This is a genomic window from Streptomyces sp. NPDC026301 (assembly GCF_055567935.1).
Genome location: NZ_JBVHPN010000019.1, coordinates 1 through 56895, shown reverse-complemented (window position 1 = coordinate 56895; position 56895 = coordinate 1). Strand labels below are relative to the sequence as shown.

Here is a 56895-nt window from a genome sequence, read left to right as displayed (position 1 = left end):
GCAGGCGTCCAGCGCGACGTGCGCGGTGATGTCGCGGCTGCCGTCCGGCACGGGGGCGGTCTCGCGGCCGTCGCGGAAGCCGGTGAGCGTGCCGTACGGCGGGCGGGCCTCCCGTAGGTGCGCGTAGTCCGCGGTCACGGCGAACCCGCGGCGCAGCGTCGCTACGGCACGCGCCCACGCCGCGTCCCGGGGGCGCCCGATCTCGGCCCGGGTGCCCGGCCCGCCGTCCCCGTCCGTCGGCCCGGCGTCCTCACCAGTGGGCCACGCGTCCTCACCAGTGGGCCACCATTCGGCCAGCCATGCCGCGTCCTCGCCCGTGACCGGCTCGCTGAGCCGTTCCGCGCCGTCCTCCGCGCGGACGAGCACCCGGCGCAGCACCCCGTCCGGGTCCGTCTCGACGACGTCCACCGGGACGTTGTCCAGCCACTCGTTGGCGAAGAGCAGGCCGGTGAGCGTCCCCGGGGCGGGCAGTTCGGCGAGCCAGGTGACGCGGGGATCGAGCCCTTCCGGGCGGGGCGCCTTCTCCACGGCGTACGCGCGCAGCCGGGCCGGCAGGGACGCGGCCGCCCGTCCGCTGTCGGCCGCGTCCAGCGCCGCCAGGACGCCGCTCAGCAGCTCGCCGCGCCCCGCCCCGACGTCCAGGACGTCCAGCCGCCCCGGATGGCCCAGCGCCTCGTCCACGCGCTCCAGCAGCGTCGCCACGGCGCCCGCGTACTGCCGTGAGGCGTGCACCGAGGTGCGGAAGTGACCGGCGGGCCCGGGGCCGTCCGCGCGCGTGTAGAAGCCGCCGGGCCCGTACAGCGCCCGTTCCGTCGCGTCCCGCCAGCCGCACCACTCGTTCGTCACCGCCCCACCGTACGGGCGGCCCGGGTACCGTCCGGCATCCACCTTGGGGAGTAGGGCGCGCGCCCAGGATCGCTCCTTCGGTTGACCCGTACATCTATAGGCCCTGCCTACGCTGGGTTACGTGCAGCGTCTCTACGACTTCTTCCGCAGGCACCCGACAGGTGTGGACACCTTTTGGGCGCTGCTGCTGCTCGCGTTCTGCGGCCTGTGGCTGGTCTCCGACACACTCACCGGCTCCGTGCAGCACGCCGTCGGGGTGCTGGTCGTCCTCGCGCTGTGCACGGTCGTCGCGCTGCGTCGCAGGGCGCCGCTGAGGATGCTGCTGCTGGCGACGCTCGCGGGCGTCGCGCAGCTGCTCTTCGATGTGGAGCCGAACCCGGCGGACTTCGCGATGCTGGTGATCATCTACACCGTCGCGTACGGGAACGTCCGCTGGGCCTCCCGGTACGCGCTGGTCGGCGGCGTCCTCGCGCCGGTCCTGTCCAGGCTCCGCTGGCACGAGCCCGACCCGTACTACAGGGTGTGGCAGGACGTGGTCGTCGTCGTCTTCCTGACTGTCCCGTTCGTACTGGCCTGGGTGATGGGCGACTCGCTGCGCACCCGGCGCGCCTACTGGGCGCAGCTGGAGGAGCGCGCTTCGCGGCTGGAGAAGGAGCGCGCGACGCAGTCTCGGATGGCGGTGGCGGCCGAGCGCGCCCGGATCGCCCGCGAGCTGCACGACGTCGTCGCGCACAACGTCTCGGTGATGGTGGTGCAGGCCGACGGTGCCGCGTACGTACTGAAGTCCGCGCCCGAGCAGGCCCAGCAGGCGCTGGAGACCATCTCGGGCACCGGCCGGCAGGCGCTCGCCGAGATGCGCCGGCTGCTTGGCGTGCTGCGGACCGGCGAGGGGGCCGAGGGCGGCGAGTACGTGCCGCAGCCCGGCGTCGACCAGCTCGCCGACCTCGTGGAGCAGGTGCGCGGCGCGGGCCTGCCGGTGGAGTTCACGGTCGGCGGCCGGGAGCGGCCGCTGCCCAGCGGCGTGGAGCTGACCGCGTACCGCATCGTCCAGGAGGCGCTGACCAACACCCGCAAGCACGGCGGGCCCGACGCCGGCGCGACCGTCCGCCTCGTCTACGGGGACGAGAGCCTGCAGCTGCTCGTCGAGGACGACGGCCGGGGCGCGCAGCACGAGTTGTACGAGGAAGGCGGCGCCGACGGGCAGGGCCACGGCCTCATCGGCATGCGGGAACGCGTCGGTATGGTCGGCGGCAGCCTGGACGCGGGGCCGCGGCCGGGCGGCGGCTTCCGTATCAGCGCCGTGCTGCCGCTCACACCGGCGCGTTAGCGCGCCCGGGGCGCGCCACCACCACCGGACGCGCCGCCACCCACCGGACGCGCCGCCCGCGGCGCGCCATTCTGTTGACCGATGCCCCGAAGGGACGGACCGCCATGACGATCCGCGTGATGCTCGTCGACGACCAGGTGCTGCTGCGCACCGGCTTCCGGATGGTGCTGGCGGCCCAGCCGGACATGGAGGTCGTCGCGGAGGCGGGCGACGGCGTGGCCGCCCTGGAGGTGCTGCGGGCCACCCGGGTCGACGTGATCCTGATGGATGTGCGGATGCCGAACCTGGACGGCGTGGAGACCACCCGGCGGATCTGCGCGGACGGGACGGCCGAGGACGCCCCGAAGGTGCTCATCCTGACCACCTTCGACCTGGACGAGTACGCGTTCTCCGCGCTCAAGGCGGGGGCCAGCGGCTTCATGCTCAAGGACGTGCCGCCGGACGAGCTGCTGGGGGCGATCCGCGCGGTGCACAGTGGTGACGCGGTGGTCGCGCCGTCCACCACCCGCCGCCTGCTGGACCGTTTCACGCCGATGCTGCCGTCGGCCGCGCCGCAGGAGGGCCGCCCGGAGCTGCGGCGGCTCACCGAGCGGGAGCGCGAGGTGCTGCTGCTGGTCGCGCAGGGCCTGTCGAACGGCGAGATCGCCGCCCGGCTGGTCCTCTCCGAGGCCACGGTCAAGACACACGTGGGCCGCATCCTCACCAAGCTCGAACTGCGGGACCGCGTCCAGGCGGTCGTGCTGGCGTACGAGACGGGCCTGGTGCGGGCGGGCGGCGGCGCGTCATAGAAGGACCGCGGCGTATGAAGGACCGCTGCCCCGCTGCCCCACGGATGCGGCAGCCGCAGGACCCGTAGGCGCCCCGTCAGCGCAGTATGCCCTCCAGGAAGTCGCTGCCCAGCCGGGCGACGACCTGGAGGTCCAGCTGGTGCAGGACGTACCGGCCGCGGCGGCGGGTCTGGATCAGGCCCGCCTTCTTCAGTACGGCCAGGTGCCGGGAGACCTCGGGCGCGGTGATGCCCTGCTCTGAAGCGAGTTCGCCGGTGCTGTACGCGGTCCGGGCGAGGTTGCGGCAGATCCGGATGCGCACCGGGTGCGCCAGCGCTTCCAGGCGCTGCTGGAGCAGCTCCACGGAGGCCGTACGGGACAGCTCGGGCGCGGCCACCGGGTAGTGGATGACCGGCCGCCAGCCCGGCGCGTGCAGCACCATCAGATGCGGCCAGCCGAAGGAGGTCGGGACGAACGTCAGCCCGGCGCCGGCCTCCGGGTCCACCGCGGTGGTCCGGCCGTTGCTCAGTTTGTCGACCGTGATGCGGCGCTGCTCCTCGTCCACCGCGAGGGCCGTGGACACCTCCGTGAGCGCGTCGGCCAGGCCCTTGCGGCGCAGTACCTCGGTCTTGTGCCGGGCATCGGCCGCCAGCTGCACGCGGACGCGCTGCCAGACGTCCGCGAAGAACGCCTGGTCGCAGTCCTCGAAGAAGCGGCGAATCCAGGCCCGTACGGCCGGCGGGTCGGCCAGCAGCCGGCGTGCGAACTCCGCCTGGCGCGGGCCGCGCGCCACCGCGCGCTCCAGCGCCTGGTGCCGCGCCTCCGCGTCGACCAGGGGCGAGGGGCCGCCCCTGCTGTAGAGGCTGGCGCAGGAGATCTCCAGCGCCGCCGCGACGTACAGCTCGTCGTCCAGCCGGTCGAGCAGGTCCAGGTCCTCGGCGAGGGTCGCGCCGGGCGTGCCGTGGGTGTCGGCGAGCGCCGCGAACGGCATCGAGATGTCGGAGAAGGTCGGCCCCCACAGGAAGTCCGCCTCGTGCAGCCGGTCGGCGAGGTCCGGCTTGAACGCGGCACAGGTCGCCGTGGTCCAGCCGTGCAGCCCGGGGTGGTGGCCCGGCTCGGTGAGCGCGTGCAGCGCGGTACCGAGCTCCGCGAGCGGCGAGGGGGCGAAGACGAAGCGCTCCTCCGGCAGCCCCGTGATGTCGATCTGGATCCCCACGTGTTCCTCCCCTGCGCGAGCGCGCCGTTCCGGCCCGGTACGCCCATCATGCGCGACCCGCGCGCCGTGCCCGCCGACGTTTGACGGCTCCCGTCAATCGGCGTGCCCCGGGCGGCGCGCGCCGCCCACCGTGGAGGACATGAACGCGATGCAGCAGCACATGATCGATGTCTACCGCGCGGCTCAGCGGGGGGAGGCCGGGCCGCCGTTGCCCGGTGCCGGCGACGTACGGGCGCTGCGGGAGGTCCGCGACTGGCGGCGCTTCGAGGCGGTCGTCACGCCGTCCGCCGACCGGCTGCCGGCCCGGGCCCTGCGCGCCGTACGGGCCCTGCTCGGGCGCCGCACGCCCGCCTCGGCCCCCGCCGGGCGCCCTGCGCCCGCCTCAGCCCCCGTCGGCCACCGTCCGGACCCGCGCCAGGAAGTCCGGGAGAGCGCCCCGCACGTCGGCGGCAGTCCAGCCCAGTGCGGCTGAGCCCACCGATATCTCGGTCGCGGCCACACCCGGTACGCCGCCGCTCCACCAGCGCCGGAAGAGGCCGGTACGGGTCTCCTCCGCCTGCCGCAGGGCGGCCTCGTCGAGCACCTCGGGGGCGTAGGGCAGCCACAGCTGGAAGTCCTGGGTGTGCGGCGGGTCGGGGTGCACCCGGAACCACGGGACGCCGCACTCGGCCAGCCCCTCGGCCAGCGCCCGCGCGATCACCTTGGCGTGCGCGACGTACTCCGGGAGGCGGGGCAGTTCCCGGTCCAGGCCGGTCAGCGCGGCGAGCGCGGCCGGCCACTGCTGGAACGGCAGCCCGCCGTACCGGTGCCGCCAGGCCCGCGCCTCGGCGACGAAGTCCTCGCCGCCGGCCAGCGCGGCCCCGGAGATGCCGCCGAGCGACTTGTAGAACGAGACGTACACGCTGTCGGCCAGGCCGGCGACCTCCGGGAGCGCGCGTCCGAAGTGCGGCGCCGACTCCCACAGCCGCGCGCCGTCGAAGTGCACCACCGCGTCCCGCTCGCGGGCCGCCTCGGCCACGGCCACCAGCTCCTCCCAGGAGGGCAGCACGAAACCGGCGTCCCGCAGCGGCAGTTCCAGCGCGAGCGTCCCGAAGGGCTCGTCCAGGCCGCGCACCTCCTCGGCGGTCGGCAGCCGCGGCCCGGTCGTCGGGTGGATCATCCGCAACCCGCTGACCACCGCGTACGCGTCCCGCTCGTGCACCTCCAGGTGCGACATCGGATGCCCGGCCACCGTGGCGTTGCCCGTACGCCCCGCCCAGCAGCGCAGCGCGACCTGCTGCGCCATCGTGCCGGTGGGGAAGAACACGGCGGCCTCGGTGCCCAGCAGCTCCGCCGTGCGCCGCTCCAGGGTGCCGACGATGCCCTCCTCGTCGGCGTACATGTCGGTCGGCCCGGCCAGGTCGTGGCTCTCGGCGCCCTCGGAGGCGAGCGCGGTCAGCCGCTCGGCGATCGTGGTGTCGGTGACGCTGCGCATGAGTATGCGCTCGCAGCCCCGCCACGCGGCCAATCGGCGCGTCCGGTCGTCCTGGTCGGTCATCCTGCCGCCCTCCTCGTCCCCGCCCGCGTACGGCCCGTACGCGGGCCCGATCATCCCGCAGCCGCCCGCGGACGGCGAGGGGGTTTCGGAGCGGCCACGAGACGCCCGTCTCACCTGCCGTCCGTCCCTCGGGGCGGGCCGGGAACACCGCGTAGCATGACCAGGAAACGTCCGGTACCCCCCGCGGACTGGAACGGAAGGCCATCGCCGCGTGAATGAGAACCCCCTTACAGAGCCCCAGGACCGCCCCGCCCGGCTCACCGTCGGTGTCGTCGGGGCAGGCCGCGTGGGGCCCGCGCTCGCCGCGTCACTGCAGCTGGCCGGGCACCACCCGGTCGCCGTCTCCGGCGTCTCCGACGCCTCCCGGCGGCGCGCCGCCGCGCTGCTCCCCGACGTGCCCCTCGTGACGCCGGAGGAGGTCCTCGCGCGCGCCGAACTGGTGCTGCTGACCGTCCCCGACGACGCGCTGCCCGGCCTGGTCGCCGGGCTCGCGGAGACCGGCGCCGTGCGGCCGGGACAGCTGCTCGTGCACACCTCCGGGAGGTTCGGCGCGGGCGTGCTGGACGAGGCCACCCGGGCCGGCGCGCTGCCGCTGGCCCTGCACCCCGCGATGACGTTCACCGGCACCTCCGTGGACGTCCAGCGGCTGGCCGGCTGCTCCTTCGGGGTCACCGCGCCCGAGGAGCTGCGGATGGCCGCCGAGGCGCTGGTCATCGAGATGGGCGGCGAGCCCGAGTGGATCGAGGAGGCCGCCCGGCCGCTGTACCACGCGGCCCTGGCCATCGGTGCCAACCACCTCGTCACGCTCGTCGCCCAGTCCCTGGAGCTGCTGCGCACGGCCGGGGTCGGCGCGCCGGACCGGATGCTCGGGCCGCTGCTGGGCGCCGCGCTGGACAACGCGCTGCGCTCCGGTGACGCCGCGCTGACCGGGCCGGTCGCGCGCGGTGACGCCGGTACGGTCGCCGCGCACGTCGCGGAGCTGCGCAAGCACTCCCCGCAGGCGGTCTCCGGATACCTCGCCATGGCCCGTACGACGGCGGACCGGGCGCTCGCGCACGGCCTGCTCAAGCCGGAGCTCGCCGAGGACCTGCTCGGCGTGCTCTCCGGGGACGCGGACCGTACGGAGGGAGGCACTCGATGAACACCACGGCACACCCGGCCGGTACGGACGCCCACGTCCCGTCGGCCGCCCCCGCGCCCGCTCCCGCCGGCCGCCCCCACCTGGTGAGCACCGCCGCCGAGCTGCGGGCCCTGCCGCGCCGCGGCCGCCGCGCCGTCGTGATGACCATGGGCGCGCTGCACGAGGGCCACGCGACGCTGGTCCGTACGGCGCGCGCGCACGTCGGCCCCGAAGGGCAGGTCGTGGTCACCGTCTTCGTGAACCCGCTGCAGTTCGGCGCGGGCGAGGATCTGGACCGCTACCCGCGCACGCTGGACGCCGACTTCGCGGTGGCCGGCGCGGCCGGCGCCGACGCGGTCTTCGCGCCGTCGGTCGAGGAGGTCTACCCGGGCGGCGAGCCCCAGGTCCGCATCAGCGCGGGCCCCATGGGCGACGTGCTGGAGGGCGCCTCGCGCCCCGGCCACTTCGACGGCATGGCCACCGTCGTCGCCAAGCTGCTCCACCTCACGGCACCGGACGTGGCCTTCTTCGGCCAGAAGGACGCCCAGCAGCTCGCCATCGTGACCCGTATGGCGCGCGACCTGAACTTCCCCGTGGAGATCGTCGGCGTGCCGACCGTACGGGAGGACGACGGGCTGGCCCTCTCCAGCCGCAACCGCTACCTCTCGCCCGAGGAGCGCCGTACCGCGCTGGCCCTCTCGCGCGCCCTGTTCGCGGCCCGCGACCGGCTGGCCGCCGAAGAGGCGCTGCGGGTGCGGGCCGGGGCCGGTACGCACTCCGAGGCGCGCGCCGTGGGGCTGGCCGCGATGGGCGAGGACCGGGCGGCGGCCGACGCGCACGCCCTCGCGTACGTGGCGTCCGCGGGCAGCCCGCAGGGCCCGGCCGTGGCCCGCGCGGCGGCCCGCGCCGTCCTGGAGGACGCCGCCCGCTTCGACCCGCCGCTGGAGCTGGACTACGTGGAGCTGGTCGATCCGGACGGCTTCACGGTGCTCCCGGACGCGGAGCCGGCCCCGGACGAGGGGCCGTACAAGGGCGGGTACGAAGGCGAGGCGGTACTCGCCGTCGCCGCCCGGGTCGGCACCACCCGCCTCATCGACAACATCCGCCTCACTTTCGGGCCCGCCGTACCGCAGAGCGGACCCCCGTCAGCAGGAGAGCCACGATGATCGCAGGAGCGCACCGATGACCGGGGTGACCGGGCCCGGCATACGACTCGACGCCCCCGCGCCCGGCTGGGCCATCGACGCGGACGTCGTCGTGGTCGGCTCCGGCGTCGCGGGGCTGACCGCCGCGCTGCGCTGCGCGGCGGCCGGCCACCGCACGGTCGTGGTCACCAAGGCCCGGCTGGACGACGGCTCCACACGATGGGCACAGGGCGGCATAGCCGCGGCCCTCGGTGAGGGCGACACCCCGGAGCAGCACCGCGACGACACGCTCGTGGCGGGCGCCGGGCTGTGCGACGAGGCGGCGGTCCGCACGCTGGTCACCGAGGGCCCGGACGCGGTACGACGGCTGATCGCCACGGGCGCGCGCTTCGACCCGGACGAGGACGGCGCGGGCATCGCGCTGACCCGGGAGGGCGGCCACCACCGGCGCCGGATCGCGCACGCGGGCGGCGACGCCACCGGCGCGGAGATCTCCCGCGCGCTGGTCGAGGCGGTACGGGACGAAGGACTGCGCACGATCGAGAACGCGCTCGTCCTGGACCTCCTCACGGACGCCGAAGGCCGTACGGCGGGCGTCACCCTGCACGTGATGGGCGAGGGCCAGCACGACGGCGTGGGGGCCGTGCACGCCCCGGCCGTGGTGCTCGCCACCGGCGGCATGGGCCAGGTCTTCTCGGCGACGACCAACCCGTCCGTCTCCACGGGCGACGGGGTCGCGCTGGCCCTCAGGGCCGGCGCCGAGATCTCCGACCTCGAATTCGTCCAGTTCCACCCGACCGTGCTCTACCTGGGCCCGGAGGCCGAGGGACAGCAGCCGCTGATCTCCGAGGCGGTGCGCGGCGAGGGCGCGCACCTCGTGGACGGCGACGGCGTGCGCTTCATGGTGGGGCAGCACGAGCTCGCCGAACTGGCGCCGCGCGACATCGTCGCCAAGGGCATCATGCGCCGCGCCCAGGAGCAGGGCACCGAGCACATGTACCTGGACGCCCGGCACTTCGGCGCCGCCATGTGGGAGCAGCGCTTCCCGACCATCCTGGCGGCCTGCCGCAGCCACGGCATCGACCCGGTCACCGAGCCGATCCCGGTCGCGCCCGCCGCGCACTACGCCTCCGGCGGAGTACGGACCGATCTGCACGGCCGGACGACCGTGCCGGGCCTGTACGCGTGCGGCGAGGTCGCCTGCACCGGCGTGCACGGCGCGAACCGGCTCGCCTCCAACTCCCTCCTGGAGGGCCTGGTCTTCGCGGAGCGCATCGCGGCGGACATCGGGGCGCAGCCCCTGCCGCGCCCCGGGGAGCCCAGGCTGCCCGAGGGGCCGCCCGTACCGCTGCTCGCGCCCGAGACGCGCTTCGAGATCCAGCGGACCATGACGGCGGGCGTCGGAGTGCTGCGCTCCGCGGACAGCATCGCGGGGGCCTACAAGGCGCTCGCGCGGCTGACCTCCAGGGCCTCGGCGGAATCCGAGGAGGGCAAGGCCGCCGAGCCCGGCGTGGAAGCATGGGAGGCCACGAACCTGCTGCTCGTCGCGCGTGCCCTGGTCGCCGGCGCCCGCGCGCGCGAGGAGACCCGTGGCTGCCACTGGCGGGAGGACCACCCCGACCGGAACGACGAGGTCTGGCAGCGCCACTCCGTGGTCACGTTCCGCCCGCCCCACACCGTGGTGTTCGATGTCTCGGACTCCGCCGACTTCCCCGCCACCCATCCCGAAACGGAGCCGAACCCGTGAGCACGCCCGACGACCTCCCCCTCCTCCAGATCGGCCGCCCCGGCCAGACCCCCTCGGACGCGTCCGGCGGGGGCTGCGGCGACGCCTGCGGCTGCGGCTCCGGTGACGACGCGTACGAGCTGGACCCGCTGGAGTGCGGCCTGGACCCGGACCTGGCGGCCCTGCTGGTGAACGAGGGGCTGGACCCGGTACAGGTCGAGGACATCGCGCACCTGGCCATCGAGGAGGACCTCGACCAGGGCGTGGACGTCACCACCGTGGCGACCATCCCCGAGGACGCCATCGCCACCGCCGACTTCACCGCGCGCGACGCCGGTACGGTCGCGGGCCTGCGGGTCGCCGAGGCGGTGCTCTCCGTCGTGTGCACGGACGAGTTCGCGGTCGAGCGGCACGTCGAGGAGGGCGACCGGGTCGAGGCCGGGCAGAAGCTGATCTCGGTCACGGCCCGCACGCGCGATCTGCTCACCGGCGAGCGCAGCGCGCTGAACCTGCTGTGCCGGCTCTCCGGCATCGCCACCGCGACGCGGGCCTGGGCGGACGCCCTGGAGGGCACGAAGGCGAAGGTGCGCGACACCCGTAAGACGACGCCGGGCCTGCGGTCCCTGGAGAAGTTCGCGGTGCGCTGCGGTGGCGGCGTGAACCACCGCATGTCGCTCTCGGACGCGGCGCTCATCAAGGACAACCACGTGGTGGCCGCGGGCGGCGTCGCGGAGGCGTTCAAGGCCGTACGGAGCGAGTTCCCCGGCGTGCCGATCGAGGTGGAGGTGGACCGCCTCGACCAGATCCCGCCGATCCTCGCCGAGGGCGCCGACCTGATCCTGCTGGACAACTTCACGCCGGAGCAGACCCGGGAGGCCGTGGAGCTGGTCGCGGGCCGCGCGTTCCTGGAGTCCTCGGGCCGCCTGACGCTCGGCAACGCCCGTACGTACGCGGAGGCCGGCGTGGACTACCTCGCGGTCGGCAGCCTCACCCACTCCTCGCCGATCCTGGACATCGGCCTGGACCTGCGCGAGGGCGGCGGGCACGAGGGAGCCGGGGAGGCCGGGGCCTGATGCTGCTGACCATCGACGTCGGAAACACGCACACCGTCCTCGGCCTGTTCGACGGTGAGGAGATCGTCGAGCACTGGCGGATCTCCACCGACGCCCGCCGCACCGCCGACGAGCTGGCCGTGCTGCTCAACGGCCTGATGGGGATGCACCCGCTGCTCGGCGAGGAGCTGGGCGACGGCATCGAGGGCATCGCGATCTGTTCGACCGTCCCCTCGGTCCTGCACGAGCTGCGCGAGGTCACCCGCCGCTACTACGGCGACGTGCCGGCCGTCCTCGTCGAGCCGGGCGTGAAGACCGGCGTGCCGATCCTCATGGACAACCCCAAGGAGGTCGGCGCCGACCGCATCATCAACTCCCTCGCGGCCGTGGAGCTGTACGGCGGCCCGGCGGTCGTCGTGGATTTCGGCACGGCCACGACGTTCGACGCGGTGAGCGCGCGCGGCGAGTACGTCGGCGGCGTGATCGCGCCGGGCATCGAGATCTCGGTGGACGCGCTGGGCGTCAAGGGCGCGCAGCTGCGCAAGATCGAGCTGGCCCGGCCGCGCAGCGTCATCGGTAAGAACACCGTCGAGGCGATGCAGTCCGGCATTCTGTACGGCTTCGCCGGCCAGGTCGACGGCGTCGTGCAGCGGATGTCGCGGGAGCTGGCCGAGGACCCCGAGGACGTGACGGTCATCGCCACGGGCGGGCTGGCCCCGATGGTGCTGGGCGAGTCCTCCACGATCGACATGCACGAGCCCTGGCTCACCCTCATCGGGCTGCGCCTGGTGTACGAGCGCAACGTCGGGCGGCAGTGAAGCGGCGCTGAATAGGGGGCGCTGAATACGGGGTGCTCGGGGCGCCCCGTAAGGCGCGCCCCCGCGGCGCCCCGTACGCCGCACCCGGGAATTCCAAATACCGGGGTTTTTGTCCGTTTAGTAATTAAAGTCGGGCCCATGCCCACGCCATACGGATACCGCGGCGGCATGGCGTTCAGCGCGGACGAACTGCGCGTGGTCCGCCGCGCCCTCGCCACCGCCCTTCAGCCCGCGTCCGTCCCCGTCCCCGCTCCCGCCGGTGCCGTGCCCGCGACCCGCGACCGGCGGCGTACGGAAGAGGTCCAGGAGTGTCTCCGGCTCTCCGAGGCGCTGGACGAGGCGGTCCACGAAGGCGGCCGGCTGCGCGCCTTCCTCTTCGCCGACCTCGCCCGGTACCGCGACGCGCTCCCGGGCTCCGTACACGGCTATCTGGGGCGGCTCCAGGAGGCCCTGGCGGCCGGGTACGTCCCGGGCCCGGACGACCTCGGCGCGCTCCGGGTGCTGCGCTCGGTGGACGCGGGCCCGGCCGAGCGGGCCCGCCGCACGGCCCTGCTGCGCCGCTGCGAGCAGGCCGCCGAGCGCTCCGTACGCGCCCGGCTGCGCGCCCTGCCCGGCGGCCGGCTGGCCGACGAGCCGGAGCGCCCGCCGGCCCCGCAGCCCGGTGAGCAGCCCCCGCCGAAGCCCCCGCAGCCCGGTCCGGCGGGCCCGCAGCCGGGCCGCCGCGGCCGCCCCGTGCCCACCCCCGGCGAGGTCTTCCCGCCCCGCCGCAGGCCCTCCCCGCCCCCCGCGGCCCGGACGGCCTGAGCACGGCGCGTACTCTGGAACCCTCGTCGCACAAGGAGGCCCTCGGCATGGATTACGTATCGGCGCTGCTGCCCCCCGTAGTGATGGCCATCGCCTTCACCGCGGTCATCGTGACGATGGTCAAGAGCCAGGGCGGCGCGAACAAGGCCAAGGAGGACGCGGCCGTGGACGCCGTGCTCCAGCGCGCCGAGTCCGCCCGCCAGGAGCCGAAGGCGCACGGCGCCTGAGCGGCGTTCCCGGAGCGGCGTGATCCGCTCCGGTCTTCGAGCTTCGCGAATGTGACGTACGGCCCGGGATTGCACATCCCGGGCCGTACGTCTTTTTCTGCGATGAATCGGTCGCTCGCCGCCGAGAACACGCGGCATTCTGGACATCTCCCACTATTATTCTCGTGTGCCGAGACGTTTGGGTGAACTGGAAGATGCCGTCATGACGCGGGTCTGGCAGTGGAACCGGCCGGTAACCGTTCGGGAAGTACTCGAAGATCTGCAGAAGGAACGGTCCATCGCGTACACCACGGTGATGACCGTATTGGACAACCTTCACCAGAAGGGCTGGGTACGGCGAGAAGCGGAAGGCCGGGCCTATAGATATGAGGCGGTCTCCACTCGCGCCGCCTACTCGGCCGCACTGATGAACGAAGCGTGGTCCGTGAGCGACAACCCGGCGGCCGCCCTCGTCGCCTTCTTCGGGATGATGTCGCAGGAACAGCGTCAGGCCCTCCGCGATGCCATGCGCGTCGTCCAAGCGGGGACGCCGGAGGAAGTCGAGGAACCCGGCTCCGGACCGGCGGAGTCGGAACGATAGCGTCCTTGCATGCCACCGCTATCGAATGGCGTCACCGTCCGCCGGGCCCGGACCAGTGATGTGCCCGCCGTGCGCCGCCTCATCGACTCCTACTCGCGTGACGGGATCCTGCTGGACAAAGCCACCGTCACGCTTTACGAGGACATCCAGGAGTTCTGGGTGGCCGAGCGCGACGAGGACGCCGAGGTGGTGGGCTGCGGCGCGCTGCACGTCATGTGGGAAGACCTCGCCGAGGTCCGTACCCTCGCCGTCGCCCCGCAGCTCAAGGGCGCGGGCGTGGGTCATCAGGTGCTGGACAAGCTGCTCCGTACGGCAAGCTGGCTGGGAGTGCGCCGTATTTTCTGTCTGACCTTCGAAGTCGACTTCTTCGCCAAGCACGGCTTCGTGGAGATCGGCGAGACTCCGGTCGACGGCGATGTCTACAGCGAGCTGCTGCGTTCCTATGACGAGGGCGTCGCCGAGTTCCTCGGTCTCGAACGAGTGAAGCCCAACACCCTAGGCAACAGCCGCATGCTTCTGCACCTGTGATCAGCGTTCTATGTCCGAATCGCGCCCCTATCTCATGACTGTCGAAGCCGGTGTTCCCCGGAGCCGTCGCATCTGAACCCGACCCGGGGGTTTGTGTTTTTCCCGGAAAAGCGGTTTGCTTTCCGTCGTAATCCACATTCGATGAAAGGGAAACCGGTGGCACAGAAGGTTCAGGTTCTTCTTGTCGACGACCTCGACGGTGGCGAGGCGGACGAGACCGTGACGTTCGCGCTCGACGGTAAGTCCTATGAGATCGACCTCAGCAACGGCAACGCGGAGAAGCTGCGCGACGCCCTTGAGACGTTCGTGAAGGCCGGCCGTCGCACCGGTCGTGCCGCGAGCGGCCGTGGCAAGGCGCGTGCCGCCTCGTCCGGCAACAAGGACACCGCTGAGATCCGTAAGTGGGCCAAGGAGAACGGCTACGAGGTCAATGACCGCGGCCGCGTCCCCGCGACCGTCCGCGAGGCGTACGAGAAGGCCAACGGCTGATCACCGCGGAAGCGATCCGTTCGACCTTTTCTTACGCGCAGCAACCGGGCCCGGTGGCATTCCGTGGCCGCCACGCTCACGAGCCGTACGAGGTCGGGGGCGCGCCCCATACGTGACGTAAGGGGAACCCCACCACCGCCCCCGAGACCTGCCCCGCTCCCCGTGGAGGGCAGCGTCGCCTCGACATCGCAGCCCGGCTCCGGAGGCCGTACCCACGCGGCCCCCCGCGGACCGAATCCCGCAGGCAGCCCAGGCCCCGCTGCCAGGGCCGGCGCCGTGACACCGCCTCGCGTGGCCGGCGCGCAGGGCGTCACCGGCGGTGGCGCGGGCATCAGGTCACCGGAGCCGAGAGCGGTCAGCTCCAGGCCCACCGAGCCCCACTCCAGCCACTCCAGCACCCCTGGGAGCTCCTCCGCCGCGCCTGTGGCCACCAGAAGGCGCAGGACCGGTTCTCCGGGCTCCAGGGAGCCGTACGGGCGTCCCCGGCTCCTGCCGAGCGCGACCGGGCCCGTGCGCCCGGCACGGCGCAGCGTGGCGAATCCGGCGTCAGCGGGCATCTCCAGGACGTCGAAGCGGATTCCCGTGCGCAGCCGGAGCGGCTCCCCGGCGGCCGTCGGCCAGCCCAGCGCCCGCTCGTACCACTGCCGCGCGGCAGGGCCTGCGGCGAGCAGCGGATCGCGGGGGCGCGGGAGCGCGAGGGCCATGACCGGTGCAACTCCCGAAATGCTCAGAAGTTACGCTGGGTTGAGGTGTGGATACGTACCGTGCTCGCCCGGTGGGTATAGGACGGGCGTGCGGGCGCGTAAAACGGCGCAAGGGTGTTCGCCCGTAGCGGAGGGAGGCGGGCCGCGCGGATGGACTGTCAGAGGCAGCGGGTAAGACTTTTCCGAGGGGAGGGACGATGAATCGGCGCTCTGAACGGGATGTACGCGACGGCCGCGCGAGAAGCGCGGGCGTGTCGGGCAAGGCCGCGTTCGCCATGGGCGTACTGGCATGGGGCGTATATGCCTGGCCTGCGGGAACATCGTCTCGCACCATCGGGTTGGAGCAGATGTCGGCTGTTCGGGGCAGGAGGCCAAGGACGGGTGTCGGCAGTTGGAATGAGCTGTCCCGCCCCGCGGGACTAGCATGCGGAAGGACAGGGAGGGGACCGACCCCTAACTGCCTGACCGCTCTGAGGAGCGATTAACGATGTTCGAGAGGTTCACCGACCGCGCGCGGCGGGTTGTCGTCCTGGCTCAGGAAGAAGCCCGGATGCTCAACCACAACTACATCGGCACCGAGCACATTCTCCTGGGCCTGATCCACGAGGGTGAGGGTGTCGCCGCTAAGGCCCTGGAGAGCCTCGGGATTTCGCTCGAGGCGGTCCGCCAGCAGGTGGAGGAGATCATTGGCCAGGGCCAGCAGGCCCCTTCCGGCCACATTCCCTTCACCCCCCGTGCCAAGAAGGTCCTGGAGCTGTCGCTCCGCGAGGCCCTCCAGCTCGGCCACAACTACATCGGTACCGAGCACATCCTGCTCGGCCTGATCCGCGAGGGCGAGGGTGTCGCCGCCCAGGTCCTCGTGAAGCTGGGCGCCGATCTGAACCGGGTGCGGCAGCAGGTCATCCAGCTGCTCTCCGGTTACCAGGGCAAGGAGACGGCCGCCGCCGGCGGCCCCGCCGAGGGCACGCCCTCGACCTCCCTCGTCCTGGACCAGTTCGGCCGCAATCTCACGCAGGCCGCTCGTGAAACCAAGCTCGACCCGGTCATCGGGCGCGAGAAGGAGATCGAGCGGGTCATGCAGGTGCTGTCCCGGCGTACGAAGAACAACCCGGTCCTCATCGGCGAGCCCGGCGTCGGCAAGACGGCGGTCGTCGAGGGCCTGGCGCAGGCCATCGTCAAGGGCGAGGTGCCCGAGACCCTCAAGGACAAGCACCTCTACACCCTCGACCTCGGTGCCCTGGTCGCCGGCTCCCGGTACCGCGGTGACTTCGAGGAGCGCCTGAAGAAGGTGCTCAAGGAGATCCGCACCCGCGGCGACATCATCCTGTTCATCGACGAGCTCCACACCCTGGTGGGTGCGGGTGCCGCCGAGGGCGCGATCGACGCCGCCAGCATCCTGAAGCCGATGCTGGCCCGCGGTGAGCTGCAGACCATCGGTGCGACCACGCTCGACGAGTACCGCAAGCACCTGGAGAAGGACGCGGCCCTCGAGCGCCGTTTCCAGCCGATCCAGGTCGCGGAGCCGTCGCTGCCGCACACGATCGAGATCCTCAAGGGCCTGCGCGACCGCTACGAGGCGCACCACCGCGTCTCGATCACGGACGAGGCGCTGGTCCAGGCCGCTCAGCTGGCCGACCGGTACATCTCCGACCGCTTCCTGCCGGACAAGGCGATCGACCTGATCGACGAGGCCGGTTCCCGGATGCGCATCCGCCGGATGACCGCGCCGCCGGACCTCCGCGAGTTCGACGAGAAGATCGCCGACGTGCGCCGGGAGAAGGAGTCCGCGATCGACTCGCAGGACTTCGAGATGGCTGCGGGCCTGCGTGACAAGGAGAAGCAGCTCCTGGCCGCGAAGGCGAAGCGGGAGAAGGAGTGGAAGGCCGGCGACATGGACGTCGTCGCCGAGGTCGACGGCGAGCTGATCGCCGAGGTCCTGGCCACGGCCACGGGCATCCCGGTCTTCAAGCTCACCGAGGAGGAGTCTTCCCGTCTCCTCCGCATGGAGGACGAGCTGCACAAGCGCGTCATCGGCCAGAAGGACGCCATCAAGGCGCTCTCGCAGGCCATCCGGCGCACGCGTGCCGGCCTGAAGGACCCGAAGCGCCCCGGCGGTTCGTTCATCTTCGCGGGCCCGTCCGGTGTCGGTAAGACCGAGCTGTCCAAGACGCTCGCCGAGTTCCTCTTCGGCGACGAGGACGCGCTGATCTCCCTCGACATGTCGGAGTTCAGCGAGAAGCACACGGTCTCCCGGCTCTTCGGCTCGCCTCCCGGCTACGTCGGCTACGAAGAGGGCGGCCAGCTGACCGAGAAGGTCCGCCGCAAGCCGTTCTCCGTGGTCCTCTTCGACGAGGTCGAGAAGGCCCACCCGGACATCTTCAACTCCCTGCTGCAGATCCTGGAGGACGGTCGCCTGACCGACTCCCAGGGCCGGGTCGTGGACTTCAAGAACACCGTCATCATCATGACGACGAACCTCGGCACCCGGGACATCTCCAAGGGCTTCAACCTGGGCTTCGCCGCCCAGGGCGATGTGAAGTCGGGCTACGAGCGGATGAAGAACAAGGTCAACGAAGAGCTCAAGCAGCACTTCCGGCCGGAGTTCCTCAACCGTGTCGACGACACGGTCGTCTTCCACCAGCTCACCGAGGAAGACATCATCCAGATCGTCGACCTGATGATCGCCAAGGTGGACGAGCGCCTCAAGGACCGCGACATGGGCATCGAGCTCAGCTCCGAGGCCAAGTCGCTGCTCGCCAAGCGTGGTTACGACCCGGTGCTGGGCGCCCGCCCGCTGCGCCGGACGATCCAGCGCGAGATCGAGGACGCCCTCTCGGAGAAGATCCTCTTCAGCGAGCTGCGTCCGGGCCACATCGTGGTCGTCGACGTCGAGGGCGAGGGGGAGAACACCAAGTTCACCTTCCGCGGCGAGGAGAAGTCGGCGCTGCCCGACGCCCCGCCGATCGAGTCCGCCGGCTCGGGCCCGAACCTGAGCAAGGACGCGTAAGCGTCACCGCGGTTCACCGCCGCTGCCCCGGAACCACCGCGTGGTTCCGGGGCAGCGGCGTTTCTCCGTCCCGTACGCCTACAGCTCCACGACCTCGATGTCCTCCGGTATGCCCGTCGGGCGCGGCAGGCGGCTGCCCACCAGGAGCGTGTCCAGGCGCGGGAAGGCGGTCAGCCAGTCCATCGGGACGCCGAGGTCGTAGGAGAGCCACAGCCGGGTCAGCCGTTCGGCGACGATGCCCTCGATGAGCTGGTCGGGCGTGAAGCGCCCGGCGATCTGGAGATGCGGCCGGCCGCCGAGCCGGCGCAGCGCGTGCAGCTCCTCCAGGTCGGACACCGGGAAGTACAGCTCCGCGTCGTCGAGGTGGGCGATGATCTCCCGCGCGTACCGCTCGGTGTCGTACCGCCGCCAGGCGCTCGCCAGCTGCGCCCGTACGTCCAGGTGCGGCCGTTCCCGCAGCCCGGTGAGGTAGTCGATGGCCATGTCGTCGCCGATGGAGGTGGCGGTGAGGGCGAGGAGGTACGCCTCGGCGTTGGTGGCCGTGGCCGGGTCCGGCAGCATCTCCAGGACGATCGGCCCGATCCAGCCCAGCGCGCGGGCCCCGGACGCGGTGGTCGGCCGCATCATGTCGCGCGTGAAGCGCTGCACGCGCCCCCGGACCTCCGGGTCCAGCTCCGTGGCGTGCTCCAGGCACGCGGCGGCCAGCAGCTTGCGGTGCCGGGCATCCGCGGCGCGCACGCCCGCGTGCGGGGCCAGCAGCCCGTTCAGCAGCGTCGCGCACTCGTCGGGCCGGGCGAGGGCGACGGCCATCCGGATGACGTCCTCCCACTCCGTGTGGTGCGCGTGGTCCAGCAGCAGCGCGAAGTCGTGCTGCTGCACGGTGGCCCGCGCGGCCAGATAGTCCTGGAACGTGCGGTGGACGAAGTCCACGGTGCCGGGCGTCGTCTCGCGCAGCAGTCCGGTGCGGTTCAGCAGGTGCCGGTAGACGTCCTCGGCGTCGCCCTGCCGGGCCGCGTCGGGAATGGCGGGCAGATGCCGGGCCAGGGTGTCCACGGCGACGTCGCGGTCCATCTCGGACCGGCCGTTGACCAGCATCCAGCGCGCCAGCTTCTGGAGCAGCTGTATCTTCGGCTGCCGCGGCAGGTCGATGGCGTCGGTGGGCACCATCGCCCGTTCCCGGTCGCGCCGCTCCAGCAGCATCGACAGGCCCGCGTCGTACAGCTCCTTGCGCCCGCTGGGCAGGTAGCCGCGCCGGTCCCGGTGGAGCGCGCACAGCAGCCCGCACATCAGCGGGTTGGTCGCCAGCCGCCCCAGGTCCCGGGTGATGCGTACGGCGTTCAGCAGCGTCCGCTCGTAGTGCCCGAGCCGGTCCAGGTCGGCGGGCGACTGCTGGGCGGCGGCGCGGTGCCAGCGCTGGATGAACGCCGCGACGTCCTCGCGGCCCATCGGCGCCAGCCGCAGCTCGGTGAACCCGTCGGCGGCCAGCCAGTCCTCCGGCACGGCGGACGGCCGGGAGGTCACGACCCAGACGTTGCCCGGATACCGGTCCGCCCAGTCGCGCAGCCGCAGCAGGAGCCGCTCGCGGTCGTCCTCCGGCGCCTCGTCCACGCCGTCGACGAGCAGCAGCCCGCGGCCGGCCCGCAGCACCCGCTCCACCCAGCCGGCCGGCTGGGCGTCCGCGGCGGGGTACCCCATGGCCGCCAGGAAGCCGTCCGGCGACGGGATGCCGGAGCGGGACGCGAAGCGGCGTACGGGCAGCAGGAACGGCACCCGGCCGCGCAGCTCCCCGGCCAGTACCGCCGGCGGCTCTCCGCGCGCCGTGGCCACCGCCAGCCACTGCAGCAGCGTCGTCTTGCCGGACCCGGCCACGCCCCGTACGAGCACCTTGTCCAGCCCGGCCAGCGCCTGCTCGGCGGGCACGGGCGGGGCCTGCGGCCCGCGCTCGCACTGGAGCCCCAGGTAGGCCGCGTCCAGCGGCCAGCTGTCCGGCGAGTGCGCGAGGTCGATGCCGAAGATCGTGAGGTGGTTGTGGAGCACGGCGGTGTCCCGCGCGAACCGCTCCTCGAAGGCGGCGTCGTCGGTGGGCGTCGCGCTCATGTGTACGGCTACGACGTCGAGCACGGTCCTGAACAGCGCGCGGCCGTCGGCGGTCAGCCCGCGCTCCGCGTCCGGCGCGGCGGCGCGCAGCCGGTACGCGAAGTCGGCGGGCGGCAGCTGTACGGCCTGCCAGTCGGCCGGCCCGCTCGCGTCGAGCGCGCCGAGCGTACGCGCCAGCGCGCCGGCCACGGGGCCCGCCACCGCCTCGTCGGTGCCGGTGAGCGCCACCAGCCGCCCCGCGAGCGCCGCCGACTCCTCCCCGCGGAACAGCCCTCTGACAAGCGGCCCGACGGTTTCAGGGGTGAGACGGGCGGCGGCGGTCGTGGGATCCATACGGCGGTGTCCCCCGGTAACTGGTGGGCGCGGTCAACGCTGTTGGGGAATCAGGGTAGGGGAGTGAAGCCGATGGCTGTGAGGGGCTTGCCCGGCCCGGCGGTGTAGAGAGTCCGTAGACCGGGAAAGTGGCGGGCCACGGCTTCCAGGTCGGGCTGTTGTTCTCCCGTGGGCGAGTAGAGCCTGAGGTCGGCGAGCCCGGGGAGTGTGAACCCGGGTGGACAGTCGGCCAGGCAGTCGGCGTCCACGCTGAGCCACCTCAAGGACTCCAGCGTGGCGATCTCCGCCCAGCCGGCGGCGTCCCGCGGGCAGGCACGGGGGTCGAGCAGGAGCTCCCGGAGGCCCGGCCACGCCCGTACGCCGAACGGCCCTGACCAGTCCCGTGAAGCGCTGTCGCCCAGCCGCAGGAAATGCAGCGGAAGGTGCTTCGGCAGGTCGTCGGGGTGCCAGGAGACGTCCGGCAGGTGGACCGTCAGCTCGCGGAGGCCGGTCAGCGAGGCGAGCGGGCGCAGGTCCCGGACACCGGTGAGGTCGAAGAGCGCCAGGGACTCCAGGGGGAGGCCGGAGAGCGGGGACAGATCGGTGTCCGTCGCGGACAACGTCAGGTCGGTGAGTCCCGGGGTGTCCCGCAGGAAGGTGAGATCGGTGCGGGTGTTCCCGGCCCAGATGCGCAGGTGCCCGGCCCCGACCTCCCGGGCGTACGCGGCGAGGGCCTCCTGCGACACCCCGGCCCGTACGTCGATCCGCTCACGGCCGCCGAGCCCGCGCAGAATGCGCAGCTGTTCGTCGTTGTGGACGCTGAACCGCAGCCCGTCCGGATCGAGATGCCGGACCACCTCCTCCGCGTACCGTTCCGCGTCGAACCGGTGCCACGCCCACACCAGCTGCGAGCGGACCCGCAGCGCCGGATGCTCCCGGAATCGGGCCAGTACGGGCAGTGCGCGCTCCGACTCCACATTCGACGCGGCGACCGTGACCGCGACCGCCTCGTCCTCGCTCAGCCCCTCCGGGCCCGGCAGGAATTCCAGTACCAGCGCCCCCGCCCCCGCCAACTCCCGTGCCTCCTCCGCGGAGCGGGGCGGCAGCAGTTCCGCCGTCCGTTCCTCCACCGCCGTGCGGACCGCCGGGTCCAGTTCGGAGGCGTGGTCCAGGCAGGCCAGGGCGAGGAGCTGGATACGGATGCGTACCGCGCGCTCGTCCTCGCCGCTCGCCGCGTCGGCGCGGGTCAGCAATTCCCGCAGGATCTCGGCCCGTTCGCGCGGCCGGCCGTGCGCGACCGCCATCCGGATCACGTCCTCCCACTGGGAGTCGTGCGCGTGGGCGATCAGCAGCCCGATGTCCCACTCCTCGACCGCGGCCCGCGCGCCCAGGTAGTCCTGGAAGGTGCGGTGTGCGAAGTGGACGGCGCCCGGGGCCGGTTCGCGGAGGAGGCCGCTGCGGAGCAGGAGGTGGCGGAAGACGGCGGGCGCGTCGCCCTGCGCGGCCGCCGCGGGGACGGCCGGCAGCGCGTCGGCGATGATCCGCTCCGCGTGCGCGCGGTCCAGCTCGGTCCGGCCGTTGCGGATCAGCCAGTACGCGAGCCGTTGCAGGAGCTGGATCTGCGGCTCGTCGCTCAGCTCGATGCCGTCCGGGCCGTTCATGTCGCGCTCGCGGTCGCGGCGCGAGAGCAGCATCGTCAGCGCCGCGTCGTACAGCTCCTTGCGCCCGTGCGGCAGATAGCCGCGCCGGTCCCGGTGCAGCGCGCAGATCAGCCCGCACATCAGGGGGTTGGTGGCCAGCCGCGCCAGGTCCTGTTTGGTGCGTACGGCGTGCAGCAGCGACTGCTCGTACGCGGCCAGCCGCTCCTCGTCCGCCGGCGCTTCCGCGCTGGCCGCCGCGTGCCAGCGCCCGATGAACAAGGCCACGTCGTCCCGGCCCATCGGCGCGAGCGTCAGCTCCGTGAAGCCGTCGGCCGCGAGCCAGTCCTCGCGCACGGCGGAGGGGCGCGAGGTCACCAGCCACAGGTTGTGCGGGAACGCGTCGAGGAGGTCGCGCAGCCAGCGCCGGGTCCGGTCGCGCTCCCGTTCCGGTATCTCGTCCAGCCCGTCCACGAGGACCAGCCCGCGCCCGCTCGTCAGCACCCGGTGCGCCCACCCGTCCGGCTGCGCGCCGGACACCGGGCAGCCGACGGCCGCGAGGAAACGGTCGGGCGTGGGGAGGTCCGCGGCGGCGCGTTGGAGCGTTCGCAGGGGCAGGACGAAGGGGATGCGCCCGTACAGGTGCGGCATGGCGACCGCGTCGCCCGCCGGGGTGCAGGAGACCGCGAGCCACTGCACCAGCGTGCTCTTGCCCGAGCCCGCCACGCCGCGCAGCAGGACCCGGCTGTGCCCGGCGAGCGCGTGATCGGCGGGGACCGGCGAAGCGGGCGGGGTCGGGGCGTCCCCCAGGCCGTCGAACGCGTCCTCGGCGCCCGGGGCCGCCCGGTCCGCGTACGTCGCCTCCAGGCTCATGTACGCCGCGTCCAGTGGCCACCGGTCCGGAGAATGCGCCAGGTCGATGCCGTAGATCGTCAGCCGGCCGTGCTTCTTGCCGAGGTACGCGAGGTAGTCGCGTTCGAAGGCGGTGTCCGCGGCCCGCGGCGTGGGATTCCGGGCGATCAGCTCGTCGGTCAGCGTGACGAGCCGGTCCAGGCTCCGGCTCTGCTGGACGAGGGTGCGCGCGACAAAGGTCGAGCGCTGGGTGAAGAAGTGCACGATGTGCAGGCAGGCCAGGTCGAGCAAAGCGTCGTGCAGCAGCGCGGCGTCCCGGGAGAGCGCGTCGAGCCGTGCCCCGTTGGCCCGCCGCAGCCGCTCCGCGAGCGCCGGGGCGCCGAGCTGGACGGCCTGTACGTCGTCCATGGCCAGCTCGCCCAGGCCGTACAGGGTGTGCGCGAGCGCGTCGGCGACGGCGGTCTCCTCACCGGCGGGGACGGGCCGCTCGCCGGGCCCGGCCGCGCGCACCGCGCGCGTGACCAGCTCCTCGGCGATCTTCCGCAGGTCGCCCTCGGTGAGCGTGCGTTTCTCGCCCGTGAACGACACCAGCGCCGAGACCCGTACCGGCTTCTCCGCCAGGCCCGCGCCGGGCCCCTCCTTCACGAAGAGCCGTTTCACGAGCGGCGCGACGACGGACGAGGCGAGCCGCGCGCCGAGTGCCGAGGGGTCCATACCGGGCCCTCCCCCTTCTTTCCTGCGGGCCGGATGCGGCCTGTCAGGTTACCGGGATCACAGGCCCTTGGTCCCGAAACGGACATACCAAGGGCCTCGCGCAAAGCGGGCGGATCGGGGGGTTCGGTGACATGCCGCACAGCGCATTTCGTGCCTACTAAAGGCCATAGGAAAGGCGCCGGACGGTGCCGCGGGACCCGTTTCCCCGGTGGGCCGGGACTTTCGGCAGGGGGGTGGGAGGGACCTGCGCCCGAGAAGTCGCGGATCAAGGGAATGGCTGGTGGGAGCGTAATCGCGGCCGAGAGATCGGCTTTCGTTCCGGTCGGACCGGGATGTTTTGGAGCGGCGGAGCCGGGTAGCGCAAGGGGCTGATTCCCGTGGCTTTCAATACGGGGTGCGATAGTAGAAAGGCTTCTTGGCAGGCCCGCGAGCGGCGGTTACCAATGAATAGCGATCCCGGTTGGTCCCGGCCGGGAGCCAATTCTTTCGGAGGTAATCCCCGTATGTCGAAGTTCTCCCTCACCCGGTATTCGAAGAAGCCCGCCCTGCGTACCCGCGCCACTGTTCTGGTGGCCGGAATGGGCGCCTCCCTCGCGCTGGGTGCCGGTGCTGCTTCGGCGATGGACGGCGGCGCGGTATCGCTCCAGGGCCTTTCCACGGACGTGGGCAGCACGGTGAGCGCGCAGGCCGACGCGCAGAAGAAGTCGATCGACGCGGAGAAGAAGGCCGCGGCCGACCGCGCCAAGGCCGCCGCCGACCGGCACGAGCGTGCCGAGCGGCAGCTGGCCAAGACCGACGGCTGGGAGAAGCCGGTGGACAAGTACGGCCTCGGCGAGAAGTTCGGCCTGGCCGGCAGCCACTGGTCGCATCGCCACAGTGGCCAGGACTTCGTGGTGCCCACCGGTACGCACGTGAAGGCCGCGCACGAGGGCACCGTCGTGAAGGCGGGTCCGAACGGCGGCGGTGACGGCCCCGCGTACGGCAATGCCATTGTGATCAAGCACGGCGGCCACACGTACACCCAGTACGCGCACCTTTCGAAGATCGAGGTCCAGGTGGGCCAGAAGGTGTCCGCGGGTCAGCAGATCGCGCTTTCCGGCAGCACCGGTAATTCCACCGGCCCGCACCTGCACTTCGAGGTCCGTACCGGCCCGGACTACGGCACCGGTATCGAGCCGGTGAAGTTCCTGCGCGGCGAGCACCTGCACGTGTGAGCCGAAGTGCGGTGAATCACTTCTGCCCGAGTGCGGTGAATCACTGTTGAGGTTCGCCCGGCGTATTCGCCGCGGTGACCAATTCCAAGGCGACTTCGAGGATGGCCCTGCGCTTGTCCTCGGGGTCGCCTTCGATGTTTCCCATGGCGAACATCCCCGCGTGCAGCGACACCAGCGCGGTGACGCAGCGGGCCTGGTCCGTCAGCTCGGCGTCCGGCTCCTTGAGGAGCCCGACCATCGTGAGCATCCGCTCCTTGAACGACTCGCCGATGCTCAGGTCGCGGACGGCGGCCTGGTTCTCCTGCATGAAGCGGAAGAGCGGTGCGGCGTCGCGCAGCGCCTCGCTGTAGCGGCGGACGACCTCGGTCTTCGTGTCCAGCGTGCGCGGCCGGTCGGCGGCCCACGCGATCAGCTCGTCGCAGGGCCTGGCCAGGTCCTCGAAGAGGCTGATGACGATGTCTTCCTTGGTCTTGAAGTGGTAGTACAGCGCCGCCTTCGTCACGTCCAGGTGCTCGGCGATCTCCCGCAGCGACGTCTTCTCGTACCCCTGCTGCGCGAAGAGGTCCAGGGCCACGTCCTGAATGCGCTGCCGGGTGTTGCCCCTGCGCGCGTGTGCTGTGCCCATGGTGCTCTCCTACTTCGTCGGTACTGGCGCTCTCGCAGGCTATCCCTGGTCAGGCGGCCCGGACCTTAACTTACTTGACGACCGGCTAGTTACCGCTTACCGTCCTCACTGTAATCCAAACTTGCCGGGCGGCAAGTAAGTACAGGAAACGGGGGAACGATGGCCGCCACCCAGGCCACCGCACCGACGGAGCGCGGCGGGAAACAGCCCGCGAGCGTGCGTGTGGTGCTCTTCGCCTTGATGATCGCGATGCTGCTCGCGATGCTCGACAACATGATCGTGGGCACCGCGATGCCGACGATCGTCGGCGAGCTCGGCGGCCTCGACCACCTCTCCTGGGTGGTCACCGCCTACACCCTCGCCACCGCCGCCTCCACCCCGATCTGGGGCAAGCTCGGCGACATGTACGGCCGCAAGGGCGTCTTCCTGGCGTCCATCGTGCTGTTCCTGATCGGCTCGGCGCTCTCCGGCATGGCCCAGGACATGGGCCAGCTCATCGCCTTCCGCGCGGTGCAGGGCCTGGGCGCCGGTGGCCTGATGGTCGGCGTCATGGCGATCATCGGCGACCTGATACCGCCCCGTGAGCGCGGCAAGTACCAGGGCATGATGGCCGGCGTCATGGCCGTCGCCATGATCGGCGGCCCGCTGGTCGGCGGCACCATCACCGACCACCTCGGCTGGCGCTGGAGCTTCTACATCAACCTGCCGCTCGGCGCGATAGCCCTGGCCATGGTCACCGCCGTGCTGCACCTGCCGAAGAAGCGCACTCAGGCGCGCATCGACTACGTGGGCGCCGCGCTGCTCACCATCGGCATCACCGCGCTCGTCCTGATCACCACCTGGGGCGGTACGGAGTACGACTGGGACTCGGCCCAGATCATCGGTCTCGGCGCGCTCGGCGTGGTCTCCCTCGCCGCCTTCGTCCTCGTGGAGCGCAAGGTCAGCGAGCCGGTCGTGCCGCTGCACATCTTCCGCAACGGGAACTTCTCGCTCGTCACCCTGATCGGGTTCCTGGTCGGCTTCGTGATGTTCGGGTCGATGACCTTCCTGCCGCTCTTCCAGCAGAGCGTCCAGGGCGCCTCGGCCACCAACTCCGGGCTGCTGCTCCTGCCCATGCTGCTGGCGATGATGGCGGTCTCGCTGGTCGCGGGCCGGGTCACCACGACGAGCGGCCGGTACAAGATGTTCGTGGTGGGCGGCGGCGCGCTGATCACCGCGGGCCTCTTCCTGCTGTCCCTGATGGACACCGGCACCACCCGCTTCACCTCGGGCGCGTACATGGCCGTCCTCGGCGCCGGCATGGGCTTCCTGATGCAGACGACCATGCTCATCGCGCAGAACAGCGTCGAGATGAAGGACATGGGCGTCGGCTCGTCCTCCGCCACGCTCTTCCGCACGATCGGCGGCTCCTTCGGTGTGGCGATCTTCGGCGCGCTCTTCAGTCACCAGATGCAGAACACCATGACCGAGCGGGGCGGCGCGGCCGCCGGCAAGGCCATCGCGGGCGGTGCGCAGCTCGACCCCAAGGGCCTGGCGCAGCTCCCGGCCCCGATCAAGGACGCGTACCTGCACGCGGTCGCCGACGGCACCCACCTGGTCTTCCTGTGCGGCGCGGCCATCAGCGTCATCGGTTTCGCCGCTGCCTGGTTCCTCAAGGAGGTCCCGCTGCGCGGCGGCCCGGCGAAGCCGGCGGACGCGCCGCAGGACTCCGCGCCGGACGCCGTGGAGAAGCTCCCGCAGGGCGTCTGACGCCCCCGCCGGGCCCGCCGGTCAGTCCGGCGGGCCCGGCAGCTGGATCACCGGGAAGCTGCCCGTCGCCGTCGGGGCGTTCTCCGGGAGCCAGAGGACGGCGACGGCGCCGGTCGTGCCGTCGACGGCGGGCTCCGCGTTGCGGAAGGTCAGCCGCGCGCCCAGCACCCGCGCCTGGCCCGCCGCGATGGTCAGGCCCAGGCCGTGGCCACGCCCCGCCCGGTCGCTGCTGCCGGTGCGGAAGCGGCTCGGGCCCTCGCGCAGCAGCGCCTCGGGGAAGCCGGGGCCGTGGTCGCGGACCCGGATCACCCGGCCCTCGACCGTGACCTCGACCGGCGGCCTGCCGTGCCGGGAGGCGTTGGCGATGAGGTTGCCGAGGATGCGCTCCAGGCGGCGCGGGTCGGTGCTGACCTCCGCGTCCCGCACGATCTCGACCGTGATGTCGGGCCCCAGCGCGCGCACCCGCCGCCGGACGAACTCCCCGAGGTCCACGTCCTGCAGCTCGGCCCGCTCGGCGTAGCCGTCCAGCCGGGCCACCTCCAGTACGTCCTCCACCAGCGTCCGCATGGCCTGCGCCCGGTCCCGTACGAGCTCGGTCGGGCGGCCCGGGGGCAGCAGCTCGGCCGCCGTGAGCAGCCCGGTGACCGGCGTGCGCAGCTCGTGCGCGATGTCGGCGGTGACCCGCCGCTCGGCCTCGATACGGGTCTGCAGCGCGTCCGACATGGCGTCCACGGCCCGCGCCAGCTCATCGGTCTCGTCGCGCACCCGGCCGCCGATCTCGTCCCGTACCCGTACGGACGTGTCGCCCTCGGCGAGCTTGCGGGCCGCCCCGGCCGCCTTCCGCAGCCGCTGCGAGAGCCGCCCGCCGACCAGTACGCCCAGCGCGCAGCCCGCCGCGACGACCGCGATGGACCCGATGAACAGTGCCTGGTCCAGGTCGTCCAGGACGGTGAAGCGGTCCGGGTAGTCGTTGTGGAGGGAGAGCACCCGGCCGTCGTCCAGCGGCGCGGCGGCCCACACCTCCGGCACGTCCTCCCCGTTGTCCTCCAGGTAGGTGGCGCGCCGGCCCTCGGAGACCTCGGCGCGCAGCGCCGCGGGCAGCTTCGGGTCGTCGATGCGGGCGCCGAACTGGAGCCGGCTGGTGGTCTCGTAGATCCGCTGGGTGAAGTTCAGCCGCTCGATCTGCACGTCGCGGCTGTTGTCGAGCATGGAGACGCGGGCGGCGTTGTGCACGACGAGACTCAGCGCGATCGCGACCAGCGCGCCGACGAGCGCGATCGCCGCGCTGAGCTTCCAGCGCAGTCCCGTACGCAGGGCGAGGCCGACCACCGGCGGGTCAGCCTCTCAGCTTGTAGCCGAAGCCGCGGACCGTCTCGATCCGGTCCTGGCCGATCTTGCCGCGCAGCCGCTGCACGTGGACGTCCACGACCCGGGTGTCGCCGCCCCAGCCGTAGTCCCACACCCGCTCCAGCAGCCGGTCGCGGGAGAGCACCGTGCCGGGCGCGTCGGAGAACTCCAGCAGCAGCCGCATCTCGGTCGGCGTCAGCGCCACCGGCTCGCCGCCCTTGCGGACCTCCATGCCCTCGGTGTCGACCTCCAGGTCACCGAAGCGCAGCGGCCCGTCGGCCACCGGCGCCGCGGCCTCCTTGCCCGCGCCACCGCGGCTGTCCGGGCCGCTCGCGTGCCCGAAGCGGCGCAGCACCGCCCGTATGCGCGCCACCAGCACCGCGCCGTCGAACGGCTTGGTGACGTAGTCGTCGGCGCCCGCCTCCAGGCCGAGCACCACGTCGATGGAGTCGGCCCGCGCGGACAGCATGATCACCGGAACCGTCGACTCGTCCCGGATGCGCCGGCACAGGCTGACGCCGTCCAGGCCCGGCACCATCACGTCCAGCAGCGCGATGTCGGGCCGGGTCGCGCGGAAGGCTTCCAGGCCCGACAGCCCGTCGGGCATCGCCGTCACCCGGAAGCCGTCGCGCTCCAGCGCGAGCTGGGTGGCTTCCCGGATGACGTCGTCGTCCTCGACGAAGAGCACATGGGTCTCGGCCATGCCGGTTCTCAGTCCTCCGAAGGTGTCGCGCTGGATTCGGCGCCGTCCACGGTCTTGCTGTAGTCGGTGTGATAGCGGGAGTACTCGCTGAAGTGCCGCTTCGACCAGCGGTACGTCATCACATCCTCGCCGGTGGGGCAGCACACCGCGTCACCGGTGTCGTACGTCTGCTTGGTGATCTCCAGCTCGCCCTTGCTCACCCCGGCGTAGACCGGCGGCTGCTCGTTGCTGAAGACGTTCTCATAGCCCTTGGCGTCCTTGCGGTACACATACGAGCCGATCCCGACGGAGTCCGCGCACGTCATCACGTTGATGATGACGTCGGCCGTCCTGCCGCCGGTCAGCGAGGCGTACGTGACGTCTATCGGGTACTCGTCGGCCGTGCACGGCTTGGCCAGGGTCTTCTTCACCTCGGCGCCGACCTTGGGGTCCTTGCGCAGCAGCGCCCGCGCGTCGACCTTCTTGTACGCCACGGAGGACGAGGGGGACGGCGTCGGCGTCGCGCTGCGGGCGCGGGAGGGCACGGGGGTGCCGCTCGCCGAGCCCTCCGACCGGACCCCGTCACCGGTCGTGTCGCACCCGGCCATCAGCAGCGCCACCGCCGCGGTCCCCGCGAGGGCCGTACCGGCCGCGCGCCACCAGCCCCCGGGCAGGCGCGAGAAGGCGCCCGGCCGCCCCCCGGCCGGTCCGCCGTCGGCTCCGCCGCCTCTGGTCACACCGCTCCTGCTCACCATGCCTGTCACCCGTCGCCGGCCCGTGGACCGGCGGCTCCGCGGCCGGTCAGGCCGCGCACCGCTCCCGCTCCTGGTCGTCACGCTCCAGTACGCGCGCGTCGACCTCGCGGTTCACCAGCTCCTGGCGCAGCCGGGCCAGCGCCCGGTGCAGCGTGCTCTTGACCGTCCCCGTGGACATGCCCAGCGCCGCCGCGGTCTCCTCCGTACTCATCTGCTCCCAGTGTCGCAGGACGACGACGCTGCGCTGCTTGGGAGCCAGTACCGAGAGGATGTCCATCAGCAGGGCGCGGTCGGCGCGCTGCTCGGCGCCGTCGTCCACGCTCGCGTCCGGGAGCTGCTCGGTCGGCACCTCCTCGAGCTTGCGCGCCCGCCACCACTCGGTCCGCGTGTTGATCATGACGCGGCGCAGGTAGGCGTCGGCGAGCGACTTGTCGGCGATGCCGTCCCAGCGCCCGTACGTGCGGACCAGGGCCGTCTGCAGCAGGTCCTGCGCGTCGACCGGGTCGGGCACCAGACGCCGGGCGCTCCGCAGCAGGGCGTCCTGCCGGGTGCGCACGTATTCCTCGAAGTCCAGTACCTTGCCGCCGCTGGTCGCCATACCGACGCCTCCGATCTCCGCCTGCGTTCCCCACGTTGTCCGTGCCGGTGGTCGTGGGACCTCGCCGAGGGTGTCGGCGCACGGTCCGTCTCCAGCACGAAGACGAAGCTACGGAGGGGGTGTTGCGGCGTCATGCGCGGCCGCCGCACAGCGGATGCACGGAAATCCGTCGGTTGTGTAACAGCGGCGCGGCGCTCCTCCTCGCGGGGGACGGGAGCGGCGGCGGGGTCCTCCTCCAGGGGGAGGACGGGCCCTCCGTACGGGGGGCCCGCCGGGGATCGGGCCGGCGGGAAGCCGGTCAGGTCAGCGGGAGCCGGTACAGGCCGTCCGCCAGCGGCTCCACCAGACCGTCGGCGACCAGGCCGTCCAGGGCCCTGGCCCGCTGGACGGGCTCGTGCCACACCGCGTCCAGCTTCGCCTGCGGCACCGGCGCGACGGCCTCGCGCAGCACGGCCAGCAGCTTGCCGCGCACCTGGCGGTCGGTGCCCGCGTACGTCTGGACGCGCCGCGGCGGGCCCTCGTGCTCGGGGGAACCGGCCAGCCGCCAGGCGCACTGCGCGGCGATCGGGCAGCGCACGCACTCCGGGCTGCGCGCCGTGCACACCAGCGCGCCCAGCTCCATCGTGGCGGCGGCCCACTTCGAGGCCGTCCCCTCGTCCTCGGGCAGCAGCGCGCGGGCGAGCTTGCGCTCGGCGGCGGTGGTGGCGTTCGGCGGGTACTGGCGGCCGGTGACCGCGCGGGCGAAGACCCGGCGGACGTTCGTGTCGAGGACCGCGTGCCGTTGGCCGTACGCGAAGGAGGCCACGGCGGCGGCGGTGTACTCGCCGACGCCGGGCAGCGCCAGCAGCTGGGCGTGCTCGCGCGGCACGTCGCCGCCGTGCCGCTCCCTTATCGCGGAGGCGGCGGCGTGCAGCCGCAGGGCGCGCCGCGGGTAGCCGAGCCGGCCCCAGGCGCGCACCGCCTCGCCGGACGGCTCGGCGGCCAGGTCGGCCGGGCGGGGCCAGCGGGCCAGCCACTGCTCGTAGACCGGCAGTACACGGTTGACGGGCGTCTGCTGCAGCATGAACTCGCTGACCATCACGCCCCAGGCACCCGCCTCGGGGCGGCGCCACGGCAGATCGCGGGCGTGCTCGTCGAACCAGTCGTTGACCGGGGCGTGCAGCCGCCGGCCGGCCACGTCGACGGCGTCGGTGGCGGCCGTGGCGTTGCCGGTGACGGATGCGGCAGCAGGGGCGGAGGCGGCGGCGGAGTCGGCGGGGCGCGGCGCCGGGGTCCCGGCGGGGCGTCCGGTGCCGGGCTCCACGGCGGCGTCGCCGGCGGACTGGGCGGTGGCAGGAGTGGAAGTCATGGCACCGCCGATCCTGACACGGGGCCCCGCGACGGTGAAACGCGCCGGGCCCGAGCCGCCCGTTGTGCACCTGCACGTGGTACCCGCACTGCTGCAACGGGGCGTGCGCGGGGCGGCGCTCCGCGCGTCCGGTGGGCGCGCGAGGATGCTGTCATGACCGACAGCACGCCCCCGCCCGGCATCCTGCGGGCCCTCGCCGACCACACCACCATGACGCTCGCCTATACGGACGGCGACGGACCCCAGGCGTGCGCCGTCCTGTACGCCCTGACCGAGGACCCGGCCCCCGCCCTCCTCTTCGTCACCTCCGAGTCCACCCGCCACGGCAGTGCCCTGTCCGCCGCGCGGCCGGCGGCCCCGGTCGCGTTCACTGCCCAGCGTGACGGCCAGGACTGGAGCGGCCTGACGGGCGTACAGGGGCGCGGCGTGTGCCGCCGGCTGGACGGCGGTGAGCGCAGACGCGCCTGGCGCGCGTACGCCGACCGCTTCCCCTACGTGGCGCTCAGCCCCAAGCTCCGCGCCGCCATGGACCACACGGCCTTCTGGGAACTCCGCCCCACGTGGCTCCGCCTGATCGACAACGCCCGCGGCTTCGGCCACAAGGAGGAGTGGACCGCGTGAAGTGGCGGGAACTGATGGGCGGTTGACGCACGGGGGTCGCTCATCCGGGCCAATTCTCCTTCCTGACCAGGAAGAACCGGGCAGATGATGGGAAAAGCCGGTGGCCCGTCGGCGGGTACTGGCTGGCATCCGGGCTGATCTCTCGTACAGTTTCCGCGTGGGATCTCTGCGCAATCCGATCGGGCCGCTTCCCTCCTCCATCTACTGGCGACGGAGGGCGGTCGCGCTCGCGATCCTCGCGCTCCTCGTGCTGCTGGTCGTATGGACCGTCACCATGGGCGGGACCAGCGGTGACGGCAGCTCGAACAGCAAGGGCTCGGCCGGCGGTCCCGCCACGTCCATCACCCCGGGACCCAACGCCACCGACTCCGGCATCAGCCAGAAGCCGGGCGGCCGCGACGAGTCGGGCGACGGCGGCGGTGCCGGTGGCGCCGACGCGGGCTCCGGCGGCGCGGGCAGCGGCGGCTCGGGCGGCTCCGGCTCCGGCACGCCGATCGGCGAAGGCGGTACGGGCTCCGGCGCGGGGGCGGGCAGCGCCGGCGGCGTGCTCGTACCGGGCGGATCGGCGCTCGCCGACTGCACCGGCTCCGGGACGCGGCTGACCCTGCGCAGCGTCAAGAACTCCTACGGCCCGGACGCGAAGCCGCGCTTCGAGCTGACCGTCAAGAACACCTCGGACGCGGACTGCAAGGTGGACCTCGGCCGCAAGGCCGCGGTACTGACGATCAGTCACACCGACAGCGACGCCCATGTGTACGCCTCCGACGACTGCCCGCCGAACACCGGCAGCGCCCTGGTGAAGGTCCCCGCCCAGTCCGCTGTCACCCGCACCGTCGAATGGGACCGCAAGCCCACGGCCGCCGAGTGCGCCACCCCCGCCGCCAAGTCCGCCAAGCCCGGCACCTACCTCGCCGAGGCCACGGTCCCGGGCCTGAAGCCGGACAGCACGTCCTTCGTCCTCGCGAAGGACTGAGGGGCGGGGCGGCGACCGGAACGGTCAGACGTAGCGTTCCAGGATGGAGGACTCCGCGAGGCGGCTGAGGCCCTCGCGGACGGAGCGGGCCCGGGCCTCGCCGACGCCGTCGACCGTCTGGAGGTCGTCGACACTGGCCGCCAGGAGCTTCTGCAGGCCGCCGAAGTGGTCGACGAGGCGGTCGATGACGGCGCCGGGGAGGCGGGGCACCTTGGCCAGCAGGCGGAAGCCGCGCGGGGAGACCGCCGAGTCCAGGGTCTCGGGGGAGCCGCTGTAGCCGAGGGCGCGCGCCACGATCGGGAGTTCCAGCAGCTCGGTGTGGGAGAGCGCGTCCAGCTCGGAGAGCGCCTCGGAGACCGTACGGGAGCGCTTGGCCGTCGGCTCGGGGACGTAGTCCCGGGCAACCAGCTCGCGCTCCGGCTCGACGCCCGCGATCAGCTCGTCCAGCTGCAGGGAGAGCAGCCGGCCGTCCGTGCCGAGCTCGACGACGTACTCGGCGATCTCGGTGGCGATCCGGCGGACCATCTCCAGCCGCTGGGCCACGGCGGAGACGTCGCGGACCGTCACCAGGTCCTCGATCTCCAGCGCGGAGAGCGTGCCGGCGACCTCGTCCAGGCGGAGCTTGTACCGCTCCAGGGTGGCGAGCGCCTGATTGGCGCGGGAGAGGATCGCGGCGGACTCCTCCAGGACGCGGCGCTCGCCGTCCACGTACAGGGCGATCAGCCGCATCGACTGGCTGACCGAGACGACCGGGAAACCGGCCTGGATGGACACCCGCTGCGCCGTGCGGTGGCGGGTGCCGGTCTCCTCGGTGGGGATCGAGGCGTCCGGGACGAGCTGGACGCCCGCCCGCATGATCTTGGTGATGTCCTTGTCGAGGACCAGCGCGCCGTCGAGCTTGCACAGCTCACGCAGGCGGGTGGCGCTGAACTCGACGTCGAGGACGAAGCCGCCGGTGCACATCGATTCCACGGTCTTGTCGAAGCCGAGGACGATGAGACCGCCGGTGTTGCCGCGGAGGATGCGTTCGAGTCCGTCGCGCAGTGCCGTGCCCGGCGCGACCGCGCTGAGCGAGGCGCGCATCAGACCGTCACCGCCGGAGCTACCGCCGGACCTTCCGGGGGACGACGCCCGGTCGTTGGCTGCCACTGCACTCCTCCGTCGCAAGGTCTGTCGGTGCCGCAGCCCGCCCGGAGTTGCCTTGGCCGCGTACATACGTCGCGGACGCGATCTGCGGCTGGACTGCGTTGACGGGCGAGACCAGGGCAAAGTCTACCGGCGACGCGCCGTTTACCTAGGGGAGTCCTGCACGGACGGCGCGGGGCGGCACACCGGAGGCAGCCTCCGGGGCTCAGCGGCCGCTCAGCGGGGACCCGGATGTCTCTTCGGCGGCGGCCTCCTTCCGCGGCGACTCGCGGCGCGGGCGGCGGGGGAGCACGCGCAGCGCCTCGCCGACGTCCGCCACCTCCAGGACCCGCATTCCGGCCGGAATCCTGCCCGGATCGGTCGGCACCAGCGCGTGCGTGAAGCCCAGCCGCGCCGCTTCGGAGAGCCGGCGCTGCACGCCCGTGACGCGGCGGACCTCGCCGGCGAGCCCGACCTCGCCGATGGCGACGAGGTTCTTCGGCAGGGGCGTGTCGGAGGCGGCGCTGGCGAGGGCGAGCGCTATGGCGAGGTCGGCGGCCGGCTCGGAGAGCTTCACGCCGCCGACCGTCGCGCTGTAGATGTCCCGCTTGCCGAGGGCGGCGATCCGGCCGCGCTGCTCCAGTACGGCCAGCATCATCGAGACCCGGGAGGTCTCCAGGCCGGAGGTCGTCCGCCGCGGGGAGGGGATCTGGGACTCCACCGTGAGCGCCTGGACCTCGGCGACCAGCGGGCGGCGGCCCTCCAGGGTGACGGTCAGGCAGGTGCCCGGCACGGGCTCGTCGCGGCGGGTCAGGAAGAGGCCCGAGGGGTCGGCCAGGCCCGTGATCCCCTCGTCGTGCAGCTCGAAGCAGCCGACCTCGTCCGTCGCGCCGTAGCGGTTCTTGACGCCGCGTACCAGGCGGAGGCGGGCGTGCCGGTCGCCCTCGAAGCTGAGCACGACGTCGACGAGGTGCTCCAGGAGGCGGGGACCCGCGATGTTCCCGTCCTTGGTGACGTGGCCGACCAGGAGGGTGGACATGCCGCGCTCCTTGGAGGCGCGGATGAGTGCCCCGGCGACCTCACGGACCTGGGCCATGCCGCCGGGCGCGCCGTCGATCTCCGGCGAGGCGACGGTCTGCACGGAGTCCAGGATCAGCAGGGAGGGCTTGACCGTGTCCAGGTGGCCGAGGACGGCGGAGAGGTCGGTCTCGGCGGCGAGGTACAGATCGTCGTGGAGGGCGCCGATGCGGTCGGCGCGCAGCCGCACCTGGCTCGCGGACTCCTCGCCCGTGACGTACAGCGTGCGGTGGTCCTCGCTCGCGGCCTTCGCCGCGACGTCCAGCAGCAGCGTGGACTTGCCGACGCCGGGCTCGCCGGCGAGCAGCACGACGGCGCCGGGGACGAGGCCGCCGCCCAGCACGCGGTCCAGCTCGGCCACGCCCGTGGAGCGGGCCGTCGCCTGCCGGCCGTCGACCTGGCCGATCGGCAGCGCAGCGGTCGTGACCCGGCCCGGCGCGGTCGTCCGCACGGCCGGGCTGCCGCCGGCCTCCTCGACCGTGCCCCACGCCTGGCACTCGGGGCAGCGGCCGAGCCACTTCGCGGTGGTCCAGCCGCACTCCGTGCAGCGGTACGACGGGCGGTCCTTCGCCGGGGATTTACGGGTTGCCATGGAAGCCACCGTAGCCGTGGGGTACGACAACGCGGCCGGGCGGCGGACGGGGGAGGCATCCCTGGGGCGCGGGACGGGAGACGGGACACGGGCGCCCGGGACGGCAGGTACGCGTGTGGGGGAGGGGCGGCTCGGACTCCTGTCCCCTTTTGAGGGAGATCGTCACCCGAAAGAATTAAAACCGGCCGAGCGCCCCTGACCGGTCCGCGGCATGTGTCTACCGTCGCCGGGTGATGAGCAGCAGGCCCGGACACCCCACGCACACCACCACCGCACCGCCCCCCGTCGGCCGGGCGGAGCGGTCACAGCGGGCGGGCCGGGCCGGCCGGACCGCCGGGCCCGACCGCCACGACCCGTCCCCCGAGCGCTACGAGCCCTACATCGACGGGCTGTTCACGTACTGCCTCTCCGTGCTGTGCGAGCACGACGCGGCGACCGAGGTGCTCGGCGAGGTGCTCGCGCTCGCCGAGCGGCAGCACGGGCGCCGCCCGTCCGACCCCGGCCTGTACCGCCCCTGGCTGTACGCGCTGGCCCGCTGGGCCTGTCTGCGCAGGCTCGCGGACCCCGGCGCGCCCCAGGGGCCCGCGGTCGCCGAGGAGTCCGACCGGCGGCGCGAACTGTCCGCGCTGGCCTGGCCGGAGGCCGCCGGCGCCACGCCCGAGCAGCGCGAGGCCCTGGAGCTGTCCGTCCGGCACGGGCTGGGCTCCCGGGAGCTGGCCGCCGTACTGGGCATGGAGCCGGTCGCGGCCCGCGCGCTGCTGTCCACCGCCGCCTGCGAGGTGGAGCGCACCCGCGCGGCGCTCGCCGTGGCCGAGACCGGCCGCTGCCCCGAGGTGGCGCGCCCGGCCGGGGACGGCCGGATGCTGCTGAGCACGGCCCTGCTCCGGGAGCTGGTGCGGCACGTCGACGCCTGCGACGAGTGCCGCCGGACGGCCGAGCGGGCGACGGCGGACGGGCCCTGGCCCGGCACGGAGCCGGTGGCACGGGGGCCGCTCCCGCTGGTCACCGCGCCCCGTGCGGCGGCCCGTGTGGCGATGCGGGCGGCGCTGCGGTCGCGTACGGGGCGGGCGGTGGAGCAGCCGGAGAAGGGGGCGCAGGGGCGCACGAAACGAGCGGTCGGCGTAAACGGTTCTGCACCCCGCTACGACCGCAGCGGGTTCCCGCTCGGGCCCAAGGACCGGGCGGCCCGCAACGCGCGGCTGCGCAGCCGCGCGCTCACCACGACCGTGGTGGCCACCGTCCTCGCGGCGCCCGTGCTCGCGCTCTGGGCGGCGTACCGGGGTGCGCCGCTGACCGGCGAGACCGACGGCACGGCCGTCACCGCGGGCGACAGCGCGGGGGACCGGATCGGCGGCCGCCCGTACGAGAAGGCCGGCAGCGCGCAGACGACGCCCGGACCGCAGTTGCGGCAGGGCACGCACACGCCGGACGTGTCGGTGGAGGTGATCGGGGCGCGGGGGGAGCGGCTGCGGGAGGCCGCGCCGAGCCCTTCGCGGTCCCGCTCCGGGCCGGGGCGGCTGACCGTCGCGGCGCAGCCGAGCGGCGACCTCACGGTCATCACGCTGGCCGCGTCCGGCGGGACGGCGGTGCACTGGGCGGCGCACACCGGGGCGCCGTGGCTGCAGTTCAGTACGACCGCCGGGGTGCTGCAGCCGGGCGGGACGACGACGATCAGGGTGTACGTCGACCACGACCGGGAGCCGGCCGGGTACTGGCGGGCGCGGGTCGCCGTGGAGCCGGCGGGCGCGGTGATCACGATCGAGGGCCGGGGCGCGCCTACGGCTCCGCCGAGCTCCCCGACACCTACGCCTACGCCGTCGCCCTCCGACCCTTCGCCGAGTGACCCGCCGCCGTCCCCGACGCCTACGCCTACGGCGTCCGAACCGTCGCCGAGCGAGCCGCCGTCGGAGACCCCGACCCCCTCGGAATCGGGTACCCCGACAGGCTGAGTGCCGGGGGCGCTGCCCCCGGACCCCCGGTCCTCAAACGCCGGACGGGCTGGGTGGGGCTCAGGACGGGCTGGGGTGGGGCCTCAGGACTGGCTGGAGCTGTCGCGTACCACCGGCATCGGCAGCAGTACCGGGTCCGCCGGGTGCGGGGCCATCGGGGTCTCCGTTGCCAGGCGTTCCTCGCAGAGTTCTGCGAGGCGGTCGTACCCCTCCTTGCCCATCAGCTCGATGAGCTCCGGCGCGTACGACTGATACACGGCGCGGGACGCGCCATGCGCGGACGTCGCCGATGTGCACCACCAGTTCAGGTCGTGGCCGCCGGGGCCCCAGCCGCGGCGGTCGTACTCGCCGATGGTGATCTGGAGCACGCGGGTGTCGTCGGGGCGGTCGATCCAGTCGTACGTGCGGCGGACCGGCAGCTGCCAGCAGACGTCCGGCTTGGTTTCGAGGGGCTCGCGGCCGTCCTGGAGGGCCAGGATGTGCAGGGAGCAGCCGGCGCCGCCGGCGAAGCCGGGGCGGTTCTGGAAGATGCAGGAGCCCTTCCAGCGGCGCGTCTGGCGCTCGCCGTCGTCCTCGTCCTCCTCGACCCAGCCGGTCGTCGTGCCCACGTCGTGGAACTGCCAGATGTCCGGCGTGAGCCGCGCCACGTGCTCGGCGACCCGCTGCTCGTCCTCCTCGTCGGAGAAGTGCGCGCCGAGCGTGCAGCAGCCGTCGTCGGCGCGGCCCGCCTCGATGCCCTGGCAGCCGCCGCCGAACACACAGTTCCAGCGGGAGGTGAGCCAGGTCAGGTCGCACCGGAAGATCTGCTCGTCGTCGGCCGGGTCGGGGAACGTGACCCAGGCGCGGGCGAAGTCGAGGCCGACCTCGTCGGTCACCTCGTCGGACGCCGCCCCGCGCGCTTGTTGCTTTTCCATCTTTTTGCGGGCCTTTTCCTGCTTCGCCTTTTTCGTCTTCGCCACCTCCCCAGCGTAAAGGCGCGGCGTGGCCGCAGTAGCTTTCTGAGTATGAGACTCGGTGTCCTCGATGTGGGTTCGAATACGGTCCACCTACTGGTGGTGGACGCGCACCCCGGCGCGCGCCCGCTGCCCGCCTACTCCCACAAGGCGGAACTGCGGCTGGCCGAACTCCTCGACGAGGACGGGAACGTCGCAGGTCCGGGCGTCGACCGGCTCGTCGCGACGGTCCGTGAGGCGGTGCGGGTCGCGGAGGACAAGGGCGTCGAGGACGTGCTGCCGTTCGCGACCTCGGCCATACGTGAGGCACCCAACGGCGAGGACGTGCTGGCCCGCGTCGCCGAGGAGACCGGCGTCACGCTGCGGGTCCTCTCCGGCGAGGACGAGGCGCGGCTCACCTTCCTCGCGGCCCGCCGCTGGTTCGGCTGGTCCGCCGGGCGGCTGCTGCTCCTGGACATCGGCGGCGGCTCGCTGGAGATCGCGTACGGCCTGGACGAGGACCCGGACGCGGCGGTCTCGCTGCCGCTCGGCGCCGGCCGGCTGACCAACACCGACCTGCCCGGCGACCCGCCGGACCCGGAGGACGTACGGGCGCTGCGCCGCCGCGTACGGGCCGACATCGGGCGCGTGGTGAGCGACTTCACACGCTTCGGTACGCCGGACCACGTGGTGGCCTCGTCCAAGACGTTCAAGCAGCTGGCCAGGCTGGCGGGCGCGGCCCGCTCGGCGGAGGGCCTGTACGTGCAGCGCGGGCTGAGCCGGAAGGCGCTGGAGGAGTGGGTGCCGCAGCTGGCCACGATGACGGCGGAGAAGCGCGCCGAGCTGCCCGGGGTCTCCGAGGGCCGGTCCCGCCAGCTGCTGGCCGGTGCCCTGGTCGCGGAGGCGGCGATGGACCTCTTCGGCGTGGACGAGCTGGAGATCTGCCCGTGGGCGCTGCGCGAGGGCGTCATCCTGCGACGGCTGGACCATTTGCCGAACGGTGAGTCGGGGGGCGACGCGGCCTGAGGGTGAGCCCGAAGGGCGATCCCGTCAGGGGCGCGGGGAACTGCGCGAGCAACCAGGACGGCGCCGCGGCCGCCCACGCTGCGACAGGGGCACCCCCAATGGCGGCCCGCTCCCCCGCGCCCCGCGCGGCCCCGTACCCTGTCCCTCGTGACGGAGCCAGTGGTGCGCATCCCGGATGCGAAGGTCGCCCTGTCCACGGCATCGGTGTATCCGGAGTCGACCGCGACGGCCTTCGAGATCGCCGCGCGCCTGGGGTACGACGGAATCGAAGTCATGGTCTGGACCGATCCGGTCAGCCAGGACATCGAGGCGCTGCGCCGGCTGTCCGACTACCACGGCGTGCCGGTGCTGGCCATCCACGCGCCGTGTCTGCTGATCACGCAGCGCGTGTGGTCCACCGACCCGTGGACCAAGCTCCAGCGCGCCCGCAACGCCGCCGAGAAGCTCGGCGCCTCCACGGTCGTGGTGCATCCGCCGTTCCGATGGCAGCGCAACTACGCCCGGGACTTCGTGCGCGGAATCTGGCGCATGGAGGGCGAGACGGACGTGAAGTTCGCCGTCGAGAACATGTACCCCTGGCGGTACCGCGACCGCGAGATGCTGGCGTACGCGCCGGACTGGGACCCCACCAAGGACGACTACCGGCACTTCACGGTCGACCTGTCGCACACCTCGACCGCCCGGAGCGACGCCCTGCACATGGTGGACCGGATGGGCGACCGGCTCGCCCACATCCACCTCGCCGACGGCAACGGCTCCAACAAGGACGAGCACCTGGTCCCGGGGCGCGGCAAGCAGCCGTGCGCCGAGCTGCTGGAGCGGCTGGCCGCCACCGGCTACGACGGGCACATCGTCATCGAGGTCAACACCCGCCGGGCGATGTCCGCCGCCGAACGCGAGGCCGACCTCGCCGAGGCCCTCGCCTTCACGCGCCTGCACCTCGCCTCGCCGAACCGGGTGTACGGGTCGTGAGCGCGCCCGGGACGGAAGGTTCCGGGGCTGCTCCGAGGCGGCGTGGCCGCCCCGCCCGTACGGAGGGCACCGCGGGACCCGGCGCGCGGGAGCGGATTCTCGCCGCGGCCCGTACGGAATTCGCCGAACGCGGCTACGACAAGACGTCCATCCGCGGCATCGCCAAGGCGGCGCAGGTGGACCCGGCGCTGGTGCACCACTACTTCGGTACGAAGGAGCAGGTCTTCGGCGCGGCCATCGAGATCACCATGGAGCAGCCCGCGCTGCACCTGCCCGATCTGCTCGCGCCGGGCGCCGACGGCATCGGCGAGCGGTTCGCGCGGTACTTCCTCGGCATCTGGGAGAACCCCGCCACCCGCGCCCCGCTGCTCGCCGTCATCCGCTCGGCGATGACCCACGAGACCGCCGCGAAGGTGCTGCGCGGCTTCGTGCTGCGGCGGATGCTGGAGCGGGTGGCGGCGGAGCTGGCGGTGCCGGAGCCGCGCTTCCGGGCCGAGCTGGCCGCCTCCCATCTGGTCGGCATCGCGATGCTGCGGTACGTCGTCCAGGTCGAGCCGCTGGCCTCGGCCGATCCCGAGGACATCGTCCGGATGGTCGCGCCGACGCTCCAGCGGTACCTCGCGGAGGCGTGAGCGCGTGCGTCCGTAGTGCGGGCAGATGTCTCATAATCTGGAGGCGCTGTCCGGATCTTGGATCGACAGCGTAATCTCGGGATCAGGTGATACGTGGCGCGGAATGCGTCCGCAGCCGCGTGCCGCAGACGATCCCAAGGGAGTGACCATCGTGCCTGAGCTGAGGTCCCGCACCGTTACCCACGGCCGCAACATGGCGGGCGCCCGTGCCCTTATGCGGGCGTCGGGCGTAGCGAGCGAGGACATCGGCAAGCCGATCATCGCGGTCGCCAACTCCTTCACCGAGTTCGTGCCGGGCCACACCCACCTCCAGCCGGTCGGCCGGATCGTGAGCGAGGCCATCAAGGCGGCGGGGGCGGTCCCGCGCGAGTTCAACACCATCGCGGTCGACGACGGCATCGCGATGGGCCACGGCGGCATGCTGTACTCCCTCCCGTCCCGCGACCTGATCGCGGACTCCGTGGAGTACATGGTCGAGGCCCACTGCGCCGACGCCCTGATCTGCATCTCCAACTGCGACAAGATCACCCCGGGCATGCTGAACGCCGCCCTGCGGCTCAACATCCCGACCGTCTTCGTCTCCGGCGGCCCGATGGAGTCCGGCCGCGCGACCCTCGTCGACGGCACGGTCCGCACCCTCGACCTGGTCGACGCGATGTCGGACGCCGTCAACGAGAAGATCTCCGACGCGGACATGCTCCGTATCGAGGAGAACGCCTGCCCGACCTGCGGCTCCTGCTCCGGCATGTTCACCGCCAACTCGATGAACTGCCTGACCGAGGCCATCGGCCTCTCGCTGCCCGGCAACGGCTCGGTGCTGGCCACGCACACCGCCCGCAAGGCGCTGTACGAGAACGCCGGCCGTACGGTCGTGGAGATCGCCAAGCGGTACTACGAGGGCGGCGACGAGTCGGTCCTGCCGCGCAACATCGCCACGTTCGACGCCTTCGAGAACGCCATGGCCCTCGACATCGCCATGGGCGGCTCGACGAACACCATCCTGCACCTGCTGGCCGCCGCCCAGGAGGGGGACGTCCCCTTCGGCCTGGAGGCGATCGACGCCGTCTCGCGCCGCGTCCCGTGCCTGGCCAAGGTCGCGCCGAACGTCGCGAAGGACCGCACGTACTACATGGAGGACGTGCACCGCGCAGGCGGCATCCCGGCCCTCCTCGGCGAGCTGCACCGCGCCGGTCTGCTCAACGAGGGCGTGCACTCCGTGCACAGCCCGTCGCTCGCCGACTGGCTCAAGACCTGGGACGTGCGCGGCGGTTCGCCCTCCCCGGAGGCCATCGAGCTGTGGCACGCGGCCCCCGGCTGCGTCCGCTCCGCCGAGGCGTTCTCCCAGTCCGAGCGCTGGGCGGCGCTGGACGAGGACGCCGAGGGCGGCTGCATCCGCTCGGCCGAGCACGCGTACTCCAAGGACGGCGGGCTCGCGGTCCTCAAGGGCAATCTGGCGGTCGACGGCTGTGTCGTGAAGACCGCGGGCGTGGACGAGTCCATCTGGAAGTTCGAGGGCCCGGCCGTGGTCTGCGAGTCCCAGGAAGAGGCCGTCCAGAAGATCCTGATGAAGGAGATCACGGACGGCGACGTGGTCGTCATCCGCTACGAGGGCCCCAAGGGCGGCCCCGGCATGCAGGAGATGCTCTACCCGACCTCGTACCTCAAGGGCCGGGGCCTGGGGAAGACCTGCGCGCTGATCACCGACGGCCGCTTCTCCGGCGGTACGTCCGGTCTCTCCATCGGCCACGCCTCGCCCGAGGCGGCCGGCGGCGGCACGATCGCGCTGGTCGAGAACGGCGACCGGATCCGCATCGACATCCCGGGCCGCTCGATCGAGCTGCTGGTCGGTGACGAGGAGCTGGCCGCCCGCCGCGAGGCGCTGGGCGGCGTGTACGCGCCGAAGAACCGCGAGCGCAAGGTCTCGCAGGCGCTGCGCGCCTACGCGGCGATGGCCACCAGCGCCGACAAGGGCGCGGTCCGCGACATCAGCAAGCTCGGCTGACACCGCTCCCGCAGCGGCTGACCACCGCTCTCACAGCGACGACGAGGACCCCGGCCCGCTACCAGCGGCCGGGGTCCTCCGCGTCCACTCCGAAGACCGTGCCGTCCGGCGCCGCGGCGAAGACCCGCCGCCCGGCCGGGTCCACCGCCGGCGTCGGCAGCGTTTCCAGGAAGCCGCCGCGCCCCGTGGCCAGCCGCGGCTTCGTCTGCCCCAGCATCGCCCCGTGCCGGGTGTCCACGGCCAGCAGCCGCCCGTCGGCCGCGCTGAAGTACAGCCGGTCGCCGGCCACCACCGGCTGCGAGCCGCGGCTGACCGACGTCTCGACCTGCCACGTCCGCGCGCCGACGGCCTGCAGCGTGCCCCCATAGGCGAGCAGGTAGACCGTGTCGCCCCGGACCGCCGCGAGCGCGTCGTCCAGCGGCGCCGCCAGCCGGTACGTACGCACCGCGCCGCTGCCGGGGGCGTACCGCACCACCGCCTTCGTACGGGAGTCCTGCGCGGCCGAGGTCAGGAAGAGCGCGCCGCCGCTGCCCAGGCCCACCGGGGTGAGCGTCCCGGGCAGCCGCCGCTCCCACCGCACGGTGCCGTGCGCGAGGCCGATCGCCGTGACGAGGGTGCGACCGCCGTCCTGCACGGTGGCCGCGTACGCGGTGCCGCCGCCCGTCCCGTACGCCTGGAAGCGGGGCAGCGCGTGTCCCGGGAACGCGCGGCGCCACCGCTGCTCGTGCGTCCGGCTGTCCAGCGCGGTGACCGTGCCGTCCGCCGCCGTGAGCAGCACGGCGTCGCCCACGACGGCGACCTGCCCGTGGTACGCGGAGACGTCCCGGCTCCAGCGCCGGGCGCCCTTGCCGTCCGCCGCCGGGTCGAAGGCGTCCAGCCGCCGGCCGTCGGCGGACAGCGCGTACAGCAGGCCGCCGGAGAACACGGGCGCGGCCGGTGGCAGGTCGGCGCCGGTCGCGGGCCCGGCGGGCAGCCGCCACTGCACGGCGCCGTGCTCGGGGTCCACGCGCGCGGCCCGCACGCCGCGCTGGGCACAGAAGAGGGCGGGCGCGGGGGCCGCGGCCGACGGCGCGGTGCGCGGCGCGAAGGAGCAGAACGGCATCTCGGCCGGGTGGTCGGCGGAACGTTCGAGCAGGGCGGTGCGCCAGGGGTGGAAGGGCTCCGCCGCCTCCGTACCGCCGGAGTGCCGCACCGGACCGTCCTCCGGGAGCAGCGCCCGTACGCCCAGGAAGCCGCCCCCGGCGACGAGGACCGCCGCGACCGCCGCCCAGACCGCCCAACGGCGCGCGCGGCGGGGCGCGGGAGCCTTCGCCGGGCCCGCGGGCGCCGACGGCCCGGCCGGTACGTGGACCCGGACGTGGGTGGGCACGGCCTCGGCGGGCCCGCGCTGGAGCGGTATGTACGGCGCGGGCAGGGCGGGGGACGCGGCAGACGACGGGGCCGGGGACACCCGCGACTCCGGCGCGTCGAGGGTCGAGTCCGGCTCCAGGAGCGAGTCCGGCCCGAAGGACGGGTCCGTGGCGGGCCCGGCGCCAGGTCCGGCCTCGGTGGCGGGCGCCGCGCGCGCGGCCGCCATCGGCTCGTACAGCGGCTCCAGGTACAGCTCCGTCGGGAGGTCGACGCGGAGCCGGGCCATCAGCTGGCTCGGCGTCGGGCGGTCCGCCGGGTCCTTCGCGAGGCAGCTGCGCAGCAGCGGCGCCAGCTCCTCCGGCACGCCCGCGAGGTCCGCCTCGTCGTGGACGACCTGGTACGCGACGAGGTACGGGCTCTCCGAATCGAAAGGGCCGCTCCCGGTCGCCGCGTGCACCAGTACCGAACCCAGCGCGAAGACATCCGCCGCCGGGCCGACTTCCCGGGGCCGCTGGAACTGTTCGGGCGCCATGAAAGGCGGCGTCCCGATCAATTTGCCGGTTTCCGTCCGCATTTCGCTGTCGGACGGTCGCGAAATACCGAAATCGATGACTTTCGGGCCGTCCGCCGCCAGCAGGACATTGCTCGGCTTCAGATCGCGGTGCACCACGCCGGCGCGGTGGATGTCGCGCAGTGCTTCCGCCAGTCCGGCGCCCAGTTTCCGTACCTCGTCCAGGGGCAGCGGGCCCTTCCGCTTCACATGCGCGGAAAGCGTGGGGCCGGGAATGTAGAGCGTCGCCATCCAGGGCCGCTCACTGTCGGGATCGGCGTCCACGACCGGCGCCGTGAAAGCCCCGCTGACCCGCCGCGCGGCCGCCACCTCCTGCCGGAACCGGCCCCGGAACTCCGGGTCCTGGGCGAATTCCGCGTGCACGACCTTCACCGCGAGCCGCAGCCCGGACGCCGAACGCGCCAGGTGCACCACGCCCATACCGCCGGCACCGAGCGGCATTTCCAGCCGGTAGTTCCCCGCGTATTCCGGATGTTCCGCTTCCGGTCCGGCGCCGGAACTCCGCAGCGGCGGCATCTCCCCACCCCCGTGTATTCGGCCGCGCAATCGGCCGCAGATGCGATGCTCGGAGCCTAGTGGATGCCCGGCGGACGCCGGTTACGGCCCGGCGCGGCTTGCTAGCCTGAACCTCGTTCGAGCCGTCGCGCGGTGCGGCGCGGAAGGCCGGAAATCGGCCCCGGCCGCCGGCCGCGGACATTCACACGACATTCCACGGGGGAGTGCGCCATGAGCACACAGGAGAACACCGCCGACAGCGCGGCCGAAGCGGCCGGCACCGTCGCGGCCTACCGCAGCTATCCCGTCGCGCCGGGCTACCGCCTCAACGTCCGCAGCGGCCCGAGCACCAACGCCGCGGTCGTCCGCACCCTCCCGGCCGACTCCTCGGTCCCCATCCGCTGCCAGCGCCACGGCGAGCAGGTCAGCGGCCCGTACGGCAGCAGCGACATCTGGGACTGCATCGGCAGCGGCGAGTACGTCTCGGACGCGTACGTGAAGACCGGGAGCGACGGCTTCGTCGCACAGCGCTGCGCGAGCTGACCGCCGGACGGGGCGCGGGCCCGCCCGAGGGGCTGCCGGGGATAATCGACGGCATGAGCGAGGAGCACACGCGCGCGGCCGTCGAGCCGGCCGGTCCCGAGCCGGTCGCCATCCGGTTCTTCGGCACGACCTGGGTCCACCACGACGGCGGCTACGCGCTGCGCCGCGCGGGCGTGGCCCTCGGCGCGCTCGTGCTCGCCGCGCTCGGCGCCTTCGTCCTGCGCTTCGCGTTCGAGGGCCTGGCCGTCGCCGAGGTCGGCTCGCTGGTGAACGTCCTGATCGTGGTCTGCTTCGCGGTGTGCAGCGTGCTCGCCTTCCGCCGCACGTGGGAGGGGTTCGTCCGGCGCCGCGAACCGGCCGCCGACCGGGCGGCCGGCCGTGACATTTCGGGCGCCGAGAAGTCCGCGCAGAGCCTGATGCTGATCGGTTTCATCGGCTCGCTGCTGGCGTACTTCTGCCGCGCGCTCGTCGAGGCGCCCGGCGAGAAGCTGCACCGCGCGGAGTACGAGGCGGCCCGCGAGCGGCACGCCCGCCGGCGCACCGCCCGTACGGGCAACCCCGCGGCCCGCAAGGGCGGCGCGAAGGGCGGGACCAAGGCCGGCGGCAAGGGGAAGAAGCGCCGCTGACCGGCCGGCGTCAGTACGTCCGGCCCGGCTTCCCCTCCCCGTACAGCCAGGCGTCGAACAGTCCCGTCAGATCCTTGTGCGCGTGCTGCTCGCAGAAGGCGATGAAGTCCTTCGAGCCGGCGTTGCCGTGCCGGTGCGCGGCGGGCCACCCCTTCAGGATGCGGAAGAACGTCCGGTCGCCCACCGCGTTCCGCAGCTGCTGGAGGACCATCGCGCCGCGCTCGTACACCGGCGTGTCCATCACGTTCGCGGCCTTGCCCGGGCGGCCGGGCGGGAAGTCCCACAGCGGATCGCCCGCGGGCAGCCGGTAGTGCGCGTCGAACTGCTCCTGCGGCGTCCTGCCGCCGGTCCGCTCGGCCCACAGCCACTCCGCGTAGGTCGCGAAGCCCTCGTTGAGCCAGATGTCCTGCCAGGTCTTCGGCGTCACCGAGTCGCCGAACCACTGGTGCGCCGTCTCGTGCACCACGGTCGCCTCGTCGGGGGCGCCGGAGTAGATCGGCTTGGTCTGCGTCTCCAGGGCGTAGTCGATGCTCCGGGGCGGGTGGTCGACGATGGCCCCGACGGAGGAGAAGGGGTAGGGCCCGAAGACCTTGCTCTCCCAGGTCACGATCTCCGGCAGGCGTGCGAGCGGCCCGGCGCTCTTCTTCGCCTCCTTCGGGTCCACCGCCACGTACAGCGGCACGCCCTGCTTCGTACGGCCGGTCTGCACGCGGAACTTCCCGACGGTGGCGGTCGCGAGGTAGGACGCCATCGGCTCCCCGCTGTGCCAGCGGAAGGTCCTCGCCCCGTCCTCCGTCTCCTCGCTGTCCTTCAACTCGCCGTTGGCGACGGCGGTGTAGCCCTTGGGGACGGTGACCGCGATGTCGTACGTGGCCTTGTCGCTCGGGTGGTGATTGCCGGGGAACCAGGTCTGCGACCCGGCCGGCTCGCCCACGACGAACGCCCCGTCCGCCGTGCGCACCCAGCCCTCCTTCGACCCGTCGGGGTCGGCGAAGTCCGTCGGGTGCCCCTCGTACGCGATCGCCGTGCGGAAGGTACGTCCCTTCGGCAGCGCGCTCGCCGGCCGGACCCGCAGCTTGTCGCCACGGCGGGAGAACTTCGCCCGCTTGCCGTTGACTTGAACGCTCTTCACCTTCAGGCCGTGCAGGTCGAGGGAGAAGGAGGCCAGCCGCTGCCGTGCCGTCGCGGTGAGGCGAGCCGTGGCGTCGAGGCTGCCCTGCCGGACGTCGTAGTCCAGGCCGAGCGCGTAATGGCGTACGTCGTAGCCGCCGTTGCCGAGGGCGGGGAAGAGCGGGTCGCCGAGGGTGTCCCGGCCGTCCACGGCCGAGGTGCCCGCCGGGCCGGCCGCGAGGTCGTGGGTGCAGGCGGACAGCAGAAGGGCCACGGACAGTGCGGCGGTCGCGCCACAGGCGCGCAGGGGCCGGCGTTTCACGGGGAGTCCTGGGGGGTGTGGGGGACAGGAGAGATCGCGCTGACCTTATGGGGTCATACGGATTCCTGTATCCCCCTGGGGACGGGAAGCTGTTCCGCCACCAGGGGGATGTGCCCAGGACGAGGGCCGTCGAGGGCCCTGCTTCAGCGGTGGCGGGTCAGGAGACGGCCCCGCGCACCGGCATATGGTCGATGCTCACACCGGCCGGTTCGGTGAGCTCACGGCGACGCTGCTCGGCCCAGCCGAGGAGCGCCGCCTCGCAGGCGTGGTCGAGGTGGCGCAGACCCGAGAGGTCGAGCTGGATCTCGCGGTCGGCGGGCAGCGCCTCCAACTGGTCGAGGAGGCGCGGCAGCCGCAGGAAGGTGGCGTTGCCGACGGCGCGTACGCGGACCGGTCCCGCCGCGGTGGCGGTCGCGGGCTCCGCTTCGTCGAGTACCGGGGCGGCGACGGAACTGCCGCCCTGCACCGACTTGGCCACCACGAGGCTGTGGGTCTGGCTGCCGGGACCCTCGTCGACGCCGTCGCCGGACACCTCCAGGTGCACATGCGAGGTTTCCCAGGCGGTCTTCGCGACCGCCATGAGGAGACCGATCAGGACGCCTTCGAACATGTTGGTGACCACGATGGCGATGGCGGTCGTCGCGAGCACGACGGCCTCGCCACGGTGTTCGCGCCACAGCGGGCGGATCTCCTTCAGCGGCATCAGCTTCCAGCCCGCGTGCACCAGGACACCGGCCAGCGCCGCCACCGGGATGACGCCCAGCGCGGCCGGGAAGGCCGCCGCGAACACCAGCAGCCAGACGCCGTGCAGGATGCGGGAGAGCTTGGTCTTCGCGCCGGCCGACACATTGGCGGAGCTGCGCACGATGACCGCGGTCATCGGCAGCGCGCCGAGCACACCGCAGACCGCGTTGCCCGCGCCCTGGGCCATCAGCTCCTTGTCGTAGTCCGTCTTCGGCCCGTCGTGCAGCCGGTCCACGGCCGCCGCGCTGAACAGCGACTCGGCGGACGCGATGAGCGTGAAGGCGAGCACCGTACCGATGACGCCGAACTCCGCGACGCGCGCGAAGTCGTCGGCGCCCGGCGGCTGGATGGCGTCCAGCAGCCCCTGTACCTCGACGCGGGCGACCGGCAGGTCGAACGCGAAGACCGCGAGCGTGGCGAGGGCGACCGCGGCGAGCGGCGCGGGCAGAATCTTCGCGCCCTTCTTCCAGCGGGGCCACAGGACGAGGATGGCGATCGTGCCGACGCCGATTGCCAGCGCGGCCAGGGCCGAGTTCGAGCCGACCGTGTCGATGAACAGGTCGGGCAGTCCGCCCAGGTTGGCGAGGCCGCTGCCGGGTGCCTTCGCGTCCGCGAGGGCGTACACCTGACCCGCGATCAGCACCAGGCCGATGCCGGCGAGCATGCCCTGCACCACCGCGACGGAGATCGCGCGGAACCACCGGCCGAGCTTGAGCGCGCCCATGGCCAGTTGGAGCAGGCCGGCGACGAGGACGAGGATGCCGAGCGCGCCGACGCCGTACTCCTTCACCGCCTCGTAGACGAGCACGGTCAGGCCTGCGGCCGGGCCGCTGACCTGGAGGCTGCTGCCGGGCAGGAAGCCGGTGAGCAGACCGCCCACGATGCCGGTGACCAGGCCGAGTTCGGCGGGTACACCGGAGGCCACGGCGACGCCGACGCAGAGCGGTACGGCGACGAGGAAGACGACGATCGAGGCGGTGAAGTCCGCGCGGAAGGTGCGGCGCGGGGCCTCGGGGGAGCCCGGCGGCGCGGCGGCGCCCGGGGGACCGAGACGGGAGTTGAAGATCCGTTCGACGAAACTGCGCATGAGGATGCCTCCAGCTGGTACCCGGCGGCAGCGCGTACTGCCGGCGGGAGCTGTTGCGGATGGATGGCTGGATCCGTACGAGCGGGCGTGCGTACGCCGGTCAGCGGCCGGTACCGGTAGCGGTCAGCAGCCGGTTCCGGTCAGCAGTCGGTTTCGGACAGCAGTCGGTTCCGGTCGGCCGTTGCGTGGCGACGTACGCCCGTGTGGTGCGGTGCGCGGGCAGGGGGAAAGCCCGTGGACATCTCTCAGCAGCGGAAAACGCAGAGAGTGAGGGGTATTTGACCGGTTCTCTGCAGTGATTTGGCGTGCGCGCGGGTGAGCGGAACGGTCGGCTCGTGATCGTCCACCGGGGCCGTGCGGCAGCACACGCACAGGGCACGCGGATCGGGGGGAGTGGGCGGTCCGGCAGAGATGCGGACGGCCCGCCGGAGGTGAGCGGTCTCGGGACCTATCTCGCCCTCGCCGCCGCCCTTCATGGCGGTGTGCTCGGGCTCGGCGGCGGGGGTGGGGGGCGCGGCGGGCAGGGAGCCGCCGTTCGCGGGCGAGGCCGCGTGCGTCCCGCCGCTCTGGGCGGGCTCGGCGAACGCGAAGCCGGCCGTGGTCAGCAGGGCCAGCAGTGCGGCAATGAGTATCGCCAGGGCAGGGCGTATCGCGGTACCCGGCTTCCCCATCGTCGCCTCCTCCGGCGCCCGTGGACAGTCGATTCCATTGTGTCCAAAGGCGGCTGCCCCGGGGCAAGTCGGCGTGTAACCGTCAGGTTAACGCCGAGTTATCGGAGGGGAACGATCTCCTCCGTTCGCTCCGGCGACCGCCGGGAGCACGCCCCGAACCGCCACACGCCGGGCCCTCCGGACACCCGGCGGCACCGCCTCGTGACACAACGTGCACCTTTATCGAACGCCCACCTCGCACGGCAGGTTCCCTTCGGATGGGGGCTTGACGCCTAGTTCCGGCCGGACGCATATTCAACACATGATGAATTACGCGTCCGGTGAGACCGGTAAGGCGAGGGAGGCCGCCGAGGCCGGGGAGACCGGCGTCCCGGCTCCCCCCGCTGTACGCGCCCGCGGACTCTCGGTGGTCCGCGGCGGCCGGACGGTCCTGGACGCGCTCGCCTTCGATGTCCCGCGCGGCCAGGTCACCGGCCTCCTGGGCCCCTCCGGCTGCGGCAAGTCCACGCTCATGCGCGCCATCGCCGGCACCCAGGCACACGTCACCGGCGCGCTCGACGTCCTCGGCCGGCCCGCGGGCGAGGCGTCGCTGCGGCCCCGGATCGGTTACGTGACCCAGTCCCCGTCCGTGTACGACGACCTCACCGTCCGGCAGAACCTCGCGTACTTCGCCGAGATCCTGCACCCCGGGCGGACCGCCCGCGCGGCGCGCCGGGCGGCCGTCGACCGCGCCATCGACGACGTGGCGCTGGCCTCACACGCCGACGTACTCGCCGGGAACCTCTCCGGCGGTCAGCGCAGCCGCGTCTCCCTCGCGGTCGCGCTCCTCGGCGACCCGGAACTGCTGGTACTGGACGAGCCGACCGTCGGCCTCGACCCCGTGCTCCGCCGCGACCTGTGGCGCCTCTTCCACACGCTCGCCGCCGACCGCGGCGTGACGCTCCTCGTCTCGTCCCACGTCATGGACGAGGCCGAACGCTGCGACCGCCTCCTCCTCATGCGCGAGGGCCACATCCTGGCGGATGGCACTCCGGACGAACTGACCACCCGCACCCAGACCCCAACAGTCGAGGCGGCGTTCCTGCACCTGGTCGACTCAGCCCTAGCTGTGGGCAGCGACGCTCCCACCCACCCTGCCCCCGCTGTGGGCAACCGTGCCGCCTCCGCCTTTCCCACCCACCCAGCTGTGGGCAATCGCGCCACCTCCGCCTCTCCCACCCACCCAGCTGTGGGCAATCGTGCCGCCAGGGCGGCACGGGTGGGCACAGCGGCACCCCCACGGCGGGACGCCGACCCCACCCACCCGCACCCCGACGGCGCAGCACGCCCCGCCCCCGCAGCGCACCCCGACCGCGCAGCACACCGCCCCCGCCCCGCGCCAACGCCCACCACCACCCGCGTCCTCCGCCAGCTCCGCCACGACCCCCGCACCATCGCCCTCATGCTCGTCGTCCCGTGCGCGATGATCACCCTGCTCCGCTACGTCTTCGACGGCAGCCCCCGCACGTTCGACGCCACCGGCGCCTCGCTCCTCGGCATCTTCCCGATGATCACGATGTTTCTGGTGACCTCCATCGCCACCCTGCGCGAACGCACCTCGGGCACGCTCGAACGCCTCCTCGCCATGCCGCTCGGCAAGACCGACCTGATCGCCGGTTACGCCCTCGCCTTCGGCCTGCTCGCCGTCGTCCAGTCGGCGCTCGCCACTGCCCTGTCCGTATGGCTGCTGGACCTGGACGTCACCGGCTCCCCCTGGCTCCTGCTCCTGGTGGCCGTCCTGGACGCCCTCCTCGGTACCGCCCTCGGCCTCTTCGTCTCGGCCTTCGCCGCCTCCGAATTCCAGGCCGTCCAATTCATGCCGGCGGTGTTGATGCCGCAAATCCTGCTGTGCGGCCTCTTCACCCCACGAGACGAAATGCAGCCGGTGCTCTCCGGCCTTTCCGACGCTCTCCCGATGTCGTACGCGGTCGACGCCATGAATGAAGTACTCCGCCATTCCGACGCCACCACCGCCTTCTTCCGCGACGCCGCGATCGTCACCGGCTGCGCCCTCCTGGTGCTCTCCCTGGGCGCCGCCACCCTCCGCCGCCGGACGCGCTGATCCCCGGCCCACCTCCCCCCCCAGTGGGCCGGGGACCCGCGTACGCGCCGGGACCGGCCCCGGCAGGATCAGCGACGGAGCGACCCGGAGAGGCCGACGGAACAAGAGGGACCAGACGTAACCATTGGCCAGTCGTCATCTGCCGGGCACTATGACGCCATGGGGAATGGGGAGGGCTCAGCGCCGTACGAGGCGCAGGACGCGGCCGAGTTCATCGAGGCGATGCGGCGCCTGAAGGAACGGTCCGGCCTGACCTACCGCCAGCTGGAGGAGAAGGCCGCGGGCCAGGGCGAACTGCTGCCGCGCAGCACCCTGGCCAACGCGCTGACCGGCCGTTCCCTGCCGCGCCCCGAACTGCTGGCCGCCTTCGTCCGGGCCTGCGGGGAAGGCGACCGGGCCGCGGAGTGGACCCGGGCCCGAGCCCTGCTCGCCGAGCGCTCCCGGACCGGCTCGCCACGCCCACCGGAACCGCCGTCCCCACCGGAGCCACCGTCCCCGAGACCCCGTCGCCTCACCGCGTGGCGCGGAGCACGAAGAACCCCCGCCCTCCTGACTCTCGCGGCCCTGCTGACCGCCGCCATCGCCGCCGCCGTCTGGTTGTCGGCCTCGCCCTCGGCCGAGCGCTCCCCGCACGCCGCCCCGCCCCTCCCCACCGGCCCCGTACGCGTCCACCCACTGAGCGCACCGGACCTGTGCCTGACCGACGGGCACGTCCCGGACGGCCGGTACGACTCCCTCGTGGCCGTGCAGCGAACGTGCGACAAGGCGGCAGCGCAGCGGACCAGGCTGATCCCGGCGGGCGACGGGCTGTACCGGATCGAATGGTTCCGCCCCGAACAGGGCAAGGGCTGCCTCGCAGCGCGCTCCGAAGGCCTCGCCGCCGGCCTGCTCGAACCCCAGAACGACTGCGCCGCGGCCACCCGCCTCCACATCGAGCCCGCCCCGCCCCAGGACAGCACCACCCACGCCGTCCGCTTCCGCGCGGAGGCCACCCACCGCTGCCTGACCATCAACGTCCCCACCGCCAATGTCCCCGCCGCGCCCGGAGCCGCGGAAGCCGCGCCGGACGCCGAAGCCGCGCCGGACGCCGAAGCCGTACTCACCCCCTGCGCCCCCAAAAAGAACCAGCTCTTCCGCATCACCGAGGCCCGCTCCCCGTAACCACGGCTCCTTCGCCGGCCGGCCACTCGCCCACAACGTGGAACACCCCCGCACGCCCGCCCCGCCCGATGCGACGATGACCGTACGGACAAGGCCCAGGCCCGGCGCAGCGTAGAGGTGAACCGCACCATGACCCAGAAGGTCGCAGTACTCGGTACAGGAAAGATCGGCGAAGCCCTCCTCAGCGGCATGATCCGCGGTGGCTGGTCCCCGTCCGACCTCCTGGTCACCGCCCGACGCCCCGAGCGCGCCGCCCAGCTCCGCGAGAAGTACGGGGTCGAGGCCGTCAGCAACGCCGAGGCCGCCAAGGGCGCCGACACGCTCATCCTCACGGTCAAGCCGCAGGACATGGGCACGCTCCTGGACGAGCTCGCCCCGCACGTCCCCGCCGACCGCCTGGTCATCAGCGGCGCCGCCGGCATCCCGACCTCCTTCTTCGAGGAGCGGCTGGCCGCGAACACGCCGGTGGTCCGGGTCATGACGAACACCCCCGCCCTCGTCGACGAGGCCATGTCCGTCATCTCCGCCGGTACGCACGCCACCGACGAGCACCTCGTGCACGCCGAGGAGATCTTCGGCGGCGTCGGCAAGACGCTCCGCGTCCCCGAGTCCCAGCAGGACGCGGCCACCGCCCTCTCCGGCTCGGGCCCGGCCTACTTCTACTTCCTCGTCGAGGCCATGACCGACGCCGGCATCCTCCTCGGCCTGCCGCGCGACAAGGCGCACGACCTGATCGTGCAGGCCGCCATCGGCGCCGCCGTGATGCTCCGCGACAGCGGCGAGCACCCGGTCAAGCTGCGCGAGAACGTCACCTCGCCGGCCGGCACCACCATCAACGCCATCCGCGAGCTGGAGAACCACGGCGTACGCGCCGCCCTCATCGCCGCCCTCGAAGCGGCCCGAGACCGCAGCCGCGAACTGGCCTCGGGCAACGGCTGAGCATCCGGCGGCACCCCACGGCGGGGTGCCGCCCCACGGCTACGCCAGCAACCCCACCGCCCGATACGCGGCATCGACGCGAGGCCGAGCCATCCCCCGCGCCCGCTCGGCCCCGTCCCGCAGCACCCCGTCCACATAAGACGCATCCGCCGCCAGCTCCGCATGCCGCTCCCGCACCGGCCGCAGCGTCTCCACCACCGCCTCCGCGGTGTCCTTCTTCAACGCCCCGTACGAGTCGTACTCCTCCGCCAGCCGCCGCGGCTCCCCACCCGTACACGCCGCCAGCACATCCAGCAGATTCGCGACCCCGGGCCGCTCCTCCCGGTCGTACACGACATCGCTGCCCGCGTCCGTGACGGCCCGCATCACCTTCTTGCGCACCGCCTCCGGCTCATCGAGCAGATAGACGATCCCCGCCGTACGGGCCTGCGACTTCCCCATCTTCTTCGTCGGCTCCTGCAGATCCATCACCCGCGCCGCCACCGCCGGCAGCGTCGTCCTCGGCACCACGAACGTCTGCCCGTACCGCTGGTTGAACCGGACTGCCAGATCCCGCGTGAGCTCCACGTGCTGTGCCTGGTCCTCACCCACAGGCACCTCATCCGTCCCGTACGCCAGGATGTCCGCGGCCATCAGCGTCGGGTACGTCAGCAGCGACAGCCGCACGCTCCCGCCCCGCTCACGCTCCCGTGCCGCCTTCTCCTTGTACTGGATCATGCGCCGCATCTCGCCGTCCGTGGCCGTGCACTCCATCAGGTACGCCAGCCGCGTGTGCTCATCGACCTGGCTCTGCACGAACACCGTGCACCGCTCCGGATCCAGCCCGGTGGCCAGCAGCAACGTCGCCGCCTGCCGGCTGAGCCGCCGCACCCGTGCCGGATCGTGGTCGACGGTCAGCGCGTGCAGGTCGACCACGCAGAACAGCGCGTCCGCCCGGTACTGGTCCTCCGCCGCCCAGCGCCGCATCGCGCCGAGGTAATTGCCCAGCGTCAGGTGCCCCGTCGGCTGCACACCACTGAAGATCCGCGTCATTTCCGGTCCCCTTACCTGCTCGGTCGCTCGCGACCTGTCAGTCGCTCGCTTCTATGGAGACCGCCGCACCGAACCGACCGGCCGGCTGCGGGAGGGAGAAACGCGAACGGCCGCCGGAGGCGGCGGCCGTGATCATGCATGCGCTGTGGTCGGCCGCCGTCAGGCGGGCCACCACTGCTGTACGAGCGCACGCGTATGCATGGCCCCTACGCTACGCCCCGGACCGCCTCCAGGAGCGGGTTTGAACGAACCCAGGGCCTCGTGTAGTGTCCTCCGAGTTGCCACGGGGTCACCGACTCCTGGCAGCCACTCGCGCCGCACCGGCGGCAACCCATTACTGCACGGCCTTCCTTCGGGAACAATTTCGGCATGCCGAAATTCGACCGACCGGCTCGATTATGAACCGGCAGCGAAAACCG

48 protein-coding genes and 1 pseudogene (1 of these 49 only partly in view) are annotated in these 56895 nt (G+C 72.8%); 29 read left to right on the top strand and 20 right to left on the bottom strand.

The genetic code is table 11. The features are described from left to right. Positions 1 to 846, bottom strand: the 5' portion of a protein-coding gene (locus ACZ4MH_RS28275; RefSeq protein WP_351601113.1) for an SAM-dependent methyltransferase. The gene continues 240 nt to the left of window position 1, outside the view; 846 of the gene's 1086 nt are visible here — the first part of the coding sequence; it begins with the start codon at positions 844 to 846; its stop codon lies off the left edge, out of view. A 121-nt stretch (positions 847 to 967) separates the two neighbouring features. On the opposite strand from ACZ4MH_RS28275, the gene ACZ4MH_RS28270 reads away from it, so the two are divergent. Both ACZ4MH_RS28270 and ACZ4MH_RS28265 read left to right on the top strand, forming a co-directional pair. Continuing rightward, positions 968 to 2173 (top strand): sensor histidine kinase, encoded by a 1206-nt coding sequence (locus tag ACZ4MH_RS28270; RefSeq protein ID WP_351601116.1) that lies wholly within the window; start codon positions 968 to 970, stop codon positions 2171 to 2173. A gap of 104 nt (positions 2174 to 2277) precedes the next feature. Further along, on the top strand, positions 2278 to 2961 hold the full coding sequence (locus ACZ4MH_RS28265) for a response regulator transcription factor (protein WP_351601120.1): 684 nt from the start codon (positions 2278 to 2280) through the stop codon (positions 2959 to 2961). Positions 2962 to 3037: 76 nt separating this feature from the next. Here ACZ4MH_RS28265 and ACZ4MH_RS28260 read toward each other — a convergent pair whose 3' ends face one another. Beyond that, a complete protein-coding gene (locus tag ACZ4MH_RS28260; protein ID WP_351601135.1) occupies positions 3038 to 4150 on the bottom strand; it encodes a DUF5937 family protein in 1113 nt (370 codons plus the stop codon). Positions 4151 to 4295: 145 nt separating this feature from the next. Between ACZ4MH_RS28260 and ACZ4MH_RS28255 the strand changes: the two genes are divergently transcribed. Next, positions 4296 to 4628 carry a hypothetical protein gene (locus ACZ4MH_RS28255; protein ID WP_351601123.1) on the top strand — a complete coding sequence of 111 codons (333 nt, stop codon included), beginning with the start codon at positions 4296 to 4298 and terminating at the stop codon, positions 4626 to 4628. Here ACZ4MH_RS28255 and ACZ4MH_RS28250 read toward each other — a convergent pair. Further along, a complete protein-coding gene (locus tag ACZ4MH_RS28250; protein ID WP_351601126.1) occupies positions 4539 to 5693 on the bottom strand; it encodes a threonine aldolase family protein in 1155 nt (384 codons plus the stop codon). The two genes, ACZ4MH_RS28255 and ACZ4MH_RS28250, sit on opposite strands and share 90 nt — an antisense overlap. A gap of 211 nt (positions 5694 to 5904) precedes the next feature. Here ACZ4MH_RS28250 and ACZ4MH_RS28245 point away from each other — a divergent pair, with 211 nt between their 5' ends. The 10 genes from ACZ4MH_RS28245 (at position 5905) to ACZ4MH_RS28200 (ending at position 14182) form a co-directional block, all read left to right on the top strand. Next, positions 5905 to 6834, top strand: a complete 930-nt coding sequence (locus ACZ4MH_RS28245) for a Rossmann-like and DUF2520 domain-containing protein (protein ID WP_351601129.1) — start codon at positions 5905 to 5907, stop codon at positions 6832 to 6834. Further along, positions 6831 to 7979 (top strand): pantoate--beta-alanine ligase, encoded by a 1149-nt coding sequence (gene panC, locus ACZ4MH_RS28240; RefSeq protein ID WP_467754744.1) that lies wholly within the window; start codon positions 6831 to 6833, stop codon positions 7977 to 7979. Before ACZ4MH_RS28245 ends, panC begins: the two co-directional genes overlap by 4 nt. Positions 7980 to 8004: 25 nt before the next feature. Next, a complete protein-coding gene (locus ACZ4MH_RS28235) occupies positions 8005 to 9705 on the top strand; it encodes an L-aspartate oxidase (protein WP_351602028.1) in 1701 nt (566 codons plus the stop codon). After that, positions 9702 to 10757, top strand: coding sequence for a carboxylating nicotinate-nucleotide diphosphorylase (nadC, locus tag ACZ4MH_RS28230; protein WP_351602019.1), 1056 nt, complete (start codon positions 9702 to 9704; stop codon positions 10755 to 10757). Before ACZ4MH_RS28235 ends, nadC begins: the two co-directional genes overlap by 4 nt. Continuing rightward, the gene (locus tag ACZ4MH_RS28225) at positions 10757 to 11554 is read left to right on the top strand and encodes a type III pantothenate kinase (protein ID WP_351602022.1); all 798 of its coding nucleotides are present in this window, start codon (positions 10757 to 10759) and stop codon (positions 11552 to 11554) included. The genes nadC and ACZ4MH_RS28225 overlap by 1 nt, the downstream gene beginning before the upstream one ends. 138 nt (positions 11555 to 11692) lie before the next feature. Then, positions 11693 to 12358 carry a hypothetical protein gene (locus ACZ4MH_RS28220; RefSeq protein WP_467754743.1) on the top strand — a complete coding sequence of 222 codons (666 nt, stop codon included), beginning with the start codon at positions 11693 to 11695 and terminating at the stop codon, positions 12356 to 12358. Between the two features lie 47 nt (positions 12359 to 12405). Next, entirely contained in the window at positions 12406 to 12585 is a 180-nt protein-coding gene (locus ACZ4MH_RS28215; RefSeq protein ID WP_351593722.1) for a hypothetical protein, read from the top strand. A 166-nt stretch (positions 12586 to 12751) separates the two neighbouring features. Continuing rightward, the gene (locus ACZ4MH_RS28210; RefSeq protein WP_351593719.1) at positions 12752 to 13165 is read left to right on the top strand and encodes a BlaI/MecI/CopY family transcriptional regulator; all 414 of its coding nucleotides are present in this window, start codon (positions 12752 to 12754) and stop codon (positions 13163 to 13165) included. A gap of 9 nt (positions 13166 to 13174) precedes the next feature. After that, the gene (locus ACZ4MH_RS28205) at positions 13175 to 13693 is read left to right on the top strand and encodes an amino-acid N-acetyltransferase (protein WP_351593716.1); all 519 of its coding nucleotides are present in this window, start codon (positions 13175 to 13177) and stop codon (positions 13691 to 13693) included. 156 nt (positions 13694 to 13849) lie between these two features. Then, positions 13850 to 14182, top strand: coding sequence for a histone-like nucleoid-structuring protein Lsr2 (locus ACZ4MH_RS28200; RefSeq protein WP_030260437.1), 333 nt, complete (start codon positions 13850 to 13852; stop codon positions 14180 to 14182). On the opposite strand, the gene ACZ4MH_RS28195 is transcribed toward ACZ4MH_RS28200, so the two are convergent. Further along, positions 14113 to 14886, bottom strand: coding sequence for an SCO3374 family protein (locus tag ACZ4MH_RS28195; RefSeq protein WP_351593713.1), 774 nt, complete (start codon positions 14884 to 14886; stop codon positions 14113 to 14115). The two genes, ACZ4MH_RS28200 and ACZ4MH_RS28195, sit on opposite strands and share 70 nt — an antisense overlap. 487 nt (positions 14887 to 15373) lie before the next feature. On the opposite strand from ACZ4MH_RS28195, the gene ACZ4MH_RS28190 reads away from it, so the two are divergent. Further along, complete coding sequence (locus tag ACZ4MH_RS28190) at positions 15374 to 17893, top strand: ATP-dependent Clp protease ATP-binding subunit (protein WP_351593710.1); 2520 nt, start codon at positions 15374 to 15376, stop codon at positions 17891 to 17893. A 78-nt stretch (positions 17894 to 17971) separates the two neighbouring features. On the opposite strand, the gene ACZ4MH_RS28185 is transcribed toward ACZ4MH_RS28190, so the two are convergent. Both ACZ4MH_RS28185 and ACZ4MH_RS28180 read right to left on the bottom strand, forming a co-directional pair. After that, a complete protein-coding gene (locus ACZ4MH_RS28185; protein ID WP_351593707.1) occupies positions 17972 to 20323 on the bottom strand; it encodes an NACHT domain-containing protein in 2352 nt (783 codons plus the stop codon). Positions 20324 to 20373: 50 nt separating this feature from the next. Beyond that, a complete protein-coding gene (locus ACZ4MH_RS28180; protein WP_351593704.1) occupies positions 20374 to 23505 on the bottom strand; it encodes an NACHT domain-containing protein in 3132 nt (1043 codons plus the stop codon). 503 nt (positions 23506 to 24008) lie between these two features. On the opposite strand from ACZ4MH_RS28180, the gene ACZ4MH_RS28175 reads away from it, so the two are divergent. Then, the gene (locus tag ACZ4MH_RS28175) at positions 24009 to 24719 is read left to right on the top strand and encodes a M23 family metallopeptidase (RefSeq protein WP_351593702.1); all 711 of its coding nucleotides are present in this window, start codon (positions 24009 to 24011) and stop codon (positions 24717 to 24719) included. Between the two features lie 40 nt (positions 24720 to 24759). On the opposite strand, the gene ACZ4MH_RS28170 is transcribed toward ACZ4MH_RS28175, so the two are convergent. Continuing rightward, positions 24760 to 25344 (bottom strand): TetR/AcrR family transcriptional regulator, encoded by a 585-nt coding sequence (locus ACZ4MH_RS28170; protein ID WP_351593699.1) that lies wholly within the window; start codon positions 25342 to 25344, stop codon positions 24760 to 24762. Between the two features lie 159 nt (positions 25345 to 25503). Between ACZ4MH_RS28170 and ACZ4MH_RS28165 the strand changes: the two genes are divergently transcribed. Continuing rightward, entirely contained in the window at positions 25504 to 27093 is a 1590-nt protein-coding gene (locus ACZ4MH_RS28165) for an MDR family MFS transporter (protein ID WP_351593696.1), read from the top strand. Positions 27094 to 27114: 21 nt separating this feature from the next. Here ACZ4MH_RS28165 and cseC read toward each other — a convergent pair whose 3' ends face one another. From cseC to ACZ4MH_RS28140, 5 genes are all read right to left on the bottom strand, one after another. After that, positions 27115 to 28422, bottom strand: a complete 1308-nt coding sequence (gene cseC / locus ACZ4MH_RS28160) for a two-component system sensor histidine kinase CseC (RefSeq protein WP_351593693.1) — start codon at positions 28420 to 28422, stop codon at positions 27115 to 27117. 7 nt (positions 28423 to 28429) lie between these two features. Continuing rightward, positions 28430 to 29143 (bottom strand): two-component system response regulator CseB, encoded by a 714-nt coding sequence (gene cseB, locus ACZ4MH_RS28155; RefSeq protein WP_351593690.1) that lies wholly within the window; start codon positions 29141 to 29143, stop codon positions 28430 to 28432. A gap of 8 nt (positions 29144 to 29151) precedes the next feature. Then, entirely contained in the window at positions 29152 to 29730 is a 579-nt protein-coding gene (locus ACZ4MH_RS28150) for a hypothetical protein (RefSeq protein ID WP_351593724.1), read from the bottom strand. Between the two features lie 193 nt (positions 29731 to 29923). Continuing rightward, entirely contained in the window at positions 29924 to 30475 is a 552-nt protein-coding gene (locus ACZ4MH_RS28145) for a SigE family RNA polymerase sigma factor (RefSeq protein WP_351593687.1), read from the bottom strand. 298 nt (positions 30476 to 30773) lie between these two features. Next, positions 30774 to 31823, bottom strand: a complete 1050-nt coding sequence (locus ACZ4MH_RS28140; protein ID WP_351593684.1) for an HhH-GPD family protein — start codon at positions 31821 to 31823, stop codon at positions 30774 to 30776. Between the two features lie 153 nt (positions 31824 to 31976). Between ACZ4MH_RS28140 and ACZ4MH_RS28135 the strand changes: the two genes are divergently transcribed. After that, entirely contained in the window at positions 31977 to 32444 is a 468-nt protein-coding gene (locus tag ACZ4MH_RS28135) for a pyridoxamine 5'-phosphate oxidase family protein (protein ID WP_351593681.1), read from the top strand. A gap of 157 nt (positions 32445 to 32601) precedes the next feature. Next, the gene (locus ACZ4MH_RS28130) at positions 32602 to 33417 is read left to right on the top strand and encodes a hypothetical protein (protein ID WP_351593678.1); all 816 of its coding nucleotides are present in this window, start codon (positions 32602 to 32604) and stop codon (positions 33415 to 33417) included. Positions 33418 to 33441: 24 nt separating this feature from the next. On the opposite strand, the gene disA is transcribed toward ACZ4MH_RS28130, so the two are convergent. Further along, positions 33442 to 34566: a DNA integrity scanning diadenylate cyclase DisA gene (gene disA / locus ACZ4MH_RS28125; protein WP_351593675.1), complete on the bottom strand. Its 1125-nt coding sequence runs from the start codon at positions 34564 to 34566 to the stop codon at positions 33442 to 33444. Between the two features lie 202 nt (positions 34567 to 34768). After that, complete coding sequence (gene radA / locus ACZ4MH_RS28120) at positions 34769 to 36211, bottom strand: DNA repair protein RadA (RefSeq protein WP_351593672.1); 1443 nt, start codon at positions 36209 to 36211, stop codon at positions 34769 to 34771. 233 nt (positions 36212 to 36444) lie between these two features. On the opposite strand from radA, the gene ACZ4MH_RS28115 reads away from it, so the two are divergent. Continuing rightward, positions 36445 to 38160, top strand: coding sequence for an RNA polymerase sigma factor (locus ACZ4MH_RS28115; protein WP_351593670.1), 1716 nt, complete (start codon positions 36445 to 36447; stop codon positions 38158 to 38160). 83 nt (positions 38161 to 38243) lie between these two features. Here the strand turns inward: ACZ4MH_RS28115 and ACZ4MH_RS28110 are convergent, their stop codons facing one another. Next, positions 38244 to 39119 (bottom strand): DUF3109 family protein, encoded by an 876-nt coding sequence (locus tag ACZ4MH_RS28110; RefSeq protein WP_351593668.1) that lies wholly within the window; start codon positions 39117 to 39119, stop codon positions 38244 to 38246. 45 nt (positions 39120 to 39164) lie between these two features. Between ACZ4MH_RS28110 and ACZ4MH_RS28105 the strand changes: the two genes are divergently transcribed. The 4 genes from ACZ4MH_RS28105 (at position 39165) to ilvD (ending at position 43724) form a co-directional block, all read left to right on the top strand. Further along, complete coding sequence (locus ACZ4MH_RS28105; protein WP_351593666.1) at positions 39165 to 40118, top strand: Ppx/GppA family phosphatase; 954 nt, start codon at positions 39165 to 39167, stop codon at positions 40116 to 40118. 147 nt (positions 40119 to 40265) lie between these two features. Then, positions 40266 to 41090: a sugar phosphate isomerase/epimerase family protein gene (locus ACZ4MH_RS28100; RefSeq protein WP_211266484.1), complete on the top strand. Its 825-nt coding sequence runs from the start codon at positions 40266 to 40268 to the stop codon at positions 41088 to 41090. Beyond that, entirely contained in the window at positions 41087 to 41722 is a 636-nt protein-coding gene (locus ACZ4MH_RS28095; RefSeq protein ID WP_351593664.1) for a TetR/AcrR family transcriptional regulator, read from the top strand. Before ACZ4MH_RS28100 ends, ACZ4MH_RS28095 begins: the two co-directional genes overlap by 4 nt. Before the next feature lie 151 nt (positions 41723 to 41873). Beyond that, positions 41874 to 43724 (top strand): dihydroxy-acid dehydratase, encoded by a 1851-nt coding sequence (ilvD, locus tag ACZ4MH_RS28090; protein ID WP_351593662.1) that lies wholly within the window; start codon positions 41874 to 41876, stop codon positions 43722 to 43724. Positions 43725 to 43782: 58 nt separating this feature from the next. On the opposite strand, the gene ACZ4MH_RS28085 is transcribed toward ilvD, so the two are convergent. Continuing rightward, on the bottom strand, positions 43783 to 46161 hold the full coding sequence (locus tag ACZ4MH_RS28085; protein ID WP_467754742.1) for a protein kinase domain-containing protein: 2379 nt from the start codon (positions 46159 to 46161) through the stop codon (positions 43783 to 43785). Positions 46162 to 46371: 210 nt separating this feature from the next. Between ACZ4MH_RS28085 and ACZ4MH_RS28080 the strand changes: the two genes are divergently transcribed. Both ACZ4MH_RS28080 and ACZ4MH_RS28075 read left to right on the top strand, forming a co-directional pair. Continuing rightward, positions 46372 to 46683 carry a hypothetical protein gene (locus ACZ4MH_RS28080; RefSeq protein WP_351593657.1) on the top strand — a complete coding sequence of 104 codons (312 nt, stop codon included), beginning with the start codon at positions 46372 to 46374 and terminating at the stop codon, positions 46681 to 46683. Between the two features lie 53 nt (positions 46684 to 46736). Beyond that, a complete protein-coding gene (locus ACZ4MH_RS28075) occupies positions 46737 to 47309 on the top strand; it encodes a hypothetical protein (protein WP_351593654.1) in 573 nt (190 codons plus the stop codon). A 10-nt stretch (positions 47310 to 47319) separates the two neighbouring features. Here the strand turns inward: ACZ4MH_RS28075 and ACZ4MH_RS28070 are convergent, their stop codons facing one another. From ACZ4MH_RS28070 to ACZ4MH_RS28060, 3 genes are all read right to left on the bottom strand, one after another. Further along, positions 47320 to 48741, bottom strand: coding sequence for a M1 family metallopeptidase (locus ACZ4MH_RS28070; RefSeq protein ID WP_351593651.1), 1422 nt, complete (start codon positions 48739 to 48741; stop codon positions 47320 to 47322). A 157-nt stretch (positions 48742 to 48898) separates the two neighbouring features. After that, positions 48899 to 50572 carry a SulP family inorganic anion transporter gene (locus ACZ4MH_RS28065; protein WP_351593648.1) on the bottom strand — a complete coding sequence of 558 codons (1674 nt, stop codon included), beginning with the start codon at positions 50570 to 50572 and terminating at the stop codon, positions 48899 to 48901. 245 nt (positions 50573 to 50817) lie between these two features. Further along, complete coding sequence (locus ACZ4MH_RS28060) at positions 50818 to 51243, bottom strand: hypothetical protein (protein WP_351593645.1); 426 nt, start codon at positions 51241 to 51243, stop codon at positions 50818 to 50820. Between the two features lie 301 nt (positions 51244 to 51544). On the opposite strand from ACZ4MH_RS28060, the pseudogene ACZ4MH_RS28055 reads away from it, so the two are divergent. The 4 genes and pseudogenes from ACZ4MH_RS28055 to proC all read left to right on the top strand — a co-directional run. Next, a pseudogene (locus tag ACZ4MH_RS28055) lies at positions 51545 to 52348 on the top strand (ABC transporter ATP-binding protein); the annotation flags it as partial. Between the two features lie 153 nt (positions 52349 to 52501). Next, positions 52502 to 53344, top strand: a complete 843-nt coding sequence (locus tag ACZ4MH_RS28050; RefSeq protein WP_467754751.1) for an ABC transporter permease — start codon at positions 52502 to 52504, stop codon at positions 53342 to 53344. Positions 53345 to 53503: 159 nt separating this feature from the next. After that, complete coding sequence (locus ACZ4MH_RS28045; RefSeq protein ID WP_351593643.1) at positions 53504 to 54505, top strand: helix-turn-helix transcriptional regulator; 1002 nt, start codon at positions 53504 to 53506, stop codon at positions 54503 to 54505. Positions 54506 to 54634: 129 nt separating this feature from the next. Further along, the gene (gene proC, locus ACZ4MH_RS28040; RefSeq protein WP_351593640.1) at positions 54635 to 55444 is read left to right on the top strand and encodes a pyrroline-5-carboxylate reductase; all 810 of its coding nucleotides are present in this window, start codon (positions 54635 to 54637) and stop codon (positions 55442 to 55444) included. 39 nt (positions 55445 to 55483) lie between these two features. Here proC and trpS read toward each other — a convergent pair whose 3' ends face one another. Further along, on the bottom strand, positions 55484 to 56476 hold the full coding sequence (trpS, locus tag ACZ4MH_RS28035; protein ID WP_351593638.1) for a tryptophan--tRNA ligase: 993 nt from the start codon (positions 56474 to 56476) through the stop codon (positions 55484 to 55486). Positions 56477 to 56895: the final 419 nt, after the last annotated feature.

Bases quoted from the DNA above. Each gene is read 5' to 3' on its own strand.
- ACZ4MH_RS28265 (WP_351601120.1), top strand. From the start codon at position 2,278: ATGACGATCCGCGTGATGCTCGTCGACGACCAGGTGCTGCTGCGCACC.
- ACZ4MH_RS28255 (WP_351601123.1), top strand. From the start codon at position 4,296: ATGAACGCGATGCAGCAGCACATGATCGATGTCTACCGCGCGGCTCAG.
- ACZ4MH_RS28250 (WP_351601126.1), bottom strand. From the start codon at position 5,693: ATGACCGACCAGGACGACCGGACGCGCCGATTGGCCGCGTGGCGGGGC.
- panC (WP_467754744.1), top strand. From the start codon at position 6,831: ATGAACACCACGGCACACCCGGCCGGTACGGACGCCCACGTCCCGTCG.
- ACZ4MH_RS28225 (WP_351602022.1), top strand. From the start codon at position 10,757: ATGCTGCTGACCATCGACGTCGGAAACACGCACACCGTCCTCGGCCTG.
- ACZ4MH_RS28220 (WP_467754743.1), top strand. From the start codon at position 11,693: ATGCCCACGCCATACGGATACCGCGGCGGCATGGCGTTCAGCGCGGAC.
- ACZ4MH_RS28215 (WP_351593722.1), top strand. From the start codon at position 12,406: ATGGATTACGTATCGGCGCTGCTGCCCCCCGTAGTGATGGCCATCGCC.
- ACZ4MH_RS28205 (WP_351593716.1), top strand. From the start codon at position 13,175: ATGCCACCGCTATCGAATGGCGTCACCGTCCGCCGGGCCCGGACCAGT.
- ACZ4MH_RS28195 (WP_351593713.1), bottom strand. From the start codon at position 14,886: ATGGCCCTCGCGCTCCCGCGCCCCCGCGATCCGCTGCTCGCCGCAGGC.
- ACZ4MH_RS28190 (WP_351593710.1), top strand. From the start codon at position 15,374: ATGTTCGAGAGGTTCACCGACCGCGCGCGGCGGGTTGTCGTCCTGGCT.
- ACZ4MH_RS28185 (WP_351593707.1), bottom strand. From the start codon at position 20,323: ATGGATCCCACGACCGCCGCCGCCCGTCTCACCCCTGAAACCGTCGGG.
- ACZ4MH_RS28180 (WP_351593704.1), bottom strand. From the start codon at position 23,505: ATGGACCCCTCGGCACTCGGCGCGCGGCTCGCCTCGTCCGTCGTCGCG.
- ACZ4MH_RS28175 (WP_351593702.1), top strand. From the start codon at position 24,009: ATGTCGAAGTTCTCCCTCACCCGGTATTCGAAGAAGCCCGCCCTGCGT.
- ACZ4MH_RS28170 (WP_351593699.1), bottom strand. From the start codon at position 25,344: ATGGGCACAGCACACGCGCGCAGGGGCAACACCCGGCAGCGCATTCAG.
- ACZ4MH_RS28165 (WP_351593696.1), top strand. From the start codon at position 25,504: ATGGCCGCCACCCAGGCCACCGCACCGACGGAGCGCGGCGGGAAACAG.
- cseB (WP_351593690.1), bottom strand. From the start codon at position 29,143: ATGGCCGAGACCCATGTGCTCTTCGTCGAGGACGACGACGTCATCCGG.
- ACZ4MH_RS28150 (WP_351593724.1), bottom strand. From the start codon at position 29,730: ATGGCCGGGTGCGACACGACCGGTGACGGGGTCCGGTCGGAGGGCTCG.
- ACZ4MH_RS28145 (WP_351593687.1), bottom strand. From the start codon at position 30,475: ATGGCGACCAGCGGCGGCAAGGTACTGGACTTCGAGGAATACGTGCGC.
- ACZ4MH_RS28140 (WP_351593684.1), bottom strand. From the start codon at position 31,823: ATGACTTCCACTCCTGCCACCGCCCAGTCCGCCGGCGACGCCGCCGTG.
- ACZ4MH_RS28135 (WP_351593681.1), top strand. From the start codon at position 31,977: ATGACCGACAGCACGCCCCCGCCCGGCATCCTGCGGGCCCTCGCCGAC.
- radA (WP_351593672.1), bottom strand. From the start codon at position 36,211: ATGGCAACCCGTAAATCCCCGGCGAAGGACCGCCCGTCGTACCGCTGC.
- ACZ4MH_RS28115 (WP_351593670.1), top strand. From the start codon at position 36,445: ATGAGCAGCAGGCCCGGACACCCCACGCACACCACCACCGCACCGCCC.
- ACZ4MH_RS28105 (WP_351593666.1), top strand. From the start codon at position 39,165: ATGAGACTCGGTGTCCTCGATGTGGGTTCGAATACGGTCCACCTACTG.
- ACZ4MH_RS28085 (WP_467754742.1), bottom strand. From the start codon at position 46,161: ATGCCGCCGCTGCGGAGTTCCGGCGCCGGACCGGAAGCGGAACATCCG.
- ACZ4MH_RS28080 (WP_351593657.1), top strand. From the start codon at position 46,372: ATGAGCACACAGGAGAACACCGCCGACAGCGCGGCCGAAGCGGCCGGC.
- ACZ4MH_RS28075 (WP_351593654.1), top strand. From the start codon at position 46,737: ATGAGCGAGGAGCACACGCGCGCGGCCGTCGAGCCGGCCGGTCCCGAG.
- ACZ4MH_RS28065 (WP_351593648.1), bottom strand. From the start codon at position 50,572: ATGCGCAGTTTCGTCGAACGGATCTTCAACTCCCGTCTCGGTCCCCCG.
- ACZ4MH_RS28060 (WP_351593645.1), bottom strand. From the start codon at position 51,243: ATGGGGAAGCCGGGTACCGCGATACGCCCTGCCCTGGCGATACTCATT.
- ACZ4MH_RS28045 (WP_351593643.1), top strand. From the start codon at position 53,504: ATGGGGAATGGGGAGGGCTCAGCGCCGTACGAGGCGCAGGACGCGGCC.
- proC (WP_351593640.1), top strand. From the start codon at position 54,635: ATGACCCAGAAGGTCGCAGTACTCGGTACAGGAAAGATCGGCGAAGCC.
- trpS (WP_351593638.1), bottom strand. From the start codon at position 56,476: ATGACGCGGATCTTCAGTGGTGTGCAGCCGACGGGGCACCTGACGCTG.